The sequence below is a fragment of the Methylobacterium sp. DB0501 genome, assembly GCF_011043735.1.
Taxonomy (GTDB): Bacteria; Pseudomonadota; Alphaproteobacteria; order Rhizobiales; family Beijerinckiaceae; genus Methylobacterium; species Methylobacterium alsaeris.
This window is the reverse complement of the sequence record NZ_JAAKGV010000002.1, coordinates 339,504-390,921: the sequence shown is the minus strand read 5'-3', so window position 1 is coordinate 390,921 and position 51,418 is coordinate 339,504. Positions and strand designations below refer to the sequence as shown.

General features: G+C 71.5%; 47 protein-coding genes and 1 other RNA gene (1 of these 48 running past the window's edge). 25 read left to right on the top strand and 23 right to left on the bottom strand.

All coding sequences use genetic code 11. The features are described from left to right. Together G4G93_RS05640 and guaA are read right to left on the bottom strand one after the other, a co-directional pair. A partial coding sequence (locus G4G93_RS05640; RefSeq protein WP_165082014.1) for a putative bifunctional diguanylate cyclase/phosphodiesterase occupies window positions 1-2,337 on the bottom strand: 2,337 nt, incomplete at its 3' end. A gap of 145 nt (window positions 2,338-2,482) precedes the next feature. After that, window positions 2,483-4,039, bottom strand: coding sequence for a glutamine-hydrolyzing GMP synthase (gene guaA, locus G4G93_RS05635; protein ID WP_165082012.1), 1,557 nt, complete (start codon window positions 4,037-4,039; stop codon window positions 2,483-2,485). A 141-nt stretch (window positions 4,040-4,180) separates the two neighbouring features. Here guaA and G4G93_RS05630 point away from each other — a divergent pair, with 141 nt between their 5' ends. After that, complete coding sequence (locus G4G93_RS05630; protein ID WP_165082010.1) at window positions 4,181-4,417, top strand: hypothetical protein; 237 nt, start codon at window positions 4,181-4,183, stop codon at window positions 4,415-4,417. 39 nt (window positions 4,418-4,456) lie between these two features. Here G4G93_RS05630 and G4G93_RS05625 read toward each other — a convergent pair whose 3' ends face one another. The 3 genes from G4G93_RS05625 to G4G93_RS05615 form a co-directional block, all read right to left on the bottom strand. Further along, window positions 4,457-5,383: an alpha/beta fold hydrolase gene (locus G4G93_RS05625; RefSeq protein WP_165082094.1), complete on the bottom strand. Its 927-nt coding sequence runs from the start codon at window positions 5,381-5,383 to the stop codon at window positions 4,457-4,459. A 114-nt stretch (window positions 5,384-5,497) separates the two neighbouring features. Beyond that, window positions 5,498-6,520: an alpha/beta hydrolase gene (locus tag G4G93_RS05620; RefSeq protein ID WP_165082008.1), complete on the bottom strand. Its 1,023-nt coding sequence runs from the start codon at window positions 6,518-6,520 to the stop codon at window positions 5,498-5,500. Window positions 6,521-6,841: 321 nt separating this feature from the next. Then, window positions 6,842-8,119: an RsmB/NOP family class I SAM-dependent RNA methyltransferase gene (locus tag G4G93_RS05615; protein ID WP_165082006.1), complete on the bottom strand. Its 1,278-nt coding sequence runs from the start codon at window positions 8,117-8,119 to the stop codon at window positions 6,842-6,844. A 126-nt stretch (window positions 8,120-8,245) separates the two neighbouring features. Here G4G93_RS05615 and G4G93_RS05610 point away from each other — a divergent pair, with 126 nt between their 5' ends. Further along, on the top strand, window positions 8,246-8,434 hold the full coding sequence (locus G4G93_RS05610; protein ID WP_048454387.1) for a hypothetical protein: 189 nt from the start codon (window positions 8,246-8,248) through the stop codon (window positions 8,432-8,434). 70 nt (window positions 8,435-8,504) lie between these two features. Here G4G93_RS05610 and G4G93_RS05605 read toward each other — a convergent pair whose 3' ends face one another. Continuing rightward, window positions 8,505-8,924, bottom strand: coding sequence for an MAPEG family protein (locus G4G93_RS05605; RefSeq protein ID WP_165082004.1), 420 nt, complete (start codon window positions 8,922-8,924; stop codon window positions 8,505-8,507). 393 nt (window positions 8,925-9,317) lie between these two features. Here G4G93_RS05605 and ssrS point away from each other — a divergent pair. The 5 genes from ssrS (at window position 9,318) to G4G93_RS05580 (ending at window position 13,126) form a co-directional block, all read left to right on the top strand. Continuing rightward, a non-coding RNA gene (gene ssrS / locus G4G93_RS05600) (6S RNA) lies at window positions 9,318-9,475 on the top strand. Between the two features lie 10 nt (window positions 9,476-9,485). After that, complete coding sequence (locus tag G4G93_RS05595) at window positions 9,486-10,076, top strand: 5-formyltetrahydrofolate cyclo-ligase (RefSeq protein ID WP_165082002.1); 591 nt, start codon at window positions 9,486-9,488, stop codon at window positions 10,074-10,076. Between the two features lie 8 nt (window positions 10,077-10,084). Next, window positions 10,085-10,906 (top strand): TIGR00282 family metallophosphoesterase, encoded by an 822-nt coding sequence (locus G4G93_RS05590; protein WP_165082000.1) that lies wholly within the window; start codon window positions 10,085-10,087, stop codon window positions 10,904-10,906. 134 nt (window positions 10,907-11,040) lie between these two features. Next, window positions 11,041-12,093, top strand: a complete 1,053-nt coding sequence (locus tag G4G93_RS05585; RefSeq protein WP_165081998.1) for a MotA/TolQ/ExbB proton channel family protein — start codon at window positions 11,041-11,043, stop codon at window positions 12,091-12,093. A 19-nt stretch (window positions 12,094-12,112) separates the two neighbouring features. Continuing rightward, complete coding sequence (locus G4G93_RS05580) at window positions 12,113-13,126, top strand: peptidoglycan -binding protein (protein WP_165081996.1); 1,014 nt, start codon at window positions 12,113-12,115, stop codon at window positions 13,124-13,126. A 127-nt stretch (window positions 13,127-13,253) separates the two neighbouring features. Here G4G93_RS05580 and G4G93_RS05575 read toward each other — a convergent pair whose 3' ends face one another. Then, on the bottom strand, window positions 13,254-15,059 hold the full coding sequence (locus G4G93_RS05575) for an ABC transporter transmembrane domain-containing protein (RefSeq protein WP_165081994.1): 1,806 nt from the start codon (window positions 15,057-15,059) through the stop codon (window positions 13,254-13,256). 180 nt (window positions 15,060-15,239) lie between these two features. Between G4G93_RS05575 and rpmE the strand changes: the two genes are divergently transcribed. After that, a complete protein-coding gene (gene rpmE, locus G4G93_RS35765; protein ID WP_312891730.1) occupies window positions 15,240-15,509 on the top strand; it encodes a 50S ribosomal protein L31 in 270 nt (89 codons plus the stop codon). 135 nt (window positions 15,510-15,644) lie between these two features. Here the strand turns inward: rpmE and G4G93_RS05565 are convergent, their stop codons facing one another. Together G4G93_RS05565 and G4G93_RS05560 are read right to left on the bottom strand one after the other, a co-directional pair. Beyond that, window positions 15,645-16,169 (bottom strand): DUF1465 family protein, encoded by a 525-nt coding sequence (locus G4G93_RS05565; RefSeq protein WP_165081990.1) that lies wholly within the window; start codon window positions 16,167-16,169, stop codon window positions 15,645-15,647. 732 nt (window positions 16,170-16,901) lie between these two features. Beyond that, complete coding sequence (locus G4G93_RS05560; RefSeq protein WP_165081988.1) at window positions 16,902-17,093, bottom strand: DUF1192 domain-containing protein; 192 nt, start codon at window positions 17,091-17,093, stop codon at window positions 16,902-16,904. 214 nt (window positions 17,094-17,307) lie between these two features. Between G4G93_RS05560 and rpmH the strand changes: the two genes are divergently transcribed. The 10 genes from rpmH to G4G93_RS05510 all read left to right on the top strand — a co-directional run bounded on the left by rpmH (window position 17,308) and on the right by G4G93_RS05510 (window position 29,299). Further along, window positions 17,308-17,442, top strand: coding sequence for a 50S ribosomal protein L34 (gene rpmH, locus G4G93_RS05555; RefSeq protein WP_010300405.1), 135 nt, complete (start codon window positions 17,308-17,310; stop codon window positions 17,440-17,442). A 12-nt stretch (window positions 17,443-17,454) separates the two neighbouring features. Further along, entirely contained in the window at window positions 17,455-17,961 is a 507-nt protein-coding gene (gene rnpA, locus G4G93_RS05550; protein WP_165081986.1) for a ribonuclease P protein component, read from the top strand. 111 nt (window positions 17,962-18,072) lie between these two features. Beyond that, a complete protein-coding gene (gene yidC, locus G4G93_RS05545; RefSeq protein WP_165081984.1) occupies window positions 18,073-19,911 on the top strand; it encodes a membrane protein insertase YidC in 1,839 nt (612 codons plus the stop codon). 2 nt (window positions 19,912-19,913) lie between these two features. Further along, window positions 19,914-20,597, top strand: a complete 684-nt coding sequence (yihA, locus tag G4G93_RS05540; RefSeq protein WP_165081982.1) for a ribosome biogenesis GTP-binding protein YihA/YsxC — start codon at window positions 19,914-19,916, stop codon at window positions 20,595-20,597. Then, window positions 20,594-20,983, top strand: a complete 390-nt coding sequence (locus G4G93_RS05535; protein WP_395412819.1) for a DUF423 domain-containing protein — start codon at window positions 20,594-20,596, stop codon at window positions 20,981-20,983. Before yihA ends, G4G93_RS05535 begins: the two co-directional genes overlap by 4 nt. A 115-nt stretch (window positions 20,984-21,098) precedes the next feature. Beyond that, window positions 21,099-23,930: a bifunctional transaldolase/phosoglucose isomerase gene (locus G4G93_RS05530; RefSeq protein ID WP_165081980.1), complete on the top strand. Its 2,832-nt coding sequence runs from the start codon at window positions 21,099-21,101 to the stop codon at window positions 23,928-23,930. A gap of 119 nt (window positions 23,931-24,049) precedes the next feature. Further along, window positions 24,050-25,024, top strand: a complete 975-nt coding sequence (gene gnd, locus G4G93_RS05525; protein WP_165081978.1) for a phosphogluconate dehydrogenase (NAD(+)-dependent, decarboxylating) — start codon at window positions 24,050-24,052, stop codon at window positions 25,022-25,024. Next, window positions 25,021-26,553 (top strand): glucose-6-phosphate dehydrogenase, encoded by a 1,533-nt coding sequence (zwf, locus tag G4G93_RS05520; RefSeq protein WP_165081976.1) that lies wholly within the window; start codon window positions 25,021-25,023, stop codon window positions 26,551-26,553. The genes gnd and zwf overlap by 4 nt, the downstream gene beginning before the upstream one ends. Continuing rightward, window positions 26,550-27,257 carry a 6-phosphogluconolactonase gene (pgl, locus tag G4G93_RS05515; protein ID WP_165081974.1) on the top strand — a complete coding sequence of 236 codons (708 nt, stop codon included), beginning with the start codon at window positions 26,550-26,552 and terminating at the stop codon, window positions 27,255-27,257. The genes zwf and pgl overlap by 4 nt, the downstream gene beginning before the upstream one ends. 356 nt (window positions 27,258-27,613) lie before the next feature. Further along, window positions 27,614-29,299, top strand: coding sequence for a methyl-accepting chemotaxis protein (locus G4G93_RS05510; protein ID WP_165081972.1), 1,686 nt, complete (start codon window positions 27,614-27,616; stop codon window positions 29,297-29,299). A 105-nt stretch (window positions 29,300-29,404) separates the two neighbouring features. Here G4G93_RS05510 and G4G93_RS05505 read toward each other — a convergent pair whose 3' ends face one another. Together G4G93_RS05505 and G4G93_RS05500 are read right to left on the bottom strand one after the other, a co-directional pair. Then, window positions 29,405-30,490 carry a 2'-deoxycytidine 5'-triphosphate deaminase gene (locus tag G4G93_RS05505; protein WP_165081970.1) on the bottom strand — a complete coding sequence of 362 codons (1,086 nt, stop codon included), beginning with the start codon at window positions 30,488-30,490 and terminating at the stop codon, window positions 29,405-29,407. Window positions 30,491-30,566: 76 nt separating this feature from the next. Then, a complete protein-coding gene (locus tag G4G93_RS05500) occupies window positions 30,567-31,049 on the bottom strand; it encodes a hypothetical protein (protein WP_165081968.1) in 483 nt (160 codons plus the stop codon). Between the two features lie 129 nt (window positions 31,050-31,178). On the opposite strand from G4G93_RS05500, the gene apaG reads away from it, so the two are divergent. Together apaG and argE are read left to right on the top strand one after the other, a co-directional pair. Continuing rightward, on the top strand, window positions 31,179-31,571 hold the full coding sequence (gene apaG, locus G4G93_RS05495) for a Co2+/Mg2+ efflux protein ApaG (protein ID WP_165081966.1): 393 nt from the start codon (window positions 31,179-31,181) through the stop codon (window positions 31,569-31,571). A 211-nt stretch (window positions 31,572-31,782) separates the two neighbouring features. Then, window positions 31,783-32,967, top strand: coding sequence for an acetylornithine deacetylase (argE, locus tag G4G93_RS05490; protein ID WP_165081964.1), 1,185 nt, complete (start codon window positions 31,783-31,785; stop codon window positions 32,965-32,967). Window positions 32,968-33,173: 206 nt separating this feature from the next. Here argE and G4G93_RS05485 read toward each other — a convergent pair whose 3' ends face one another. The 5 genes from G4G93_RS05485 to G4G93_RS05465 form a co-directional block, all read right to left on the bottom strand. Continuing rightward, the gene (locus G4G93_RS05485) at window positions 33,174-33,785 is read right to left on the bottom strand and encodes a LysE family translocator (RefSeq protein ID WP_246736553.1); all 612 of its coding nucleotides are present in this window, start codon (window positions 33,783-33,785) and stop codon (window positions 33,174-33,176) included. A gap of 70 nt (window positions 33,786-33,855) precedes the next feature. Continuing rightward, on the bottom strand, window positions 33,856-34,380 hold the full coding sequence (locus G4G93_RS05480) for a PRC-barrel domain-containing protein (protein ID WP_165081960.1): 525 nt from the start codon (window positions 34,378-34,380) through the stop codon (window positions 33,856-33,858). Between the two features lie 117 nt (window positions 34,381-34,497). Then, entirely contained in the window at window positions 34,498-35,514 is a 1,017-nt protein-coding gene (locus tag G4G93_RS05475; RefSeq protein WP_165081958.1) for an Hsp33 family molecular chaperone, read from the bottom strand. Window positions 35,515-35,885: 371 nt separating this feature from the next. Then, window positions 35,886-36,833: an ornithine carbamoyltransferase gene (gene argF / locus G4G93_RS05470; RefSeq protein WP_165081956.1), complete on the bottom strand. Its 948-nt coding sequence runs from the start codon at window positions 36,831-36,833 to the stop codon at window positions 35,886-35,888. Next, complete coding sequence (locus tag G4G93_RS05465) at window positions 36,833-38,026, bottom strand: aspartate aminotransferase family protein (protein ID WP_165081954.1); 1,194 nt, start codon at window positions 38,024-38,026, stop codon at window positions 36,833-36,835. The genes argF and G4G93_RS05465 overlap by 1 nt, the downstream gene beginning before the upstream one ends. A gap of 322 nt (window positions 38,027-38,348) precedes the next feature. Between G4G93_RS05465 and G4G93_RS05460 the strand changes: the two genes are divergently transcribed. Continuing rightward, the gene (locus tag G4G93_RS05460) at window positions 38,349-38,822 is read left to right on the top strand and encodes a RidA family protein (RefSeq protein ID WP_165081952.1); all 474 of its coding nucleotides are present in this window, start codon (window positions 38,349-38,351) and stop codon (window positions 38,820-38,822) included. Between the two features lie 3 nt (window positions 38,823-38,825). Next, on the top strand, window positions 38,826-39,581 hold the full coding sequence (locus G4G93_RS05455) for a glycerophosphodiester phosphodiesterase family protein (protein WP_165081950.1): 756 nt from the start codon (window positions 38,826-38,828) through the stop codon (window positions 39,579-39,581). Window positions 39,582-39,598: 17 nt separating this feature from the next. On the opposite strand, the gene G4G93_RS05450 is transcribed toward G4G93_RS05455, so the two are convergent. The 3 genes from G4G93_RS05450 to G4G93_RS05440 all read right to left on the bottom strand — a co-directional run bounded on the left by G4G93_RS05450 (window position 39,599) and on the right by G4G93_RS05440 (window position 41,251). Next, window positions 39,599-39,826 carry a hypothetical protein gene (locus G4G93_RS05450; RefSeq protein WP_246736552.1) on the bottom strand — a complete coding sequence of 76 codons (228 nt, stop codon included), beginning with the start codon at window positions 39,824-39,826 and terminating at the stop codon, window positions 39,599-39,601. 160 nt (window positions 39,827-39,986) lie between these two features. Continuing rightward, the gene (locus tag G4G93_RS05445; RefSeq protein ID WP_165081946.1) at window positions 39,987-40,208 is read right to left on the bottom strand and encodes a hypothetical protein; all 222 of its coding nucleotides are present in this window, start codon (window positions 40,206-40,208) and stop codon (window positions 39,987-39,989) included. A 155-nt stretch (window positions 40,209-40,363) separates the two neighbouring features. After that, window positions 40,364-41,251: an MBL fold metallo-hydrolase gene (locus G4G93_RS05440; RefSeq protein ID WP_165081944.1), complete on the bottom strand. Its 888-nt coding sequence runs from the start codon at window positions 41,249-41,251 to the stop codon at window positions 40,364-40,366. Between the two features lie 282 nt (window positions 41,252-41,533). Between G4G93_RS05440 and G4G93_RS05435 the strand changes: the two genes are divergently transcribed. Beyond that, window positions 41,534-44,680, top strand: coding sequence for an autotransporter serine protease (locus G4G93_RS05435; protein ID WP_165081942.1), 3,147 nt, complete (start codon window positions 41,534-41,536; stop codon window positions 44,678-44,680). Window positions 44,681-44,948: 268 nt separating this feature from the next. On the opposite strand, the gene G4G93_RS05430 is transcribed toward G4G93_RS05435, so the two are convergent. Together G4G93_RS05430 and G4G93_RS05425 are read right to left on the bottom strand one after the other, a co-directional pair. Then, on the bottom strand, window positions 44,949-46,286 hold the full coding sequence (locus G4G93_RS05430) for an MFS transporter (RefSeq protein ID WP_165081940.1): 1,338 nt from the start codon (window positions 46,284-46,286) through the stop codon (window positions 44,949-44,951). Window positions 46,287-46,363: 77 nt separating this feature from the next. Continuing rightward, on the bottom strand, window positions 46,364-47,227 hold the full coding sequence (locus tag G4G93_RS05425) for a shikimate dehydrogenase (RefSeq protein WP_165081938.1): 864 nt from the start codon (window positions 47,225-47,227) through the stop codon (window positions 46,364-46,366). 186 nt (window positions 47,228-47,413) lie between these two features. Between G4G93_RS05425 and G4G93_RS05420 the strand changes: the two genes are divergently transcribed. Then, entirely contained in the window at window positions 47,414-49,333 is a 1,920-nt protein-coding gene (locus G4G93_RS05420) for a bifunctional sugar phosphate isomerase/epimerase/4-hydroxyphenylpyruvate dioxygenase family protein (protein ID WP_165081936.1), read from the top strand. Window positions 49,334-49,560: 227 nt separating this feature from the next. On the opposite strand, the gene G4G93_RS05415 is transcribed toward G4G93_RS05420, so the two are convergent. Beyond that, window positions 49,561-50,457, bottom strand: a complete 897-nt coding sequence (locus G4G93_RS05415) for a peptidylprolyl isomerase (protein WP_165081934.1) — start codon at window positions 50,455-50,457, stop codon at window positions 49,561-49,563. Between the two features lie 149 nt (window positions 50,458-50,606). Continuing rightward, a complete protein-coding gene (locus G4G93_RS05410; RefSeq protein ID WP_165081932.1) occupies window positions 50,607-50,945 on the bottom strand; it encodes a hypothetical protein in 339 nt (112 codons plus the stop codon). 264 nt (window positions 50,946-51,209) lie between these two features. Here G4G93_RS05410 and G4G93_RS05405 point away from each other — a divergent pair, with 264 nt between their 5' ends. Then, window positions 51,210-51,418, top strand: partial view of a bifunctional acetate--CoA ligase family protein/GNAT family N-acetyltransferase gene (locus G4G93_RS05405; protein ID WP_165081930.1) — the 5' end (the start) only. Its footprint extends 2,536 nt past the window's final position; the window shows 209 of its 2,745 coding nt (coding positions 1-209); its start codon is at window positions 51,210-51,212; its stop codon lies beyond the right edge, outside the window.

Genomic DNA, 51,418 nt, shown 5'->3' with positions numbered 1-51,418 from the left:
TCGAACGGCAAGATCTGGCGCGGCCTGCCGCAGGACGTGAAGACCGTGATCGCCAAGCACTTCAATACGCAAGCCGTGGCGCAGCGCGCGGACATGGCCCAGCGCAGCGGCACGACCGAGCAGGACCTGCGCGCCCGCGGCCTCACCATCCAGGACGTCGATACCAAGGCGTTCCAGGCCAAGCTGCAATCGGCCGGGTTCTACAAGGAGTGGAAGGGCAAGTTCGGCGACGACGCCTGGGCGCTGCTCGAGAAGCACACCGGGCCGATCGCCTGACGCCCCTCCCGACGGCCTGACCGTCAGGCCCCGACGGCGGGCCTGACCGGTCACGGGGCGGCCGAACAGGAAGCCCTGCGCCTCGGTGAACCCCTCCTCGCGCACCACCGCGAGCTGGGCCGGGGTCTCGACGCCCTCCGCCACCGTCTCGATGCCGAGCCGGCGCCCGAGCTCGGACACGATGCCGACGATCGCCCGGCAATCCGGCCGCTCGACCGCGTCGCGCACGAACGAGCCGTCGATCTTGATGCGGTCGAACGGGAAGGCGCGGACCCGGGCGAGCGACGAGAAGCCGACGCCGAAATCGTCGAGCGAGATCCGTACGCCCATGGCGTGGAGGAGCTGGAGGTCGTCGACGATGCCGGTGCCGGCATTGCTCAGCACCGTCTCGGTGATCTCGAGCTCGAGGCGGCGGGGGTGGAGGCCGGTCCGGTCGAGGATCGCCGCCACCGCCTTCGGCAGGGTGCCGTCGCCGAGCTGGCGCACAGAGACGTTGACGCAGACCCGGGCCGGATCGGGCCAGGCGGCGGCGTCGGTGCAGGCCCGCTCCAGCACCCACAGGCCCAGCGCCCGGATCAGGTCCGATTTCTCGGCGAGCGGGATGAAGCGCTTGGGCGAGACCGGGCCGCGCTCGGGATGGGTCCAGCGCAGCAGCGCCTCCCGGGCGTTGACGGCGCCGTGCGCCAGGCCGACGATCGGCTGGTAGGCGATACGGAGCTGGCCGGCCTCGGCGGCGTGGCGCAGGTCCTGCTCGATCCGCTGTTCCTCATGGCGCTCGGATTCGAGGGCCGGGGTGAACAGGCGCCAGGCGGCCTTGCCGGCGGCCTTGGCGGCGTAGAGCGCGCAATCGGCCTGGCGCAGCATGGCATCGGGCGTGGTGCCGTCCTCCGCGAAGGCGATGCCGATGCTGGCCGTGACGTGGCACGGGCGCTGCCCCGCGACCGCGTAGGGCCGGGCGAGGTCGATCAGCAGCCCCTCGGCCAGGGGCACCGCCAGCTCACCGGCGCCGCCGGGCAGGAGCAGGGCGAACTCGTCGCCGCCGAACCGGGCGGGCAGGCCCGGCTCCGGGGCCGCCCGCCGCAGGCGCTCGGCCACCTGCCGCAACAGGGCGTCGCCCGTCTGGTGGCCGAACTCGTCGTTGGCCGCCTTGAAGCCGTCGAGGTCGAGGAACAGAAGGGCGGTGCCGGGCGGCAGCGCGCCGTCGGCGGCGCTCTCGCGCAGGCGGCGCCACAGCATCGCCCGGTTGGGAAGTCCCGTCAGCGCGTCGTGATGGGCGAGCCGGCTGATCTCCAGCTCGGCCTGGCGCTGGCGCGTCACGTCCTCGAACGTGACGACGAACGCCCCCCCGGGCACCGACCGGCGCACCAGCGCGATGGCGCGGTCATCCGGCGTGCTGGCCATGATCGTCTCGTCGCGGCTCAGATGCGCCTCGTGCCCGGCGAGGAGCGCGGCGCCCTCCCAGGAGCCCGCCTCCGGGCCGCCGAAGACAAGCGCCCAGATCGCCTCGATCGCGGTGCCGACGAGGTCGCCCCGGTCGCGCACGGCGAACATCTCGAAGAACCGCTGGTTGATGAGCCGCACCTTGCGGTCGGCGTCGAACAGGCACAGGCCCTGCGACATCGTCGAGAGGGCGAGGTCGAGGATCAGCGCCACCGCCTCGAACTGGCCGCCCTCCTCCCGCCGCGAGGTCACGTCGCGGATGACCTGCGCGAAGCCTGCCAGCGTTCCTCCGTCATGGATCGCCGCGATGGCGGTCCGGGCACGAAACCGGCTGCCGTCGCGCCGCGGCCACCAGCCCTCGGTCTCGAAGCGCCCCGCCTCCCGGGCGGCCGCCAAAGCCGTGACGCTCTCGTCGGGCGTGTCGGAGGCGACGGTGCGCCCGAGGACCTCCGCCGCCGGGAAGCCCGTCAGCTTTTCCGCCCCGGGGTTCCAGGCGGCCACCCGCCCGTCCGCATCGAGCAGGCACAGGGCATGGTCGGTCGTATCCCAGACGAGCTGCGAATAGGCACGGTGGAGGGCCGATTCGACGACCGGCTCGTCCCGGTGGATCGTCACCGCCATTCCCGCGTCACTCCGCATCCGCACCGCGATCTCCGGACGGCAGGCTAGGCGATTTGGCCCCGAAGGGTGAGTGGCTTTCTTGCACCGGACCGCTCCGCCGTGATCGGGCACGGCCGGCCGGAGCGCGCGAACCCGCGACCCGTCCTCACTCCCACTCGATCGTGCCGGGGGGCTTCGACGTGATGTCGTAGGTGACCCGGTTGATGCCCTTGACCTCGTTGATGATCCGGGTCGCGACCCGGCCCAGGAACGCCATGTCGAAGGGGTAGAAGTCCGCGGTCATCCCGTCGACCGAGGTGACGGCCCGCAGCGCGCAGACGTGGTCGTAGGTGCGGCCGTCGCCCATCACGCCGACGGTCTTGACCGGGAGGATCACCGCGAAGGCCTGCCAGATCGTGTCGTAGAGCCCGGCCTTGCGGATCTCCTCGAGGTAGATCGCGTCGGCCTTGCGCAGCGCGTCGAGCTTCTCGCCCGTGATCTCGCCGGGGCAGCGGATGGCCAGGCCCGGGCCCGGGAAGGGATGGCGGCCCACGAAGGCCTCGGGCAGGCCGAGCTCGCGGCCGAGCACCCGGACCTCGTCCTTGAACAGCTCGCGCAGCGGCTCGACGAGCTTCATGTTCATGCGGGCGGGCAGGCCGCCGACATTGTGGTGGCTCTTGATCGTCACCGAGGGACCGCCGGTGAACGACACGCTCTCGATCACGTCGGGATAGAGCGTCCCCTGCGCCAGGAAGTCGGCGCCGCCGATCTTCTTGGCCTCGGCGTCGAACACGTCGATGAACAGGCGCCCGATCGTCTTGCGCTTGACCTCCGGGTCGGTGACCCCGGCAAGCTCGCCGAGGAACAGGTCGGAGGCCTGCACGTGGATGAGGGGAATGTTGTAGTGGTCGCGGAACAGCCGCACCACCTCCTCGGCCTCGCCCTGGCGCAGGAGGCCGTGATCGACGAAGACGCAGGTGAGCTGCTCGCCGATCGCCTCGTGGATCAGCACCGCCGCCACCGCCGAATCGACGCCCCCCGAGAGGCCGCAGAGCACCCTCGCGCCGCCGACCTGGGCGCGGATCCGCTCGATCGCCTCCTCGCGGAACGCGGCCATGGACCAGTCGCCGGTGCAGCCGGCGATGTCGCGCACGAAGTTGCGGATGAGGAGCGCGCCGTGGGGGGTGTGGGCCACCTCGGGGTGGAACTGCACCGCGTAGAACTTGCGCGTTTCGTCGGCCACCGCCGCGAAGGGGGCATTGGGCGAGATCGCCACGGTGGTGAAGCCGTCGGGCAGCTTCGTCACCCGGTCGCCGTGGCTCATCCACACCGGGTATTTCTCGCCGACGTGCCAGACGCCGCGGAAGAGGGCGCTGTCGGCGACGATCTCGATCTCGGCCCGGCCGAACTCGGCGTGGTGTCCGCCCTCGACCTCACCGCCGAGCTGGGCCGCCATGGTCTGCTCGCCGTAGCAGATACCGAGCACCGGCACGCCGGCATCGAACACCGCCTGCGGCGCCCGCGGCGAGGATTCGACCGTGACCGATTCCGGCCCGCCCGACAGGATCACCGCGCGCGGCTTCATCGCCGCGAAGGCCGCCTCGGCCGCCTGGAACGGCACGATCTCGGAATAGACGCCCTCCTCACGCACCCGTCGGGCGATGAGCTGGGTCACCTGGCTGCCGAAATCGATGATGAGGATCTTGTCGTGCTCGGTCGTCATGGGACGATGAGTTAGACGAGGCTCACGGATCGCGCAACGCGCGACCGCCGCGGGTCCACGGTGCGTTCACGGCATTAACCGGGCGTTCATGCGCTAACGGCGACTGAGGCGCCCCCTACCCACCAGACAAGGAGCCTCGCCATGCGAGCCATCGTCCTCGGGATCGCCGCGACCCTCGCCACCGGCCTCAGCCTCGCGCCGGCCTCGGCCCTGCCGGTCGCCCCCGGCCACAGCGTCGCGCCCGTCGCATCGATCGAGCAGGCGCAGTACGTCACCCGTCGGGTGGTCCGCCGCGGTCCCCGCTGCACGGTCCGGGTGACCCGCACCCGCGGCCCGTTCGGCCGGGTGGTGGTGCGCAAGGTGCGCCGCTGCTTCTGACCTCGGTCGAGAGGGCGGCCCCGTCCGGGGCCGCCTTTTTCATTGGTTCGGCCAGGCCGCCAGCAGCCCCCGGAGCGCCGCCACGAAGGCGAGCGGCTGGTCGACCATCACGTGGTGGTAGGCCTCCGGCAGGTCGATCCGGGGCGAGCCCGGCGGCAGCAGGCCCTGGACGTAGGCCGCGTCGGCCGGGCGCATCAGGTCCGAGCGGGCGCCGGTCACGAGTGCCAGCGGGCAACGGGCGCCCTGCACCATCGCGGCCCGGTCCGGCACGGCGAGGCGGGCCCACATCGAGGGGTCGAAGCGCCAGCTCCAGCCCCCCGCGACCTCCCGCAGCGATTCGCGGGCGATGAGGTCGGCGATGTAGAGCGCCTCGCAGGGCTGCATCGGCGCGAAGCGGAAGCGGCCCAGCGCCTCGTCCAGGGTCGGGTAGATCCGGTGATGCGCGAATCGCCCGTCCTCGCGCCGGCGGCCGGTGCGGCGCTCGGGGGAGAAGATCGGCGGGTCGACGATCACGGCACCGCGCCAGCGCCCGGCCTCCCGCCCCGCCTCGGTCAGCATCGGGAAGCAGCCGAAGGAATGCCCGACCATCACGGGCGCCCCCGCCTCGAACAGGCCGGTCTCCGCCGCCGCCGCCTCGATCTCGTCGGCGAAGGTGTCGAGGTCGTAGGATTCGCGCCAGTCCGAGCCGCCCATGCCGGACCAGGACAGGGCGGCGACGCGATGATGCTCGGCGAGGAAGGGCGCGGTGAAGCGCCACCAGCCCGCATGCGCCCCGTTGCCGTGCAGCAGCAGCAGACCCGGCCGGCCGCGCCTCCCCCAGGTGAAGGTCTCGATGCCGGCGCCCTTCACGGTGAGGCGGCCGACCTGCGGCGCGACCGCGACCGCGTCCCGGAACCAGTCGGGCGCCGGGGGCTGGTCCCCCTCCAGGTGGCGGAGGGGCGCGGAGAGGTTCGGGTCGGGGGGCATCTCGGTCACGGGGGCGATGATGGGCTGCGGCCGCGAGCCCTGTCAATCGGGATTGGAAGGAGCGGTATGGGGCAAAGCCCGTGTGTCGTCAGCGGACTTCGAATTTCCGGTGTCTCACACCCGGATGAATCCCCGCCGCCGCGCCCAGGTGGCGAACAGGCCCGGCCACGCGGCGGCGGGCGAGCCGGGCACGCCGAGATTGAAGCCGTGGCCGCCGCGCTCGAACAGGTGCATCTCCACCGGCACCTCGACGGCGCGAAGCGCCGCGAACATCAGCAGGGAATTGTCGACGACGGCGATCGGGTCGTCGGCGGCCTGGGCCAGGAAGGTCGGCGGGGTCTCGGGGCGGACCTGGGTCTCGACCGAGTAGGCCTCGGTGGCGACGCGGGTCGGACTGTCGCCGACGAGGACGCGACGGCTCGAGGTGCGGTCGAAGGGGGGTTTCAGGGTGATGACGGGATAGAGCAGGGCCGCGACGTCGGGCCGGGCCGAGAGCGCGTCGTCCTCGTCCACGGCGGGGTAGAGCGGCGAGGCGAAGCGGGTGCTCGCCGAGCCCATCAGGTGGCCGCCGGCGGAGAAGCCCATCACGCCGACCCGGTTCGGCTCGTAGCCGTAGCGCCGGGCCCGTGCCCGCACCAGGCGCACCGCCCGCAGGGCGTCCTGGATCGGCGCGTCGGCCCCCGCAGCCCAGCCCTCGCCGGGCAGCCGGTAGACCAGCGCGAAGGCGGTGACGCCCAAGCCGTTGAGCCAGCGCCCGACCGGCACCGCCTCGTGCCCGATATCGATGCGGCGATAGCCGCCCCCGGCGGCGATCACCATCGCGCTCCCGGTCGAGCGGGCCGGGCGCATCACCAGCAGGCACGGTTCGGCCACGCCGGTGACCACGCCCTCGCGGCTCTCGTCGAAGGGCGGCCCGTCGGGGTTCGGGCCCCCTCCCCCCGGCGGCCTGCCGGGCCAGAGCGGCAGCACCTCGAGGGTGGCGCCGGGGGCGGTCTCCGGCGGCGCGTCGTGTCCTGCTGGCTTATCCTGCGCCAAAGGTCGTTCCTGCCCTGCGGGGACCGCCTGCTGCGCGACGGCGGCAGGCGCGAGGGCGAGGCCGGCCGCTCCCGTGAGCAACGTCCTGCGATGCAGCGCCATGCCGACCGTCCGATACTCTCCGGGTCCCCGACGATGCCCCGGGATCCGGCGATCGGCGGCCCGCCCTCAACCTTGGCCCGCCATGAATAAGCCAAGCCGCCGCAGATGCACGGCAGAAAAATACCGGGCGGGCACGGCGATGCGCCGCGCCCGCGTCAGGGATGATCCGCCTCGATGGCCTTCCGGCAGCCGGAGACCGGTTCGTCGCAGACGACGCGGCACAATCAAGGACCCGGAGCACTGCCCGATCGCAACGCCACGCACGGGACATGCGCGGCCTGCTGTGTCGTGTCCCGTGTGGCAACGCGATCGGGCCGCGCTCTAGCGCTCCAGGAGCGCGACGTAGAAGCCGTCGGTGCCGGTCCGCTCCGGGCTCATCTGGATGCCGTGCGCCGTCCGCCGCACCTTGGCGGCGACCGCCTCCGGCAGGTCGAGGGCCCGGGGCGCGACGTCGCCGCGGCGCGAGGCCAGGCCCGCCACCGCGGCGTCGTTCTCCTCCGGCAGGAGCGAGCAGGTGATGTAGACGATCCGCCCGCCCGGCCGCACCAGCCGCGCCGCGCGGTCGAGAACCGCCTCCTGCTCGGCCACCCGCGCGGCGAGGCTGCCGGGACGCAGGCGCCACTTGGCGTCCGGGTTGCGCCGCCAGGTGCCCGAGCCGGTGCAGGGGGCATCGACCAGGACGAGGTCGGCGGTGCCGTCGAGGTCGGAGAGCACGTCGGGCCGTCCCTTTCCGCCCCGGGGCGTGCGCACCTCGGCGACGGCCCCGGCCCGGCGCAGGCGCTCATGGATCGGCGCGAGGCGCCGGGGATCGCCGTCGGTGGCGATCAGCCGGCCCGCATTGCCCATTTGGGCGGCGAGCGCCAGGGTCTTGCCGCCGCCGCCGGCGCAGAGATCGATCACCGTCATGCCGGGACCGGCCCCGGAGAGGCGGGCGGCGAGTTGCGAGCCCTCGTCCTGGATCTCGAACCAACCGTCCAGGAATTCCGGCTCGACATGGAGTGCCGGGCCGCGCCCGTCCTCGCCGAGCGGCACCCGCAGGCCGTCGGGCGCCAGCGGCGTCGGCTCGGGGGAGAGGTGGGCCAGCGCTTCCCGGGTGCCGTCGCGCGTCGCCTTGAGGGTGTTGACCCGGATGTCGAGGGGCGCGCGGCGGGCGAGCGCCCGCAATTCCACCAGGAGGTCGTCGCCGAGGGCCTCCGTCAGCGAGGGCACCACCCATTCGGGCACGTCGCCGGCGACGTGGACCGGCGCGTCGGCGAGCGTGCCGGTCTCGAGCCGGACGCGCTCGGCCTCCGTGAGGGGTGCGGGCGCGAAGCGCTCGCCGGTGAACAGCTCGGAGACGGTCCGGGCGGCGAGGCCGCGCTGGAGCCGCAGCGAGCCGATCAGCACGGCGCGGGGCGTGTCCTCGCCCATGATCCAGGCGGCGGAGGCACGACGGCGAAGGGCGTCGTAGACCAGGGTGGCGATGGTGGCGCGGTCGCCGGAGCCGGCGAAGCGGTGAGCGAGGCCCCAATCCTTCAGGGCGTCGGCGACCGGGCGGCGGCGCTCGGCAATGTCGGCCAGGACCTCGATGGCGGCGGAGAGGCGGGCGCCGGGGGTCATCGCGACACCGCCGGTCGCGAAACCGCCATCGTCGCGCCCCGGGACCGGCCCATCACGGCCAAGCTTTCGGCCCGCGCGGCCCCGACACCTTGGCCGTTCACCCCGCCGAGCCGGAGTTCCGCCCGCATGATCCGTCGTCCCATTCCGTCCGCCCTCGCCGTGAGTCTCGCCGGCCTGATCGCGCTCGCGGCCGGGGCCTGCGCCACCGCCCCGGCGGCGCCGGCCGTCGACCTCACCCCGCCGCCGCCCCGGCCCTACGACGCCAAGACGCAGCTCGAATACGGCAACCCGCCGCCGCGGGCCCCGCGCTACTGAACCGCCCCCTTACCCTCCTCGCACCGACATTGCGAGCGCGCGGCTCGCACCGCACCAGCGAGCCGCTGGCTCACGCGAGGAGGATCTTCACGGCGAAGATCAGCCACATCGCCATCAGGGTGATCGCCCCGGCGAGGAAGGCCTGGAAGCGGCGGATCACCACGTTGCCGGTGGTGTAGATCCCCGCATGCACGATCCGCGTCAGCACGAAGACCCAGGCGAGGCCGACGAACAGGGCGTCGGCCTTGGCGGTCGCGAGCGCCAGGCCGGTCAACACGTAGAACAGCACCGGCAATTCGAACTGGTGGGCGAAGGCATTCGAGACCTGCTGCACCGGCGCCGGCCAGGTCCGCTCGCCGAGCGAGATGTCCTTCAGCGTCACCTGCCCGTCCCGCGCCGCGGCGAAGCGCTTCCGCCCGGTCCAGAGCAGCAGGCAGAAGGTCAGCAGAACCTGGACGAAGACGGGGGCGAGGATAGCTTTAGGGCTCATGGGGGTCCTGAAGAGGTTAGGGAACCTAAAGAAGCTCGGGGGTCCTGAAGAGGCTCTTGAGGGAAAGGTCGATCTCGATGGCGGACCTGACGCCCTCCATGGTCATTCCGGGGCCGCGCGGCGGAACCCGGAATCCGGAACCGCCGGTGCTTCCGAAGACGACGGATCGCGTTCCGCCGCATTCTTCGAAACCTGCGGTTCCGGATCCCGGGCTCTCGCCTGCGGCGAGCCCCGGGACGACCCTGAGAGGCGGAGCCGGATCTGCCGATCATAGCCGTCTCACCACAGAGCCGCGCATCCGGCTGGGCCGGGCGGGTCCGCCGGCCGTCGCGCCTCGCAAATCCCCCCTTACGCCCCCTTTCGCAACCGCCCCGGCGGCGCTACATGAGGTCGGCGGGGCTGCGGTTCTCGTCAGGAGACAATATCCCCGGGGCCTTATCGACTCCCTCGGGAGCTGTCACTGCCCTGGTCCGTGGACCGGGGCATAACGGCGCCCACCTACTTCGTAGGTTTCCCGGGATCGATTCTCCAACGGCTCTCGTGGCTCCGCGCTGGACTTTCATGACGACCGACATATCCCCCGCCTCCCCGGACAAGGCCACCCTCCGGAAGGCCGCGCTGGCGCGGCGGGACGGGCTGGCGGTCGAGGCCCGCGCGGCGGCCTCCCGCCGCATCGCCGAGATCGTGCTCGACCTTCCCGAGATCGCGGCCGCCGAGGTGGTCTCGGCCTATTGGCCGATCCGCAGCGAGGTCGACGTGCGGCCGTTGCTCACCGCCCTGCGCGCCCGCGGCCAGGCGGTGGCGCTGCCGCAGGTGACGCCCGACGGGCTGGTGTTCCGGCTCGCGGCCGAGGGCGATTCCCTCGCGGCCGGCGGCTTCGGCCTGAGCGAGCCGGGCCCCGGCGCGCCCGTGGTGGATCCCCGTGCGCTCCTCGTCCCGCTCGCCGCCTTCGACCGGCGCGGCCACCGCATCGGCTACGGCAAGGGCTATTACGACCGGGCGCTCGCCCGCCTCGACGCCCCGGCCCGCGCCCTCGCCATCGGCATCGCGTTCTCGGCCCAGGAGATCCCCCGCGTTCCGGACGGCCCGCACGACCGGCCTCTCGACGGCATCGTCACCGAAGCGGGCCTGATCCACCTCACCGGAGACTGACCCCCGCCATGCGCCTCCTCTTCCTCGGCGACGTCGTCGGCCGGCCGGGCCGCCTGGCGGTGAGCGAGCGCCTGCCGTCCTTGCGCGAACGCTGGCGCCTCGACTGCGTGGTCATCAACGGCGAGAACGCCGCCGGCGGCTTCGGCATCACCGAGAGCATCTGCGATGAACTGATCAATGCCGGCGCCGACGCGGTGACGCTCGGCAACCACTCCTTCGACCAGCGCGAGGCGCTGGTGTTCATCGCCCGCCAGCCGCGGCTGGTGCGCCCGGCCAACTACCCGCCCGGCACGCCCGGCCGCGGCGCCACGGTGATCGAGACCACGACCGGCGCCCGGGTCCTGGTCGTCAACGTGATGGGACGGATCTTCCTCGATCCCCTCGACGATCCCTTCGCGGCGGCCGAGCGCGAATTGTCCGCCTGCCCCCTGCGCGACGCCGCCGACGCGGTGATCGTCGACGTCCATGCCGAGGCGACGAGCGAGAAGGAGGCCTTCGGCTGGTTCCTCGACGGCCGGGCCAGCCTCGTCGTCGGCACCCACACCCACGTGCCGACCGCCGACCACCGCATCCTGCCGGGCGGCACCGCCTACATGTCGGATGTCGGCATGTGCGGCGACTACGATTCGGTGCTCGGCATGCAGAAGGACGAGCCGGTGCGCCGCTTCCTTCAGAAGACCCCGGGCAGCCGGCTCGAGGCGGCGACCGGCGAGGGCACGCTGTGCGGCCTCGCGGTCGAGACCGACGACGCGACCGGCCTCGCCCGGCGGGTGAGCCCGGTGCGCCTCGGGCCCCATCTCGAGGAAACCTGGCCGCGGCACTGGGATTGAGACCGCACCCGGTCCGAAACCCCAGGATACTCCGTCCGGGCCGGCTTGATCGGCCAAGCCGCACCCGGCACAGTGCCGGTCGATCCCCGTCGCGGCAGGCGGGGGCGACCCCGCGACAGTGAGTACGGCCCGCGATGGCGGCGAGCGCAGCGTCCCCTCCCCTGACATCGCCGCGGATCTACCTCATCCGCATGGCGGTGTTCCTGACGCTGGCCGGCTTCCTGGCCTTCGTGCTCTACCGTCAGATCGTGCCGGCCTTCATGGCCAATCCGGGCCTCAACGGGCTGATCCTCGGCGCGACCCTGATCGCCGTCATCATGGCCTTCGGGCAGGTGCAGCGCCTCTTCCGCGAGGTGCGCTTCGCCAACCGCACCGCGACCGGCGCCGCCGATCCCGGCACGCCCCGCGTGCTCAGCGCGCTCGCCCCTGCCTTGCGGGAGGCGAGGGCCGGCCGGCCGCACCCGCAAGCGCAGTTCCAGCCGCTCCTCGACACGGTCGCCTCGCGCCTCGACGAAGGCCGCGAGATCCTGCGCTACATCGGCGGCCTCCTGATCCTGCTCGGCCTGCTCGGCACCTTCTGGGGCCTGATCGATACCCTGTCGGCGGTGGGCGGGGTGATCCGCTCGATGCGGGCCGGCGGCGGCGACGCGGCAGTGATGTTCGACGAGTTGAAGAGCGGCCTCGCGGTGCCGCTGTCGGGGATCGGCCTCGCCTTCTCGGCCTCGCTGTTCGGCCTCGCCGGCTCCCTGGTGATCGGCTTCCTCGACCTCCAGGCGGGGCAGGCCCATACCCGGTTCTACAACGAGCTGGAGGACTGGCTCGTCACCGCGGCCGGTCCCGCGCCGGCTCCGGTGCCGGTCCCCGTCACGGTGCCGGCCGCCGCCGCGCTCGCCGCCACGATTCCGGCTTCCGCGCCCCGCCCGCCCGAGCCGTCGCCGCGGGGCGACGCGGTGCTCAGGGACATCGCCGACGCGATGACCCGGCTCGGCTCCCTCGTGGGCGACAGCACCGCCCACGGCCGGGCCAGCACCCAGGCGATGGCGAACCTCGCCGAGGGGATCCAGGGCCTCGTCCAGCACATGCGGGCCGAGCAGCAGATGATCCGCGACTGGGTCGAGGCGCAGGCGAACCGCGAGCGCGAGCTGAAGCAGGTGCTCGACCGCCTCGCCCGGGAGAAGGTGGAGTGACCCTGGAGATCCCCGAGTAATGGCCGGCCGCCTCGCCCGGCGCGACCGCGCCCTCAATGTCTGGCCGGGCTACGTCGACGCCCTGACGACGCTGCTGCTCTCGGTCGTCTTCCTGCTCACCATCTTCGTCACCGGCCAGTTCTTCCTGTCGCAGGAGCTGTCCGGCCGCGACACGGTGCTGGAACGGCTCAACCGCCAGATCTCCGAACTCACCGACCTCCTGGCGCTGGAGCGCTCCGGCAAGCGGGCGCTGGAGGAGAGCGCCGCCTCGTTGCGGGCGAACCTCACCAATTCGGAGGCCGAGCGGACGCGGCTGCAGGGGCTGCTCGCGGCCGACCAGGGCGCGCAGGGCAAGGCGGCGGAGCTCGGCCGCCAGCTCGACGCCGAGAAGGGCGCCGCCTCCCGGGCGCTCAGCCAGGTCGACCTCCTGACCCAGCAGATCTCGGCGATGCGCCAGCAGCTCGCGGCCCTGGAGGACGCGCTGGCCGCCTCCGAGACCCGGGACCGCGAGAGCCAGGCCCGCATCGCCGATCTCGGCAGCCGCCTCAACGTCGCCCTGGCCCAGCGGGTGCAGGAGCTGGCGCGCTACCGCTCCGACTTCTTCGGCCGCCTGCGCCAGATCCTCGGCAACCGCCCCGACATCCGCATCGTCGGCGACCGCTTCGTGCTGCAATCCGAGGTGCTGTTCTCGGCCGGCCAGGCGGTGCTGAAGCCCGAGGCCGGCCCGGAGATCGACCGGATCGCCGGCGCGATCCTGGAACTCAACCGCCAGATCCCGGCCGACATCCCGTGGGTGCTGCGCGTCGACGGCCATACCGATTCGCGGCCGATCAACTCGCCGCAATTCCCGTCCAACTGGGCGCTGTCGGCGGCCCGCGCCATCGCGGTGGTGCAGTACCTCGTGGGCAAGGGCATCCCACCGCAGCGGCTCCTCGCCGGGGCCTTCGGCGAGTTCCAGCCGCTCGACGCCGGGACCAGCGAGGAAGCCTATGCGCGCAACCGGCGCATCGAGATGAAGCTGACGGAACGGTGAGGACACCCCGCGGCCCGGTCAAGGCGTTCAACACACGATCCTGACATCCGTCGGGTCATTCCGGGCTCCGCTGCGCGGCCCCGGAATGACCCAGCGGATGTCGCTTCGTGCAGGGGGTCGGGGCGATTCATACCTCCGCCGCCTGCCGCTCCCCCGCCAGGTCCACCCCGGCGCCGAACTGCAACGCCGCGAGCTGCGCATAGAGCCCACCGCGGGCAAGCAGCGCGTCGTGCGTGCCCTGCTCGGCGATGCGGCCGTCCTCCAGCACCAGGATGCGGTCGGCGGCCCGGATGGTGGCGAGGCGGTGGGCGATGACGAGCGTGGTGCGGCCCTTCATCAGCACGTCGAGGGCGGCCTGCACCGCCCGCTCGCTCTCGGCGTCGAGGGCGGAGGTCGCCTCGTCGAGGAGCAGGATCGGGGCATCCTTCAGGATCGCGCGCGCGATGGCGATGCGCTGGCGCTGGCCGCCCGACAGGGTGACGCCGCGCTCGCCGACCAGCGTGGCGTAGCCCTGCGGCAGGGCGCGGATGAAGCCGGCGGCATGGGCCTGGGCCGCGGCGCGCTCCACCTCGGCCTCGCTGGCCTGCGGCCGGCCGTACCGGATATTGTCGAGGATGCTGCCGCTGAACACGGTCGGGTCCTGCGGCACCAGGGCCATGCGGGCGCGAAGCACCGCAGGGTCGACGGCGTCGACCGGCACCCCGTCGATCCGGACCGCGCCGGATTCCGGGTCGTAGAAGCGCAGCAGCAGCTGCAGCACCGTGCTCTTGCCGGCACCCGAGGGGCCGACCAGCGCCACGCGCTCGCCCGGCGCCACCGCGAAGCTGAGCTCGTGGAGCGCCGCGTGCTCGGGCCGCGTCGGGTAATGGAAGCGCACCCGCTCGAAAGCGATCTCGCCGCGGGGCGGCACCGGCAGCGGCCGCGGCCGGTCCGGCGCGCCGATCGCCGGCACGGTGTCGAGGATCTCGCCCAGCCGCTCGGCGGCGCCGGCGGCCAGCGTCAGCTCGCCGTAGACCTCGGAGAGCTGGCCGAGCGCACTTGCCCCGAACACCGCGTAGAGCACGAATTGCGACAATTGCCCGGCCGTGATCGTGCCGGCGGCGACCCCTTGCGCGCCGTACCACAGCACGCCGACGACGCTCGCCGAGATCAGGAAGATCGCCACGCCCGTGAGCAGCGCCCGCGCCCGCGCCGAGCCGCGGGAGGCCAGGAACGCCTCCTCGGAGGCGGCGGCGAAGCGGGCGGCGGTGGCCGGGGCCATGCCGAAGGCCTGCATGGTGCGCACCGCCCCCACCGCCTCGGTGGCGAAGGCCGAGGCGTCGGCGAGCCGGTCCTGCGCCGCCCGCGAGCGGCGGCGCACGCCGCGGCCTGAGAGGATCAGCGGGAAGACGATGAGCGGGATCGCGGCGAGCACCAGCACCGAGAGCCGGGGGCTCGTCCACACCATCATGCCGACCGCACCGGTGAACAGGAACAGGTTGCGCAGGAGGATCGAGAGCGAGACCCCGAAGACCGATTTCACCTGCGCGGCGTCGGCGGTCAGGCGCGAGACCAGCTCGCCGCTGCGCGCCCGGTCGAAGAAGGCGGGATCGAGGGTGGTGAGGCGGGCGAACACCGCGGCGCGCAGATCCGCCACCACCCGCTCGCCGAGGGTCACGACGCAGTAGTAGCGGCCGGCGCTCGCGACCGCGAGCACCGCCACGACCCCGATCAGCCCGCCGAAATAGGCGTCGATCATCCCGACCTCACCGTGGGAAAAGCCGAGATCCACCACCCGCCGCACCGCGACCGGCACCACCAGGGTCGCCCCCGAGGCGGCGATCAGCGCCACGATCGCCGCGGCGATGCGGCCCTTGTAGCGCGCGGCGAAGGGAACGAGGGGCTTCAGCGCCCCGAGGGACGCGCGGGGGCGGGCTGTATCGGAACGTGCCATCTGAACTGTCGTGGTGTCCGGGGTGCCGGCGCTTGTTTGGCGCACGGAGGTGAGGTATAGGCCGCCGCTCATCCGATTACGCGCGATCAATGGCCGCGGCCCGAAGCGGAGCGTTCGGCGCGGGTCGCACTCTAGGAATTCGTCATGGCAAAGCAAGCAGCCCCCGTCGCCAAGCAGGCGATCCCCGCCGGCAAGTCGGTCGCGACCCCCAAGGTCGCCCGCACGGCGACCGAGCACCCGGATTACCACTTCATCAAGGTGGTGCTGACCGACGGCAGCTCCTTCATGACCCGCTCCACCTACGGCAAGGAGGGGGACACCCTGAACCTCGACATCGATCCGAGCACGCACCCGGCCTGGACCGGCGGCGAGCAGAAGCTCATGGATCGCGGCGGCCGCCTCTCGCGCTTCAACTCGCGCTTCGCCGGCATCTCGTTCGGCAAGAAGTAAGCCTCCGGGACGACGCTTCACCGCCTCTGCTTCGCGCGAAAAAAGCCCCGGCCTCGCGGCCGGGGCTTTTTTCATGCCCGAAACCCGGGCCCGTTGCCGGGGGGAAGAAGCGCCGGGCGCCCTCCCCGGCCCGTCTCAGCCGAAGGCCACCCGCAGCATGTCGTGCTGGGCGAAGACCGGGCTCACCCGGGGCTCGGGCGTCGGACGGTCGTCGGAGATCAGCTTGTCGAGGTGGAGGATGCGGGCATGAAGCCGCTTCGACTGGCCGATCAGGGCCTGGAGCGAAAGCGGCAGCTCGGCGACCAGAACCGGCGCGGTCTCGTTCGGCTCGACAGCCGTGAGGCGCACCCGGGTCTTTTCCTCTGCGGCCTCGCTCAGGCTCAGCTCGCCCTCGGACACCGCGCGCTGCACCAGGAGCCACGAGGCGATCTGCATCAGCCGGGTGGTGAGCCGCATGCTCTCGCTGGCATAGGTCAGGGCGGCGTGGCGGGCGAGCAGGCGCGATTCGTCGCGGCCGGGACCGTCGAGATAGGCGGCGGTCTCCTCCACCAGGGTCATGCCCTCGCGAAACAGCATCTTGAACCCCTCGGAGGCCACGAAGGTCTCGCCGAAGCGCACGGTGGGCTGCTCGTCCCGAAACATCACGTCCATCACGCCCATGATCCCTCCTGTGCCACCGCGACGCCGGCCCCGCCTCGATACGGGACATTCACGGTGCGCTCGGGCTGTCTGGCGCAACGATAGCGCCAGAGCGCGGGACGCGCGCCGTCAACCAATCGTTAACCTTAACGTCAACGCGGACGGGGGACGGTCGATCCGGACGGAAACGGAAAATTCCGCTGGGACGAGGGGCGGGCGGACCGGAGAGGAGCCGGAAAAAAGAAAGCCGCCCCACGGGGGCGGCTGAATGAGTCGTACAGGGAGGCATCAAACAGAGTGGACAGAGACCACTCGACATCCAGAAAGCTGGACGGGTTTGGTTATCGCCCGGAAGGCTTAAAAAATGGTTAACGCGGGCGCGACGGGGGGAGAAAAGCGCCCGGGGCGCAAGCGGATGGCGGAAGCGGCGTACGCCGAAGGGCGGTGACGGCCCCGGCCGATCGGCACGGGATGATACGCTGGTTTTCCCTCTCCAAGCGGCCCGGGAGAGCGTCGTGCTCCCCGGACGGTGACACGAGAAGCGCGGAGCGGCCGGAGCGGGGGTGAGCGGGCTGCCGGACGAGCGAGGCTCTGTCCGCTCCCCTCACCATCGCCCTGCGGGCATCCCGAGCGTCTCCGGAACTCAGGCCTCTCCCCACCCGCGGGAAGAGGAGATTTCCCGCATCGTCCGGCTTTGACGGGGCATGGCCCCAGAACGGCACACGCCCCGTCCCGTTTCGGAACCCGCGCGTCTCAGAACTTGAACGCCGCCCGCGCCGCCTCCTGCGAGGCCTGCTTGCGGCGCCGGTCCTCCTCGAGACGGGCGATCTCGCGGCGCAGGACCTCGATCCGCTCGCCAAGGTCGGAGACCGACAGGGCGGAGAGGTCCTGGCCGATCTGGTGCTGACCTTGCGGCCGCGGTCGGTTGTCGGCGTCGTCGAACATCGGCGTCTCCTCCGCGGGCGCCCGTCGCGGACGCCCGGAATGGTCCTTCCCGCGATCCTTAACGCGATTGACTCACGGGGGCCATTCCGCCATACACCGGCGCGACGTGACCGCGCCCCATTCGGGCGCGGTTCGCTTTCGTCGAGACATTCTGGACCACGAGGGCCTCGGCAGCGCGACGCGCGGGCCGGCCCCGGCCTTCGGAGAACGAGCCGTGAAGAGAACCTATCAACCGTCGAAGCTCGTGCGCAAGCGCCGCCACGGCTTCCGTGCCCGCATGGCCACCGTCGGCGGCCGCAAGGTCATCGCTGCCCGCCGCGCCCGCGGCCGCAAGCGCCTCTCGGCGTAAGGCCGGCGCGCGGTGCCGGAGAGCGCCGCGAGGCCCGGCGGCCCGCCGCGGATCGGCCGGATCACCCGGCGCCCGGACTATCTGGCGGCGGCCAAGGGCCGCCGTTTCCATACCGAGCGCCTGACGGCACAGGGCCGCCTGCGGGACGATGGTCCGCCGGGCGGCCTGCGCGTGGGCTTCACCGTGACGAAGCGCGAAGGCCACGCCACCGAGCGTAACCGCATTCGCCGCCGCCTCAAGGTCGCGGCGGCCCAGGCCGGCGAGAGCCACCGGGACAAGGCGGTCGACGTGGTGCTGATCGGCCGGCGCGACGCCCTGGCGGCGTCCTTCGCCCAGCTGGTCGAGGACGTCCGGCAGGCTCTCGGCGTCGTGACGAAGCCGCACAGCCCGAAGCCGTCCTCCGCCGGGGGCGACAGGCCCATCGGAAGACCCGGGCGCGGCAAAGGCACCGGCAAGGGCAAGGACAGGCCGGGGACAGCCTCGGGACCGGGGCCGGCAGCCCCGAAACGGAATTCGTGAGGCGATCCCGGGCAGCCGGAATCGCCTCGTCGTGTTGGTCGTGAGGGCCGGGATGCGGGCTGCCAGGCCCGCCCTCGGTCCCGCTCTTTAGGCGGCAGGCGTCGCGGGTCCATGGGTAACGACAAGACGAACATGATCATCGCCGTCGTGCTGTCGCTGGCGGTGCTGCTCGGCTGGAACTACTTCGTCAGCGCGCCGCAGGTGGAGCGCCAGCGTCAGGAGCAGGCCGCCAAGCAGGCGCAAGCGGCAAAGGACGGCCCGGCGGCGAGCCCGCGCGAAGGCGGCCCCGCCGCGCCGGTGGCCGGCACCCTGCCGGGCGCGCCCGGCGGCAGCCCGGCGCTGGCGGCGACCCGCGAGGAGGCGCTCGCCCGCTCGCCGCGCGTGCGCATCGACACCCCGGCGCTGGCCGGCTCGGTGGCGCTGAAGGGCGGCCGCATCGACGACGTGTCGCTGAAGAACTACCATGAGACCGTCGACAAGAACTCGCCGCGCATCGTGCTGCTCTCGCCGACCGGCTCGGCCAACCCGTACTATGCCGAGTTCGGCTGGGTCGGCCAGAATGCCGGCCCGCTGCCGACCGGCGACACGCTGTGGACCGCCGAGGGCGACCTGCTGACGCCCCAGAAGCCCCTCGTGCTGACCTGGGACAACGGCGCCGGCCTCACCTTCCGCCGCACCATCTCGGTCGACGACAAGTTCATGTTCACGGTCGCCGACGCGGTCGAGAACAAGGGCGGCAACCCCGTCACCCTCTACTCGTACGGGCTCGTCTCGCGCTGGGGCAAGCCGCACACGCAGGGCTACTACGTCCTGCACGAGGGCATGATCGGCGTGCTCGGCGACCAGGGCCTGCAGGAAGTCACCTACGACAAGCTCGCCAAGGACAACCCGATGGGCGCCCCCGGCACCCGCGGCCAGTCCTGGGCCAACGTGACCGGCGGCTTCCTCGGCATCACCGACAAGTACTGGGCCGCCACCACCATCCCGGACCAGAAGACCCCCTATACCGGCTCGTTCACCGAGCGCGACGAGGGCGCCACCAAGGTCTACCAGGCGAGCAGCCTCGGCGAGGCCAAGTCGCTCGCGCCCGGCGCCACCGTCGAGGCGCGGCAGCACCTCTTCGCCGGTGCCAAGGAGGTCGGCACCATCGACGGCTACGAGAAGTCGCTCGGCATCAAGCGGTTCGACCTGCTGATCGATTGGGGCTGGTTCTACTTCATCACCAAGCCGATGTTCTTCGCGCTTGACTTCTTCTACAAGCTGTTCGGCAATTTCGGTGTCTCGATCCTGGTCGTGACATTCATGCTGAAGCTGCTCTTCCTGCCGATCGCCAACCGCTCCTACGTCTCGATGGCCAAGATGAAGGCCGTCCAGCCGGAGATGACCGCCATCCGCGAGCGCTACGCCGACGACAAGGTGAAGCAGCAGCAGGCAATGATGGAGCTGTACAAGAAGGAGAAGATCAATCCGGTCGCCGGCTGCTGGCCGGTGCTGGTGCAGATTCCGGTCTTCTTCGCACTCTACAAGGTGCTGTTCGTCACCATCGAGATGCGGCACGCGCCGTTCTTCGGCTGGATCCGCGACCTCGCGGCGCCGGACCCGACCTCGATCTTCAACCTGTTCGGTCTCCTGCCCTACACCCCGCCGGACTTCCTCCACCTCGGCATCTGGCCCATCATCATGGGCATCACGATGTTCGTGCAGATGAAGATGAACCCGACGCCGCCGGACCCGGTCCAGGCCCAGGTCTTCACCTTCATGCCGATCATCTTCACCTTCATGCTCGGCTCGTTCCCGGCCGGCCTTGTGATCTACTGGGCTTGGAACAACACCCTGTCGGTGATCCAGCAATACGTGATCATGCGGCGCAACGGGGTGAAGGTGGAGCTGTGGGACAACCTGCGCTCGACGTTCTCACGCGCGCCGAAGACGGCGAAGGCCAAGAGCTGAGAATGCAGGACCAGCCTCAGTCCGAGACCCTTGCCGAGGCCGAGAAGGCGGCCGCCCTGCGCGAAGCGGGGCGGCTGCTCTTCGCCGGCACCGCCGACTTCTTCTATGCCGCCGACAAGCTCGAGATCCTGCCGCCGATGCGGGGGCACGAGATCGCCTTCGCGGGTCGCTCCAACGTCGGCAAGTCGAGCCTGATCAACGCCCTGACCGGCCGCAACGCGCTGGCGCGCACCTCGCACACCCCGGGGCGCACCCAGCAGCTCAACTTCTTCGACGTGGGCGGCGGCAAGCTCGTCCTCGTCGACATGCCGGGCTACGGCTACGCCGCGGTCGAGAAGGCGAAGGTCGCCGCCTGGACCGAGCTGATCCATTCCTACCTGCGCGGCCGGGCCAACCTCGCCAGGGTCTACGTGCTGATCGACTCGCGCCACGGCATCAAGCCGAACGACGCCGAGGTGCTGGACGGGCTCGACAAGGCTGCGGTCTCCTACCAGATCGTGCTGACGAAGTCCGACGCGCTCAAGAAGCACGAGATCCAGGCCCGGCTCGACGCGACGGCGGCGGCCATCGCCCGCCGGCCGGCGGCCTATCCCGAGATCATCCTGACCTCGAGCCGCACCGACGACGGCGTCACGGATCTACGCGCCAGCATCGCCCGGCTCCTCGCCGAGCGCGGCGAGGCATGACCTCCGCCGACCGGATGCACCTCGCCGACCGGATCCTGCTGGCCCTCGCCGGCCTCGCCGGTGCGCTCGGCGTCGGGCTGTCGGCGGCGGCCGCCCATATCGCCGGGGCGACGAGCCTCGCGACGGCGGCGCAGTTCCTGCTGTTCCACGCCCCGGCCCTCCTGGGCCTCGCGCTGATGGCCGGCAGCGGGCGGTCGCATCCCGGTCCGGCGCGGGCGGCGGGCTTCGCCCTGGCCCTCGGCCTCGCGCTGTTCTCCGGCGACCTCTCGGTGCGGGCGCTCCTACAGGCGCCGCTCTTCCCGATGGCGGCGCCGAGCGGCGGCATGATCCTGATCCTCGGCTGGGTGCTCGTCGCCGCCGCGGCTTTCTGGCCGGCACGGCGCTGACCGGACGCCCGGTCCGCGCGCTTTTCGCGTGAACGGCCAAGCTTCTCTCGCCCCTCCCCCCTGGACAGAACCCACCTGCGGTCCACATCTGCGGCAAACACGCGGAGACCCAGGCATGAACCCGCTCAAGAGGCTGCACGCCGAACAGGACCAGGCCGTCTGGCTCGATTTCGTGGCCCGGGGCTTCGTCCAGGACGGGGGGCTGAAGCGGCTGGTCGACGAGGACGGCCTGCGCGGGGTGACCTCGAACCCGGCGATCTTCGAGAAGGCGATCGGCCACTCGGACGAGTACGACGACGCCCTCAAGGCGGCGGGCGACGAGCGGGTGATCGACCTCTACGAGGGGCTGGCCATCGCCGACATCCAGGCCGCCGCCGACGTGCTGCGCCCGGTCTACGAAGCCAGCGGCGGCCAAGACGGCTTCGTGAGCCTCGAAGTGTCGCCCTACCTGGCGCTGAACACCACCGAGACGCTGGCGGAGGCCCGGCGCCTGCACAAGGCGGTGGCCCGCGACAACCTGATGGTGAAGGTGCCGGCGACCCCGGAGGGCATTCTGGCGATCCGCGACCTCACCGCCGACGGCATCAACATCAACGTCACGCTGCTCTTCGCGCAAGAGACCTACGAGGCGGTGGCGAAGGCCTATATCGAGGGCCTCGAAAAGTTCGTTGCGGGCGGCGGCGATGTCGGCCGGATCGCCAGCGTGGCGAGCTTCTTCATCAGCCGCATCGACGCGGCGGTGGACAAGCTCCTTGACGAGAGGATTGCCGCCGCCAACGACCCGGACGAGAAGGCGGCGCTCGAAGGCCTCAAGGGCAAGGTGGCGATCGCCAACGCCAAGCTCGCCTATCAGCGCTACAAGCGGCTGTTCGCCGGCGAACGCTGGCAGAAGCTCGCCGACAAGGGCGCCCATCCGCAGCGCCTGCTCTGGGCCTCGACCGGAACCAAGAACAAGGCCTATTCCGACGTGCTCTACGTCGAGGAGCTGATCGGCCCCAACACCGTCAACACCATCCCGCCGGCGACGATGGACGCCTTCCGCGATCACGGAAAGGTGCGGGCGAGCCTGGAAGAGGGCATCGACGAGGCCGAGCGGGTGATGGCGCATCTCGCCAAGGCGGGCATCGACATCGACGCGGTGGCCCGCCGGCTCGTCGAGGAGGGCGTGCAGCTCTTCATCGACGCCGCCGACAAGCTGCTCGGCGCGGTCGCCGGCAAGCGCCAGACCTTCATCGGGACCGGACTCGACCGGCAGGCCCTGGCGCTCGGCAGCCTCGACGAGGCGGTGAAGGCAGCGATCGAGACCTGGCGCAAGGACGGGCTGGTGCGCCGCCTGTGGCAGCGCGACGCCGGCGTATGGAGCGGCGCCGACGAGGCGCAATGGCTCGGCTGGCTCACCATCGTCGAGGACGAGGCCGAGCATGCGGCCGACTACGCCGCCTTCTCGGCGGAGGTGAAGCAGGAGGGCTTCACCGACGCGGTGGTGCTCGGCATGGGCGGCTCCAGCCTCGGGCCTGAGGTGCTGGCGGAGACCTACGGCCCGCAGCCCGGCTTCCCGCGCCTGCGCATCCTCGATTCGACCGATCCGGACGAGGTCCGGGCGGTCGAGGCGGCGGTGAACCTCGAGCGCACCCTGTTCATCGTCGCCTCGAAGTCGGGCTCGACCCTCGAGCCCAACGTGTTTCGCGATTACTTCCTCGGCCGGATGCGCGACGTGGTCGGGCACGAGAAAGCCGGCCGGCACTTCGTCGCCGTGACCGATCCGGGCTCGGCGATGGAGAAGGCGGCGAAGGAGGACGGCTTCCGGCGCATCTTCTACGGCGTGAAGCAGATCGGCGGGCGCTATTCCGTGCTCTCGGCCTTCGGCCTCGTGCCGGCGGCCGCCATGGGCCTCGACGTCGCGGCGTTCCTGGCGAGCGCCCGCACCATGGTGCGCTCCTGCGGCTCCGACGTGCCGCCCGACCTGAACCCGGGCGTGCAGCTCGGCCTGGTGCTGGGCAAGGCCGCGACCGAGCAGGGCCGCGACAAGGTCACGCTGATCGCGTCCCCGGGCATCGGCACCTTCGGCGCCTGGGCCGAGCAGCTGATCGCCGAATCGACCGGCAAGGAGGGCAAGGGCCTCATCCCGATCGACGACGAGCCCCTCGCCGCGCCCGCCGCCTACGGCAAGGACCGGGTCTTCGTCTACCTGCGCCTGGAGGACGGCGCCGAGGCCGGCCAGGACGCGGCCGTCAAGGCGCTGGAGGAGGCCGGCCACCCGGTGGTGCGGATCGGCCTCGCCTCGAAGGCGAGCCTGCCGCAGGAATTCTTCCGCTTCGAGATCGCCACGGCGGTGGCGGGCGCGGTGCTCGGCATCAACCCGTTCGACCAGCCCGACGTCGAGGCGAGCAAGATCAAGACCCGCGAGCTGTTCTCCGCCGCCGAGACGAGCGGCGCCCTGCCGGCCGAGACTCCGGTGGCGGAGGATGACGGCTTCGCCCTCTACACCGACGCAGCGAATGCCGAGGCCCTGCGCAAGGCCGGGGCGGGCGCCGATCCGGTGAGCTGGATCAAGGCCCAGGTCGGGCGTATCGGTGCCGGCGATTACGTCGCGCTGCTCGCCTACGTCACCCGCAACCCGGAGCACTTCAAGCCGCTCCAGGAGGCCCGGGTGGCCCTGCGCGAGGCCAAGCACGTCGCGACCTGCGCCGAGTTCGGTCCGCGCTTCCTGCACTCGACCGGCCAGGCCTACAAGGGCGGGCCCGACAGCGGCGTCTTCCTCCAGATCACCTCGGAGGCCCCCGACCTCGCCATCCCGGGCCGCAGCCTGGGCTTCGCCACCGTGATCGCCGCGCAGGCGCGGGGCGATTTCGGCGTGCTCTCCGAGCGCGGACGCCGGGCCCTGCGCGTCCACATCAAGGGCGATGTGGCCAAGGGGCTCGACCGGCTGAAGTCGGCGCTTAGTTAGGGCTGGCGCCCCGCGTCCCCCCTCCCCCGTATGGGCGAGGGGGGACTGCGCCAGACGATATGATGGGCCTGAACGCCCACGGGCCGCCGGCCCCGGCCTCGCCGGCGAGGAGTGACGTGATGCAACTCGGCATGGTCGGTCTCGGTCGGATGGGCGGCAACATCGTCCGCCGGCTCCTGCGCAACGGACACACCGCGGTGGTGTTCGACCGGGATCCGAAGGCCGTGGCGGCCCTGGTGCAGGAGGGCGCGGTCGGCGCCGACAGCCTCGAGGATTTCGTCGCGAAGCTCGACGTGCCCCGCACCGCCTGGGTGATGCTGCCGGCAGGCGACCCGACCGAACAGACGGTCATGACGATCGCCGAGCTGATGCAGCCCGACGACGTCGTGATCGACGGCGGCAACTCGTTCTACAAGGACGACATCCGCCGCGCCGCCATCCTCCACGAGAAGGGCCTGCACTACGTCGACGTCGGCACATCCGGCGGCGTCTGGGGCCTGGAGCGCGGCTATTGCATGATGATCGGCGGCCACAAGGCGGCCGTCGACCGCCTCGACCCGATCTTCTCGACGCTCGCTCCCGGTCTCGGCGAGGTGCCGCGCACCCCGGGCCGCGACGGGCGCGATCCCCGCGCCGAGCACGGCTACATCCATGCCGGCCCGAGCGGCGCCGGCCACTTCGTCAAGATGGTCCATAACGGCATCGAGTACGGCCTGATGCAGGCCTATGCCGAGGGCTTCGACATCCTCAAGCACGCCAACTCGGCCGAGCTGCCGGAGGCGCAGCGCTTCGACCTCGATATGGGCGACATCGCCGAAGTATGGCGGCGGGGCAGCGTGGTCTCGTCCTGGCTCCTCGACCTCACCGCGACCGCGCTCGCCGGCGACGAGAACCTCGACGCCTTCTCGGGCCACGTCGCCGATTCGGGCGAGGGCCGCTGGACGCTGAACGCCGCGATCGAGGAGGCGGTGCCGGCCCACGTGCTGTCGGCCGCCCTCTACGCCCGTTTCCGCTCGCGCCAGGAGGCGACCTACGCCGACAAGCTGCTCTCGGCGATGCGCAAGGGCTTCGGCGGCCACCAGGAGCCGAAATGACCTCCGCCATGGCCGAGGGGGCCGCGCCCCCGCCCGCCTGCACCCTGGTGATCTTCGGGGCGACCGGCGACCTGACCCACCGGCTCCTGATGCCGGCGCTCTACAATCTCGGCCGCTGGGGCCTCTTGCCGAAGGACTTTTCCGTGATCGGCGTCAGCCGCTCGGAGATGTCGTCGGAGGAGTTCCGCTCCGAGCTGAGCGAGACCGTGCGAGGCTTCATCACCGCCAAGGGCGGCGAGGCCGGCGGCGGCTCGTTCGACGAGGGCGTGTGGAACGACCTCGTCGGGCGGGTCCATTACCGCTCGGGCGATCTGTCGGATTCCGCCTCCTTCGCGGAGCTGAAGGGCGCCGTCGCCGAGGTTTCCGGCCGGCAGGACGGCGGCAACGTCCTGTTCTACCTCGCGGTGGCCGCCAGCCTGTTCGGGCCGACCATCGCCAAGCTCGGCGAGGCCGGCCTGACCGAGGAGAGCGAGGGGCGCTGGCGCCGGGTCATCATCGAGAAGCCGTTCGGCCACGACCTGCCGTCCGCAGAACGGCTCGACGCCGACATCCTGAAGGTCCTGTCCGAGGACCAGATCTTCCGCATCGACCACTTCCTCGGCAAGGAGACGGTGCAGAACATCATGGCGTTCCGGTTCGGCAACGGCCTGTTCGAGCCGTTGTGGAACCGCGACCACATCGACCACGTGCAGATCACCGTCGCCGAGACCGTCGGCGTCGAGGGCCGGGGGAAGTTCTACGAGGCCACCGGCGCGTTGCGCGACATGGTGCCGAACCACCTGTTCCAGCTCTACACGCTGGTGGCGATGGAACCGCCGATCTCGTTCGAGGCCGAGGCCGTGCGCGACAAGAAGGAGGAGGTGCTGCTCGCCACCCCCTCCGCCCGGATCGAGGACGCGGTGCGGGGCCGCTATACGGCGGGCGAGGTCCAGGGCAAGACGGTGAAGGACTACCGCGAGGAGCCGGACGTCGCCAAGGACAGCGACACCGAGACTTTCGTGGCCCTCAAGCTCGGCATCGACAACTGGCGCTGGGCCGGGGTGCCGTTCTACCTCCGCACCGGCAAGGCGATGACCCGGCGCGACACCGAGATCGCGATCCGCTTCAAGCAGGCGCCGCTCTCGCTGTTCAAGGGTACCAACGTCCGCGAGGACGTGCCGAACTGGCTGGTGCTGCAGTTGCAGCCCGACGAGGGCATCTCGCTGCAATTCGGCGCCAAGATCCCGGGCCCGGCGGTGCGGCTGGGCAGCGTCGACATGCGGTTCTGCTACAAGGACTACTTCAAGACCGAGCCGAGCACCGGCTACGAGACCCTGATCTACGACGCGATGATCGGCGACCCGACGCTGTTCCAGCGCGCCGACATGATCGAGGCCGGCTGGCGCATCGTCCAGCCGATCCTCGACGCCGCGGCGCAGGGTGAACTGGCGACCATCCCCTACACGGCCGGCAGCGCCGGCCCCAGGCAAGCGGACGACCTGCTGACGCGCGACGGGCGCGCCTGGCGCTCGCTGGAGCACCAGTCGTGAGCGCGCATCAGGTGCTGCCCGACGCGGACGCCGTCGCCCGGGCGGCGGCCGAGCGGCTGGTCGCGGTCGCGGCCGCCAAGGAAGGACAGGTCGGGATCTGCCTGTCGGGCGGCTCGACCCCGAAGCTCCTCTACCGGCTGCTCGCCGGGCCGGACTTTCGCGAAGCCCTGCCCTGGGAGCGCCTGCACTGGTTCTTCGGCGACGAGCGCGTCGGCGACGGGCCGGAGGCCGGCAGCAACCGGCGCCTGGCGCAGGACGCCTTCGGGAGCCTCGTCCCCGAAGGCCGGCTGCACCCGATCCCGACCGACCGCGCGCCGCAGGACTGCGCCGAGGCTTACGCGGCGGAGCTGCGGGCCTGGTACGGCGCCGATCGGCTCGACCCCGCCCGGCCGCTCTTCGACCTCGTGCTCCTCGGTCTCGGCGAGGACGGCCACACCGCCTCGCTGTTCCCGGGCAAGCCCGAGGCGCGGGAGGCGGCGGCCTGGGTGGTGGCGGTGCCGGAGGCGGGTCTCGCCCCCTTCGTGCCGCGGGTGAGCCTGACCCTGCCGGCATTGCGTGCCACGCCGCTGATCCTGTTCCTGGTGACCGGCGCGGGCAAGCGCGCCCCGCTCGCCCGCCTCGCCGCCGGCGAGGACCTGCCGTCCGGCCACGCGCAGGCCTGGGGTGAGACCGTGTGGCTGCTCGACGAGGCGGCGTCAGGCTGAAACGCCGGCCGGCGGCGAGACCTTCGCTGCCGCCGCCATGGAGATGCCGCCCGGTATCCCGTGCCGCTGCCGGCTGTCCTAATCTGTCGGACATAGGCGGACGGCGATCACTCCGGAATTATGACGTTCGTAACGTATGAAGCTTTTTCTCTCTTCGAGCGGATGCACCCGCACGGCAGTTCAATTTTCGATTGTCGCCCCGTATATTTGTAACCGTTAAGCGACGACCATCTCGCGGCGGCCAATTCTCGCTGCAGCATCTCGTTAACTTCGAGATCGGCATTTTCGTCCTGCGTCGGCCCGACGCAGCCGATCCGCAGCCGGTCCCTTCTGCGATCCTCGCCTGACGAGCAGCGATGCGTGCGCTCAACGATCTGAGAATCCTCCCCAAGCTCGGCCTTGCCTTCGGAACCCTCGTCGCCGTCACCCTGGCCCTGAGTACGGTGGGCTACGGCAGCCTCCGCACGATCCGGGACCGCATCGACGCGACCGACCACACCCACGACGTGCTCCTCAGCGTCAGCGGGATCCTCGCGGGCATGATCGACCAGGAGACCGGCCTGCGCGGCTACCTGGTCTCGGCCGATCCCGGCTTCCTCGCCCCGTACCGGGAGGGGCAGCAGGCCTACCGTACCGCCCTCGACGAGGCCCGGCGCCTCACGGCCGACAACCCGGCGCAGCAGGCGCGCCTCAACGCGCTCGATCGCAGCGCCGCAGCCTGGACCCGCGACGTGGCCGGGAAGGAGATCGCGCTGATGGCCGAAGCGGGCACCCGCGAGCAGGCCCGCGCCCTCGAGGCGAGCGGGGCCGGCAAGGCGATGATGGATGCGTTGCGGGCCAAGGCGGCGGAGATCAGGGCGGCAGAGACGGACCTGATGGCCGGTCGCATGAAGGATCAGGAGGCGAGCTTCGCCCTCGCCTTCGCGATGACCGCGATCGGGGCCGCCGCGAGCCTCGCGCTCGCCGGCCTGATGGCACTGATGGTCTCGCGCACCCTGGTCTCGCCGATCCGGGCGATCACCACGCTGATGGGGCGGTTGGCGGAGGGCGACAAGACGATCGTCGTCGCAGGCCTCGACCGGCGGGACGAGATCGGGGCGATGGCGAAGGCCGTCGAGGTGTTCAAGCGCAACGCCATCGAGGCGGAGCGGCTGGCCGCTGCCCAGGCCGCCGAGGACGAGGCCCGGATGCGCCGCGCCCGCCTCGTCGACGATCTGGCGCGGGACTTCGAGCAGACGGTGTCGGGCCTCACCGCGGGCCTCTCCGGCGCCGCGACCGAGATGGAGGCGACGGCGCGCACCATGTCGGGCGTGGCCGAGGAGACGACCCGCCAGACCGTGACGGTGGCCGGCGCCGCGTCGCAGACCTCCGCGAACGTCCAGACGGTCGCGGTGGCGAGCGAGGAGATGACCGCCTCGATCCAGGAGATCGTCCAGCAGGTCAACCAATCGTCCCGGATCGCCGCCCGCGCGGTGGAGGATGCCGCACGCACCAACGCGACGGTGCAGCGTCTCGCCGGGACGGCGGAGCGGATCAGCGACTTCGTCGCCACCGTGTCGAGCATTGCGAGCCAGACCAACCTGCTGGCGCTCAACGCCACCATCGAGGCGGCCCGGGCGGGTGCGTCGGGCCGCGGCTTCGCCGTCGTCGCCGCCGAGGTCAAGGAGCTCGCCGGCCAGACCGGCAAGGCGACCGACGAGATCGGCGCACGGATCGGCGAGATCCAGGAGGCGACCCGCGCGACGGTCGGCGACATCCGCCAGATCGGCAAGGTGATCGAGGACATGTCGACCTACGCCGCCAGCATCGCGGCGGCGATGGAGGAGCAGGGCAGCGCCGTGCAGGAGATCACCCGCAACGTGCAGCAGGCGGCCCGCGGCACCGAGCAGGTCACCGGCAACATCGCCGGCGTGCGCGACGGCGCCGGCCAGACCAGCCACGCGGCCTCCCGGGTCCTGGATGCGGCGCAGGAGCTGTCACGCCAATCGGAGATGCTGCGGCACGAGGTGACGAGCTTCCTCGGGCGGGTGAAGGCCGCTTGAACCTCGGCGGACTTCAGAAAGAAGGGCCCGATCGCGCTGAGATCAGGGCCCTTCTTTCTGCGCCACTCGATGTTTGGTCACGGGACGGTCGCGCAGATGCGAGGCTCACACGAAATGCTTCGAGAGCTTCAGCCCCTGCGCCTGGTAGTTCGAGCCGGCGGCGCTGCCGTAGAGGGCGGCCGGGCGCCGGGCCATGCGCTCGTAGACGAGGCGGCCGACGATCTGGCCGTCCTCCAGCATGAACGGCACGTCGCGGGAGCGCACCTCCAGCACCGCCCGGGCGCCGCTGCCCCCGGCCTCGGCATGGCCGAAGCCCGGATCGAAGAAGCCGGCGTAGTGGACCCGGAACTCGCCCACCAGGGGATCGAACGGCACCATCTCGGCGGCGAAGTCCGGCGGCACCTGCACCGCCTCCTTCGAGGCCAGGATGTAGAACTGGCCCGGGTCGAGGATCAGCGTGCCGGAGCCGTCGGCCTGCAGGGGCTCCCAGAAATCGGCCACCGGGTAGGAGCGCGGCCGGTCGACGTCGACGAGGCCGGTGTGGCGCTTGGCGCGATAGCCGATCAGCCCGTCGAAGCCCGACAGATCGACCGAGACCGCGACGCCGCCCTGGAACGAGGGATCGGGGCAATCGACCAGCGGCGAGGCCGCGTGCAGCCGGGCCAGCGCCGCGTCGTCGAGCCGCACCTGGCCGCGGCGGAAGCGCAGCTGGGACAGGCGCGAGCCGGTGCGCACCAGGACCGGGAAGGTGCGCGGCGAGATCTCGGCGAAGAGCGGTCCGGCATAGCCGGCCTCGACCATGTCGAATTCCCGCGCCTGATCGGTGATGACGCGGGTGAACACGTCGATCCGCCCGGTCGAGCTTTTCGGATTGGCGCTCGCCGCGAGGTCCGGCGGCAGGGCCAGGCCTTCCTGCAGCTCGGCGATGTAGACGCAACCGGTTTCCAGCACGGCGCCCTGGCGCAGGTCGATCTCGTGCAGCTTCAGCTTGGCGAGGCAGGCGGCGACGTCGCGGGTGCGGCCCGGCAGGAAGCTCGCCCGCACCCGCCAGGCGCGGGCGCCGAGGCGCAGGTCGAGGCTCGCCGGCTGGATCTGGTCGTCCGCGAACGGCGCCGCGGGCCGGATCACGCCGGCGGCGGCGAGCGCCGCGATGCTCTCCGCCGATTGAATCCCGTCTTCGAGCGTCACCATGACCTGTCCATCCTCGACGGTCCCCTGCCTCGATGGTCCCTTGTGGTAGGCCAGGGTTTCGATGAGGTGAAGAGTCTCACGCCTCGTCGCGGACGCCCCTCATCACGGCGACGGCCAGGCTCGCCCGGGCGATCGCCCCCATGGCGGTGAGTCCGGCGAGCGCGCTCGCGATCGGCGCAAGCCGGTCCGGCCACAGGATCATGGCGGCGAAGCTCGCGGCCGCGACGAGGTCGGCCCCTGCCCCGCCGGCGAGGATCAGCGAATGCAGGTCGGGCCGGGGCAGCGCGGTCCCGGCACGAGCGGCGGTGAACGCAGTCAGCCGCGCCGCCGCGATCTCCAGGAGCAACGCCGCGACGAGCGCCGCCGCCGGGCCGCCGGGCGCGCGCCAGGCCAGCGCGAGGGCGAGCGCGCCGCGGATCCAGGGCCCCTCCCCCGCCCGCCGCCCGGCGGCGAGCACCGACGCCCCCCAGGCGGCGAGCAGGGCGAGGGCCGCGAGGTCGGCGCGCAGGGACACGGCCGCGGCRGCGGCGAGCCCTGTGGACAGGACGAGAAGCCTCATGACCGGGTGATGCACCTCGTGCAGGATTACCGACCGCGACGGCCGGCGATTGACGATCCGGAAGGCCGGACGTACCACGCCCCCCGTCGGCCGTCGCGCTTCGCGCGGGCCGCCAGCGGAGGTTCCCTGATGTACAAGGCCGAGACCCGCGGCATCAGCGTGTCCGTGCAGCCGCGCTTCGTCGAGGAAGAATCCTCGCCCGACAGCGGACGCTACTTCTTCGCCTATACGGTGGAGATCACCAACAACGGCAGCGAGCAGGTCCAGCTGCGCTCCCGCCACTGGCGCATCGTCGACGGGCGCGGCGAGCTGCAGGAGGTGCGTGGCGCCGGCGTGGTCGGCAAGCAGCCGGTGCTCGGGCCCGGAGAGTCGTTCAGCTACACCAGCGGCTGCCCCCTCCCGACGCCGGACGGCACCATGGAGGGCACCTACACCATGGCGACCGCCGACGGCCGCAGCTTCGAGGCGGCGATCCCGGCCTTCTCGCTCGATTCGCCGCATGTGCGCCGGGTGATGCACTAGAGAATCTCCCGGCGGAAGCGGATCCCGGTTCGTCGCGGAAAATGCGGCAGCACAACATCGGGAGCGGCGTCCGACGGCAACGCGATCGGGCGCCGCTCCAGGGGCACCCGTGCTCCGGCGTCTGGGGGCGCTTGCGCGGGGGCGGCTGTCGGGACCGGAGGGCTTGGGCTAAACCGGGCCTTTCGCCCCTCGCACGAGACTGCCCGCCCCGATGACCAAGACCGGCTCCCGCCTGACCCCGCTCGAACTCCTCGCCCGGCTGGTCTCCTTCGACACCGAGAGCCAGAAATCGAACCTGCCGCTGATCCACTGGGTGGCGGAGTATCTCGACGCCTGGGGCGTGCCTTACGTGATCGCCCCCAACGAGGCCGGCGACAAGGCGGCGCTCTTCGCCACGATCGGGCCGATGCGGGACGGCGGCGTGGTGCTGTCGGGCCATACCGACGTGGTGCCGGTGGCCGGCCAGACCTGGACCAGCGATCCCTACACCCTGCGCATCGCCGACGGCCGGGCTTATGGCCGCGGCGCCGTCGACATGAAGGGCTTCGACGCGCTCTGCCTCGCCCTGGTGCCGGAGATGCTGGCGGCCGACCTCAAGACGCCGATCCACATCCTGCTCTCGTACGACGAGGAACTGACCTGCCTCGGCGTCGCCGACGTGATCGCCCGCTTCGGCCAGGACCTGCCGCGGCCGGGCGCGGTGATCGTCGGCGAGCCGACCGACCTCGACGTGGCGGATGCCCATAAGAGCATCTACACCTACCGCACCACCGTCCACGGGCACGAGGCGCATTCCTCGAAGCCGGCGCTCGGCGCCAATGCCGTGATGGCGGCGGCCGAGCTGGTGGCGGGCCTCAACCGCATCGCCGACCAGATGGCGGCCCGCGGCGACGCGAGCGGCCGGTTCGATCCGGCCTACACCACGGTCCATGTCGGGGTGATCGGGGGCGGCACCGCCCGCAACATCCTGCCCAAGGCCTGCGAGTTCCAGTGGGAGTTCCGCGGCCTGCCGGATCTGCCCCGCGACGAGATCCCGGCCCTGTTCGATCGGGAAGTCGAGCGGGTGACCCGCGAGCGCCTCAACCGCTTCGGCGATTACGGCCGCGTCGAGACCGAGGAGGACGCCGCGGTGCCGGGCCTCGCGCCCGAGCCCGGCTCCCCGGCCGAGCGCCTGGCCCTGCGGCTCGCCGGCCGCAACCACACCATCACGGTGCCCTACGCCACCGAGGCCGGCCGCTTCCAGCTCGCCGGCCTGCCGACGGTCGTCTGCGGCCCGGGCTCGATCGACCAGGCCCACCAGCCGGACGAGTACATCACGCTCGCGGCGCTGGAGGCGGGGGAAGCGTTCCTGCGCCAGCTGGTGCGGGATTGCGCGGCGGGGTGGAGCCCGGTGTGAGGGCGAGCGCCCGGGGTTCGCGACCGTCTGCAGTTCAAGACCCGATCGCGCGGAGGTGGGGCGCTTCAGGGCAAAGCTCTGAACGTGGTGCTGGCAGCGCGGCGGTCTGAGACTCACACAGAAGCGTGTTACCCTCAGCCCTGGCCCCTCTCCCACACGGGAGAGGGGACGGGTCCTACTTCCGAAAACTCCGGATTCCAAAAAACTCACGGCCGCCGCGCCAGCGCCAGCCCCAGGCCGGCCCCGAGCAGCAACCCGCCCGTGACCCGGTTGCGCCAGCGCCCGCGCGCCAGCAGGGTCCGCGCCCGGCCCGCTGCCATCGCCCAGACGGTATCGAAGACGATCGCCAGCACCAGGAAGGTCCCGGCCAGGAGCGCGAGCTGCCCGAGGGGCGCGGCGTCGCGGCTGACGAATTGGGGCAGGAAGGCGCCGAAGAAGAGCAGTGTTTTCGGGTTGGTCAGCGCCACGAGGAAGCCGCGCAAGGCGATCGCCCGGGCGGCGCGCGGCTCCGGCGCGGTCTTCGCCAGATCGATCGCGGGCGCGCGCCAAGCCTTGATCCCGAGCCAGAGCAGGTAGGCGACGCCGAGCCAGCGCAGCACCTCGAACCACGTCGCCATGATGCTCAGCATCGCCGACAGGCCGGCGACGGTGAGGGCGAGCTGAACGGTGAGCGCCACGCTGGTCCCCGCCACCGTGACGAGCCCGTAGCGGCTGCCATGGGCCACGCTGTTGGCGACGATCAGGGCGACGTTGGGCCCTGGGATCAGGATCAGGACGATCGTGGCGGCGACGAAGCCGAGATAGAGGTCGACGGGCAAGGCGGGTGTCCGGCCGTTGGTCCGGACGGCAGCGTGCCACGCACGCCGCCGTCCCGCCAGAGCGGATCCCTTACTGCTGGGCCGGCTGGGTCGTGGTGGTGCCGGTGGCCGCCGGCACATCGGTCTTCGTTGCATCGCTCGTCTTGGCAGCGTCGGCCTTCGCGGGCTGCTGGCCGAGATAGACGTATTCCGGCGCGGCGCGGAGCTGGTCCTTGTCGGTGTTGATCACGGCCTTCAGGGTCTTGTCGTCGACCCGGGTGACCTGCAGCGCCTCGCGCGCCACCGAGACGTACTTGGTGCCGAGGCCCAGGAAGCCACCGACGCCGACGACGTAGGACTTCACGGCGAGATCCGGCCCGAGCACGATGTCGGCCACCGAGCCGATGGTCTCGTTGGCGCCGTTCACGATGCTCTGGCCGATCATCTTCGAGGCCATGAGGTCGCTCGGCTCCTGGGCGACGAAGGTCGGCCGCAGGTCGTTGTTGAGGGTGGCGGGGGTGCCCGGAACGGGTTTCGGGCCGCTCGCATCCTGCGCCAGGCCGGCGCTGGCGCCGGCGACGAGAAGGAACGCGGCGGCGAGGAGGGGGCGGGACATCGACGGCTCCGGCATCAAGCGCCCGACACGCTCGGGCGCTTGATGAGTCGGTTGCGGTGCGAAAAGTTCCGCCGTGCCCGTCCTTTTCGCGGCGTGAGCCCGGGGCCGACCCCGCGTTCAGCCTTCGGCGCCGCCGGCGATCTCGGCCTCGACCTCGGCCGGGTCGAGGTCGTAGTGCCGCGAGCAGAACTCGCAGGTGATGCCGATGCGGCCGTCCTCGCCGACGATGTCGCGGCGCTCCTCGGGCGAGAAGTTGCGGATCATCCCCATCACCCGCTCGCGCGAGCAGCGGCAGGCCTCGTGCACGCCTTGCGCCTCGAACACCCGCACGCCGCGCTCATGGAACAGGCGGTAGAGCAGGCGCTCGCTCGACACGGTCGGATCGACGAGCTCGTGATCCTCGATCGTCGCCACCAGGGACTTGGCCTCGACCCAGGCATCGTCCTCCCGCGCCGCGGCGTCGTCGAGGAGCGCGTGCCCCTCGGGCAGGTCGCCGGGCGGCAGGTCGGCGAGGCGGGCGCGGTCGGGCGAGTGCGGGAGGAACTGCACCAGCAGGCCGCCGGCCCGCCAGTTCCCGCCCTCACCCTCGACCTGCTCGGCGACGGCGAGGCGGACCCGGGTGGGGATCTGCTCCGACTGGCGGAAATACTGGTGCGCCGCCTCCTCGAAGCCCTGGCCCTCCAGCGCCACCACGCCCTGGTAGCGGCTCTGGGCCGAGCCCTGGTCGATGGTCATGGCGAGGTGGCCGTGGCCGAGAAGCTCGGCGGTGCCGGCGCGGGGGCCGGCCTCCGTGACGCGGCCGGCATCGAAGCGGGCGGTGGCCCGCACCCGGTCGGGCGCCTCGAAATCGACCACCACCATCTCGACAGGACCGTTCGACTTGGTCTGGAGCTGGAACCGCCCCTCGAACTTCAGCGAGGAGCCGAGCAGCACCGTCAGCGCCGCGGCCTCGCCGAGAAGGCGGGCCACCGTCTCGGGGTAGCCGTGCCGGCGCAGGATCGTGTCGACGGACGGGCCGAGGCGCACGACGCGGCCGCGCACGTCGAGGGGCTCGACCGCGAAGGGCAGGATCGCGTCGTCGCGGCCCTCGGAAGCTCGAGAAGCGGGACCTTGGGAAGAAGAGGTGTCGGACATGCTCTCACCGCCGCCGGCGTGGCTGACAGCCGGCTCTCGCGCACGATCTGAAGGTCTCCCGGCGAGGGGCCTTCCGCGCGAGCCGCACCGCAGAGCCCCGCGGGGAGCGGGCCGGCGGAGCGAGGGGCGGGAGACGCCGCGGCGAGAGACCGGCGTATCCCGCTATATGGAGGGTCGGACGATATTTTCGAAGGGGTCGTCGCTTGGGGGTCGTCGCTTGGGGGCGATCCCTCGGGAGTGATCCCCTTGTGAGTGATCTCTTGGGCGGGAGCGTCGAAGCCCATCCGCCGGGTCCCGGCGGACCTGACACCCTTCCGGTCGTCCCGGGCCTCGCTGCGCGACCACGGAACGACCGAGAGGATATCGGTCCCTCAGGGCACCGCCCCGAGGCACCACGCCAGAATGCCCTTCTGGGCGTGCAGCCGGTTCTCGGCCTCGTCGAACACCACCGATTGCGGCCCGTCGATCACCTCGGCGGTGACCTCCTCGCCGCGATGGGCCGGCAGGCAGTGCATGAACACCGCGTCCTTGGCGGCCGCCGCCATCAGCCGGCCGTTGACCTGGTAGGGCATCAGCAGGTTGTGGCGGTGCGCCTCGTCCTCGTCGCCCATCGAGACCCAGCAATCGGTGACGACCGCATCGGCCCCCGCCACTGCCTCGAACGGGTCGGCGGTGATGTTGAGCTGTGCGCCCTCGGCCTTGGCCCGGGCGATCAGGCTCTCCGGCACAGGCATCTCGGGCGGGCAGGCGACGTTGAGCGTGAAGTCGAAGCGCGCCGCGGCGTGGGCCCAGGAGGCCAGCACGTTGTTGGCGTCGCCCGACCAGGCGACGGTGCGGCCCGCAATCGGGCCGCGATGCTCCTCGAAGGTCAGCACGTCGGCCATGATCTGGCACGGGTGCGAGTCCTTCGTCAGGCCGTTGATGACCGGGATGGTGGCGTATTCGGCCAGTTCCAGCATCATGCCGTGGTCGAGGATGCGGATCATGATCGCATCGATGTAGCGCGACAGGACCCGGGCGGTGTCGGCGACGGTCTCGCCGCGGCCGAGCTGCATCTCCCGGCCGGTGAGCATCAGGGTCTCGCCGCCCAGCTCCCGCATCGCCACGTCGAAGGAGACGCGGGTGCGGGTCGAGGGCTTGTCGAACACCATGCCGAGGAACTTGCCGGCGAGCGGACGCTCGGCGGGCGGCTCGCCCCTGCGGCGGCGGCGCTTCAGCTCGGCGCAGGCATCGAGGACCGTGCGCAGCTCGGTCTTCGAGAAGTCGGTCAGGTCGAGGAAATGCCGGGGGGCCGGCGCGATCTTCACGGGCGCATTCATCACTCGGCGGCCCTCCGGCCCCTCGTCTCCATGGCGGCGCAGGCCGCCTCCAGCTTGTCGATCGCCGCGGCCACCTCGTCCTCGCCGATGGTCAGCGGGGGCAGGAGGCGCACGACGTTGTCGCCGGCCGGGATCACCAGGAGGTGCTCGTCCCGGGCGGCGGCGGCGAAATCGGTGTTGGTGACGACGAGGCGCAGGCCCATCATCAGGCCCTCGCCGCGCAATTGGTCGATCACGTCGGGATAGCGATCCTTGAGGGCGGCGAGGCGCTGCTTCAGGAGCAGGCCGGTCCGGCGCACGTGGTCGAGGAAGCCCGGCGCCAGGACGATGTCGAGCACGGCGTTGCCCACCGCCATGGCGAGCGGGTTGCCGCCGAAGGTGGTGCCGTGGGTGCCGACCGTCATGCCGCGGGCGGCCTCGCGCGTGGCGAGGCAGGCGCCCATCGGGAAGCCGCCGCCGATGCCCTTGGCCGAGGACAGGATGTCTGGCGTCACGCCCGACCATTCATGGGCGAACAGCTTGCCGGTGCGGCCGATGCCGGTCTGGACCTCGTCCATGATCAGGAGGAGGCCGTGCTCGTCGCAGAGGGCCCGCAGGGTGCGCAGCCACTCGTGCGAGACCACCCGCAGGCCGCCCTCGCCCTGGATCGGCTCGATCATCAGGGCGGCGGTCTCGGGGGTGATGGCGCTTTTCAGAGCCTCGAGGTCGCCGAACGGCACCTGGTCGAAGCCGTCGACCTTCGGGCCGAAGCCGTCGATGTATTTCTGCTGGCCGCCGGCCGCGATGGTGGCCAGCGTCCGGCCATGGAACGCGCCCTCGAAGGTGACGATCCGGAAGCGCTCCGGGTGGCCGCCGGCGGCGTGGTACTTGCGCGCCATCTTGATGCAGGCCTCGTTGGCCTCGGCACCGGAATTGGCGAAGAACACCACGTCGGCGAAGCTCGCGTCGGTCAGCCGCTGGGCCAGCCGCTCGGCCTCCGGCACCTCGAACAGGTTCGAGACGTGCCAGACCTTCTGGGCCTGCTCGGTCAGCGCGGCGACGAGATGCGGATGGCCGTGGCCGACCGAGTTGACCGCGATGCCGGCGCCGAAATCGAGGTATCGCGAGCCGTCTCGGGCGATGAGCCAAGCGCCCTCACCGCGCTCGAAGGACACCTTGGCCCGGGCGTAGGTCGGCAGCAGCGAGGAGGTCACGATCTCGTCTCCGTCGCGGTCGAGTGGGTCGATCGACCGGAAAGCAAAGCGCCGCCTCGAAGGGCGGCGCGCGCGGATACTATGGAATGAGGGCGCCCTGTCAACGCCGTCGAGCGAAGATGACGCCGAGATGACGGCGGGACGCCGCCGGACGACCCGCTCGATCCGCCTTCGCCCGGGGTTGCGGCCGGTCTTCCTTCCGGGCACAGACCCTTTCGCGGCCGGGCTCGGCCGCGCCGCGGCGGGCCGCCGCGGGACGACGGACCGGCCTTGCCTCCGGCGGGCGTCACGCCCCGGACGGGCCTGGTGGGAGACCAGACAGATGAGCGCGATCCTCGACCGCCTGAAGGAGCTCGGCCTCACCCTGCCGCCGGCCGCGGCACCGGTGGCGAACTACGTCGGCTTCCGGCGCAGCGGCAACCTGGTGATCATCTCGGGCCAGCTGCCCTTCGGCCCCGACGGCAAGATCGACCCGGCCCACAAGGGCAAGGTCGGCGGCGCCGTCTCGCCCGAGGCCGCCGCGGAGGCGGCGCGGCACTGCGCCCTCAACGTGCTGGCGCAGCTGCGCGCGGCCGCCGGCAACCTCGACGACGCGGTGGTGTCCTGCGTGCGGCTGGGCGGCTTCATCAACGCGGAGCCGGGCTTCTCGGCCATCGCCGGCGTGATGAACGGCGCCTCCGACCTGATGGTGCAGGTGCTGGGCGAGCGCGGCCGCCACGCCCGCTCGACGATCGGCGTCGCCGAACTCCCCCTCGACGCCGTCGTCGAGGTCGAGGGCATGTTCGAGGTCCGCTGAACCATGTCCGAGCGCCTCGCCCCCGACTGGCTGACCGCCCGCCCGATCGCCCACCGGGGCCTGCACGACAGGGCCGCCGGCATCCCCGAGAACACGGTCGCGGCGGCGGATGCCGCGATCGGTGGCGGCTACGCGATCGAGTGCGACGTCCAGCTCAGCCGGGACGGCGAGGCGATGGTCTTCCACGATGCCGGCCTCGGCCGGCTCACCGGGGCGGACGGCCTGGTGCGCGAGCGCGACGCCGCCGCCCTCAAGGGTCTCACGGTGCTCGGCAGCGGCGAGCCCATCCCGACCCTGCCGGAGTTCCTGGGCAGGATCGCCGGCCGCACGCCGCTGATCGTCGAGGTGAAGACCCGGCACGACGGCGATCTCGCGCTCGCCCGCCGCACCGCCGAGATCGTCGCGTCCTATGACGGCCCGGTGGCGGTGAAGTCGTTCGATCCGGTGATCGTCGGGGCGCTCGCCGACCTCATCCCGGGCATTCCCCGCGGCATCGTGGCGGAGAGCCGGCACGACGACCCGTCCTATGCCGGCCTCACCGAGGCGCAGCGGCACGGGCTCGGGCAGCTCCTCCATTTGTCCGGGAGCCGGCCGGACTTCCTGTCCTGGCGCGTCGACGACCTGCCGAACGCCGCCACCCATCTCTGCCGCCTGCTCGGCCGGATGCCGGTGATGACCTGGACCGTGCGCACCGAGGCGCAGGTGCGCCTCGCCCGGGCCCATGCCGACCAGATGGTGTTCGAGGGCTTCCGGCCCTGATCGACGGCGGGATCGTCTCAGGGTCTGGCCGGGGCCTGGAACCAGGCGAACCGGGGGATCAGGCCGGCGAGCCCGGCCGACGGGCATTCGGTACCGAGCGCATCCGCCACCGCATCGGCCTCGTCCATCGCGAGGCCGACCTGCAGCACGTCGTCGATCACCGCGATCGCGCCGGAGCGCACGTCGTAGACGGTCCAGCCGTCCCGGTCGCGGCGGATGTCGTAGCGGATGGCATGGATCGGCATGGGGAACATCCCGGTTGGTGCTGGAGGCGTAGTCCGGTGAGGGCGCGCTCGATGTGCCGGCCCGCACGCGGCGCGGCAGACGGACCAGAAGGTTGCAGGTGAAGCGCGACGCCCGACCCTCCCCCGCCGAGGGGGGAGGGTTCAGGCGCCTTCGAGACGACTATCCCCGCCCGATCGGCCCCGCCCGCACGTAGCCCCGCGAGATCAGCCGGTCGCGCTGGCGCGTGCGCCGTTCGGCCTCGCCGAGATCGGCAAGCGCGTCGGCGATGGCCCGGCGCAGGGCGAGCGCTGCGTCGCCTCCGGCGGCCGTGAGGTAGGCCGCCGCGATGGTCTCGACGCCGGGCATGCGCCCGTCCCATCGCTCCGCCGGCTCGTGACTCATCGCTTCCCGCCCGCCGCTGCACGTCGCCGGCCTGCGCCGACTCACGCTAGAACATACAGTGAACAAGCCACGGCGGGGGCGATGCCGTCAAGCTGTGTTCGCGCCTGCCGGCCGCCCTGTCCGGCATGATGTGGATAGCGGGGAGGGAGAGCCCGTCAGGGCTCCCGCGTGGCTGCGGGGTCGCCGGCGCGGATCGGGGCCTCGACGTAACGCCCCGTCCCGGGCACCGCCACGGCCGCGAAGTCGCGGGCGAGCCGGTGCAGGGCTTCCCGCAGCCCCGGGCCGCGCAGGGGCCGGCCGTGGCCGGTGAGCGCCAGTCCGGGCTCGAGCTGCGCCAGGACCTCGACCGAGCGCCCGGCCGCGTCCCAGTCCGTGGTGAGGTAGCGCGGGGGGCCGTGCATCTCGGGCGCTTGCGTCGCGACGGCGTAGACCGATTCCTGCGCGGTGGTGACGAAGGCGTCGCCGGCGATCAGGGTCCGGTCGGCGGCGCGCCAGAGCGAGACGTGGCCCGGCGCGTGGCCGGGGGTGTGGATCCAGCGCCAGCCCGGCAGCGGCGGCACGCGGCCGTCCTCGGGCAGGAGGTGCAGGCGGGCGCCGACATCGACCGGCCTCGTCGGGAAGAGCGGCGAGAGCCGGGCGAGGAGCCCGCCGCCGACGCTCGGATCCGGGGCCGGATAGGCGCCGCTGCCGTCGAGATAGGGCCGCTCGAGCGGATGCGCCCAGACCGGCGCGTCCCAGGCCTCGGCCAGGTCCTCCAGCGCGCCGACATGGTCGAAATGGCCGTGGGTGAGCACGATCGCGGCCGGGCGGGCGCCCTCGCCGAAGCGGGCGGAGGCGGCGGATTCGATCGCGGCCCGCGACCCCATGATCCCGGCATCGATCAGAACCCAGCCCCGGTCGCCGGCCCCGGGCGGTCCGAGATAGGCGATGTTGACGAGGACGTGGCGCTGATAGGCGAGGTCCGGCCGCAGGGCGTGCGTACCGTCCGGGCCTGCGGGCTCGTCGGCGACGCAGTCGGCGCCGATCGGGATCTGCTGGGTCATGCCGGCACCTCGCGATGGAACGCCCGGCTAATGCCCCACCAGAGTATCAGTTCCGAAGGATCGGCTCACACGCGCGCACGGACGCGTCGGTTGCGTGACGTTTCTGCCACGGCCGCCTGGAAACAAACAAACGAGAAACGATCGCGGCATCAACCGGGCTTTTTCGCGGCTACCATCGGGGCCGGCGCGCGGACGAGCCGCTCGGGAAGAAGAAGGCTGCAAAGTCCGCGGTCAGATTGAGGCAATTCGATGAAACTTCAAGCACAGTCGAGACGCGGGACGATGGCCGCCCGCGGCCTGGTCTCGCTCCTCTGCTCGACGATTTCCTATGCCGCGCTGGCGCAATCGTCCGGGTATCAGGATCCGGGTCGCGTCGGCGACGCCGGGAGCTGGCGCACGCCGGAATATCTCGGCGATTGGGGCCTGACCTCGATGCGGGCCGACCAGGCCTATGCGCGTGGTATCACCGGCCGCGGTATCGTGGTCGGCTCGGTCGATTCGGGCTTCCTCGCCACCCATCCGGAATTCGCCGGCCAGGTGACGCCGCTCACCGTCCAGGGCACCTACCTGGCGAACGGCTACCGCTACGAGACCGCCGCGGGCGTGCGCAGCGACCTGTTCGCGGCCGGCAGCCCGTTCTCGGTGCCGGGCACCTGGATCCGGGGCGTCAACGACGATCACGGCACCCATGTCGACGGCACGATCGTGGCGCGCCGCGACGGCACCGGCATGCACGGCGTCGCCTTCGGCGCCAGCCTGCTCGCCACCAACACCAACGCCACCGATTCCTCGATCTACGGCGCCAACCAGGACTACAACTACTTCAAGGCCGCCTACGGCAACCTGGCGGCGTCCGGCGCGCGGGTGATCAACTCGTCCTGGGGCAGCCCGCCGCCCTCCGAGAACTACAACACCCTCGCGGGGGTGGCGGCCGGCTATGCCAAGTTCCAGGGCCGGCTCGACTGGCTCGACGCGGTGGCCGAGACCGCCCGGCAGAACGGCACCGTCATGGTCTTCGCCGCCGGCAATGCCGGGGTGAACAACCCGACCGTGCGGGCCGCCCTGCCCTATTTCGAGCCCGACCTGGAATCGCGCTGGATCGCGGCCTCCGGCCTGACCATCGACGACGGCACGGCGTTCAACCGCTGCGGGCTCGCCAAGTACTGGTGCATCGCAGCACCCGGCCGCGGCATCCTGAGCACCGTCACCTCGACCGCGGGGGTTGCCGGCTACGGCACCAAGAGCGGTACCTCGATGTCGGCGCCCCACGTCACCGGCGCGCTGGCGCTGGTGATGGAGCGCTTCCCCTACATGAGCAACGAGCAGGCGCGCGACGTGCTGCTCACCACCGCGACCCATCTGGGCTTCGGCAATCCGGACGCGCCGAACGAGACCTTCGGCTGGGGCAAGATCGACCTCGGCCGTGCCATGAACGGCCCGGGCCAGTTCCTCGGCCGCTTCACCGCCACCCTCCCGGGCGGCACGGTCGACACCTGGTCGAACGACATCTCGGATGCGGCCCTGCGCCAGCGCCAGGTCGAGGACAGCGCCGAGCACGCGACCTGGCTGCGCGACAAGGCCGCCCGCGGCTGGAGCAACGGCCTGCCGGCGGGCGCCACCGCCGACCAGCAGACCGAGTACACCTGGCGCGAGGCGCGCGACCGGGCCTTCCTGAGCCGCACCTACCAGGGCGGCCTGACCAAGGCCGGCGACGGCACCCTGATCCTGACCGGCTTCAACACCTATAGCGGCGCGACGGAGGTGAATGGCGGCCTTCTGGCCGTCGATGGGTCGGTGAGATCGGTCACCAACGTCAATGCCGGCGGCACGCTCGGCGGCGACGGCTTGCTCGGCGCCGTCAACGTCCGCTCCGGCGGAACCCTCTCGCCCGGCACCGGCGGTCGCGGCAGGCTGCTGATGTTCGGCGACCTCAGCTTCGCCCAGGGCTCGCGCTTCGCGGTCGAGGTCGCACCCGGTCGTCGGAGCGACCGGGTCGACGTCGTCTCCGGCGGGGCGCGGATCGAGGGCGGCACGGTGACGGTCGCGTCCGAGGGGGCGGACAGCCTGAGCCCCGGCGCCCTGCGGAGCCTGCTCGGTCAGCGCAACGTCATCCTGCAGGCGTCGAACGGCGTCGTCGGGCGTTTCGATGCCGTGACGCCGGGCTACACCTTCATCGGGGCGAGCCTCGATTACAGCGCCGACAGCGTCGGCCTGACGCTCGGGCGCAACGCCACCACCTTCGCGTCGGTCGGCGCCACCCGCAACCAGGCGGTGACGGGCGGGGCGATCGAGGCCCTCGGCACCGGCAACGCGCTCTACGAGACCGTGCTGGTCAACACCGATCCGGCCGCGGCCCGCTCCGCCTTCGCCTCCCTGTCGGGCGAGGTCCATGCCAGCGCGGTGACGGCGCAGTTCGAGACCGCCTTCTTCGTCCGCGAGGCGATCCTCGACCGCCTGCGCCGCGGCGACCTGTCGGACGCTCCGGTGTTCCCGGGCGTCTCGGCTCCCAGCCTGCCGGCGGCCTACTCGGCCGACCTGCCGGGCCGGGCCGCACCGCCGGTCCAGGTTCCGGCGCAACTGGTCGAGCCACGGCCTTACGCGGTCTGGGGCCAGGGCTTCGGCGCCTTCGGCCGCACGCGGAGCGACGGCAACGCCGCCTCGCTGTCGCGTCAGATCAGCGGCTTCGTGCTCGGCGCCGACACCCGGATGGATCTCGGCAGGGTGCCCGGCGGCTGGCGCCTCGGCGTCGCCGGCGGCTACACCAACACCAGCCTCGACGCGACCGGCCGCGCCTCCTCGGGGGTGATCGAGAGCGGCTTCGGCGGCCTCTATGCCGGCACGACCCTCGGGCCGGTCTCCTTGCGCTTCGGCGGCGTCGCCGGGGGCAACAGCCTGTCGCTCCGGCGCAGCATCCTGGCGCCGGGCTTCGGCCAGGGCCTGAATGCCCGCTACGGCGGCCTCACCGCGCAGGTCTTCGGCGAGGTCGGCTACCGGGTGGCGTTCGGGGCGGCCGTCATCGAGCCCTTCGTCGGCGCGGCCGCCATCCGCATCGGCCAGGACGCCTTCACCGAGCGCGGCGGCCCGGCGGTGCTTTCCGGCCTCGGCCGCGACAACGACCTCGCCGCCACCACGGTGGGGCTGCGCGGCTCGACCCGGCTCTCGGCCGACCTGCCCATATCCCTCACCGGCCTCGTCGGCTGGCGCCGGGCCTATGGCGACGTGGTGCCGAAGGCCCTCCTCGCCTTCGGGGCCGGCCAGACCGGCTTCCTGGTCGCCGGCGTGCCGATCAACCGCGACGCGGTGGTGGCGCAAGCCGGGATCGACTGGGCGGTGTCATCCGCGGCGACGCTCGGCGTGTCCTATACCGGCCAGGCCGGCGAGCGGGCGCAGGACCATGCGGTGAAGGGGAACTTCACGTATCGGTTCTGATAAGAGTTGAAACGGAAACAGGACCGCCGCCTCGGTGACGAGGCGGCGGTCCTTTATTTTAAATCCTATTCGGAGCCGTCTCCACCCTCTCAGGGTCATCCCGGGGCTCGCTGAAGGCGAGAGCCCAGAATCCAGGATCGCAGGTGGAGCAGAACGGAGCTTTGACCGTTCCGCCTCGTCTTGAACCACTTGCGTGTCTGGAGTCCGGGCCCCGCTTTGGCGGCCCCGGAGTGACCCGGGAGGGGGCAGATACGGGGGATTCAGGGTGTCAGCGCTTGCCCAGCAGTTCCATCGGGGTGCGGTAGGTCTCCCGCGCCGTAAAGATCGACACCGCGGCGATCGCCGCCGTGGCGGTGACGAAGGCGGCGACCGGGACCCAGCCGGTCGGGCCGTCGCCGAGGAGCGCGGCGCTGATGACCGGGGCGAAGCCGCCCAGCGCGAAGCCGATCTGGGTGCCGATCGCCATGCCCGACAGCCGGACCTTGGTGTCGAACATCTCGCCGTAGAGTGACGGCCACACCCCGTTGGCGGCGCTGTAGACCACGCCCGAGAGCAGGACGCCGAAGCAGAAGATGAGCGGCAGGTTGCCCTGGCTGATCGCCCACATGTAGGGCCAGATCAGCGCCGCGGAGCCGAGGGCGCCGAAGATGAAGACCGGGCGGCGGCCGATCCGGTCGGCGAGCGCCGCGAAGGCCGGGATCGCGCCGAGCGCCACGATGTTGGCCAGGATCAGCACGGTCAGCATCATCGACCGGTCGATCTTCATCGTGTTGACGGCGTAGGACAGGGTGAAGACGCTGAAGATCGTGCTCACCACCGAGACCAGCGCGGCGAAGATCACCCGCAGCACGTCGGCCCATTGCGTGCGGAACAGCACTGCGACCGGCAGGCCCTCCTTCTCGAGGCTGTGCGCCTGCTGCTCCTTCTCGAAGACCGGGGTCTCCGGCAGGGTGCGGCGGACCCAGAAGCCGACCGCGACCACGAGGGCGCTGAGGAAGAACGGGATGCGCCAGCCCCAGGACAGCATCTGCGCCTCGGGCAGCTGCGTGATCGGCAGGAAGACCAGCGTCGCGAGGATCAGCCCCGCCTGCGTGCCGCTCAAGGTGAAGCTGGTGAAGAAGGCGCGCTTGTCGGCGGGCGCGTGTTCGAGGGTCATCGAATTGGCGCCGGCCTGCTCGCCGGCGGCCGAGATGCCCTGGAGCAGGCGGGCGATGACGAGCAGGATCGGCGACAGGATGCCGAGCTGGTCGTAGGTCGGCAGGCAGCCGATCATGAAGGTCGAGAGACCCATCAGCAGCAGCGTGAAGGTCAAAACCTTCTTGCGGCCGAAGCGGTCGCCGATATGGCCGAGCGCCACGGCGCCGAGCGGCCGGGTGATGTAGGCGACGCCGAAGGTCGCGAACGAGGCGATCGCCGCCGCCTGCGGGTTGTTGGGCGCGAAGAACAGTTTCGGGAAGATCAGCGCCGCGGCGGTGCCGTAGATGAAGAAGTCGTAATACTCGACCGCGCTGCCGATCCAGCTCGCGAGCGCGGCCTTCTTCGGAGCCTTCACGGCTTCGGGCGCGGCGACCGCGGCAGCGGCCGCCGGAAAGACGGAGGAGGTCATCGGGCGTTTCCTGAGGGAGAGAGGGAGGAGACGGGCCCGTTGGCTCGGGCCGCATTTGTTCGGATTTTCGGGCGAGGTCAGGCCGTCCGGCCGAGCTCGGCGAAGTGGCGGAGCATCCGCTCCGGATCCGGGGTCAGGCCGGTGATGAGGCGGAAGGCCTCGACCGCCTGGAACACCGCCATGCCGCCGCCGTCGAGGGTGCGGCAGCCGATCCGCCGCGCCTCGCGCAGGAGCGCGGTCTCGAGCGGGAAATAGACGATCTCGGCGACGAACAGCGTGGGATGGAGATACTCGGCCGGCAGCGGCAGGCCCGGATACTTGTCCATGCCGGTCGGCGTGCAATGGACGAGACCGTTGGCCGCCGCCACCTCGGCGGCGAGGTCGGTGCAGGCCCGCGCCCGGCCGGCGCCGAAGCGCTCGCACAGGGAGGACGCGACCGAAACGGCCCGGGCCGGGTCGATGTCGTTGAGGACGAGGTCCTTCACGCCGAGGGTCAGCAGCGCGTGGGCCACCGCCGCGCCGGCACCGCCGGCGCCGAGCTGCACGACGCGATCCAGCGTCACGTCCGGCAGGCCGCGCCGGAACGCCTCGGCGAAGCCCCACCAGTCGGTGTTGTGGCCGACCCGCTTGCCGTCGCGCAGGACCACGGTGTTGACGGCCCCCAAGGCCGCCGCGTCGGGCGACAGCGCATCGAGATGGGCGAGCACCGCCTGCTTGCACGGATGGGTGATGTTGAGGCCCGAAAAGCCCATCCGCTCGGCGGCGGTCAGAAGCTCGGGCAACGCGTCGGCGCCGAGGCTCAGGCGCTCCAGGTCGATCTTCTGGTAGAGGAGCCGCAGGCCCTGCGCGTCGCCCTCGTGCTCGTGCATCGCCGGGGTGCGGGAGGCCTGGATGCCGTTGCCGATCAGGCCGGCCAGGACGGAAGTGGGGGCAGCGCCCATGACGCGGGCTCCTCTCGACAGCGTTCCTCGGATGGCGCGATTCGACGCGCTTGAATCCAAATGTACTAACCAGTACGTTCATGTCAAGCGCGAAAGGCGGGAGGCTGCCCGGTCCCCGCTTCGGGCTCGACGGAGCCGGCCCCGTTTGCGATGGAGAGCCGGCGGACAAGCGGAGGGGAGAACGCGATGAGGAAGGCGATCGCCACGGTGTCGTTGAGCGGCACGCTGATCGAGAAGCTGGAGGCGATCGCGGCGGCGCGCTTCGACGGCGTCGAGATCTTCGAGAACGATCTCCTGTTCCACACCGGCGCCGCCCGCGACGTGCGCCGCTACGCCTCAGACCTCGGCCTCTCGATCGACCTGTTTCAGCCGTTCCGCGATTTCGAGGGCGTGTCGGACGAGCAACTGAAGCGCAACCTCGACCGGGCCGAGCGCAAGTTCGACCTGATGGAGGACTTGGGCGCGCCGCTGATCCTGGTCTGCTCCAACGTCGGCACCGAGGTCTCCGACGACGATGCCCGGATGGCCGACCAGCTCTACCAGCTCGCCGAGCGGGCGGCGAAGCGCGGACTGAAGATCGGCTTCGAGGCCCTGTCCTGGGGCACCCGGGTGCGCACCTTCGACCGGGCCTGGAGCATCGTCGAGCGGGCGAACCACCCGCATCTCGGCCTGATCCTCGACAGCTTCCACACCCTGGCGCTTCCCGACGACTGGTCGGGCATCGCCAACCTCCCGGGCCAGCGGGTGTTCTTCGTCCAGCTCGCCGACGCGCCGCGCATCGGCATGAACCCGCTGACGCTCAGCCGCCATTTCCGCTGCCTGCCGGGCCAGGGCGATCTCGACGTGCCGGGCTTCCTCCAGGCGGTTCTGGCCTGCGGCTATACCGGCACGATCTCGCTCGAGATCTTCAACGACGAGATGCGGGCCGCGCCCCCGCGCCAGACCGCCGCCGACGGCCACCGCTCGCTGCTGTTCCTGGAGGAGCGGGTGCGCCGCACCGAGGAGGCGGCGGCGCAAGGTCCCGCCCCCGCGCGCCGGCCCCGCCGCCGGGTCGAGCTGTTCGATCCGCCGCTGCCGCCCTCCATCACCGGCCACCGCTTCATCGAGGTGGCGGTGGACGAGCGCTGCGAGGGCGCGCTGGCGCACCTGCTCGGCCAGCTCGGATTCACCCGCCTGGGCCGGCACCGCAGCAAGGCGGTGACGCTCTACGGCCAGGGCGAGATCCGCATCGTGCTCAACCGCGAGCCGGATTCCTTCGCGTCGTCCTACTTCCTGATGCACGGCCCCTCGGTCTGCGCCCAGGCTATCGCCACCGACGATGCGCTGGCGGCCCTCGGCCGGGCCGAGAGCTATGGCGCGGCCCGCTTCGGCGGCCGGATCGGGCCGGACGAAAATACCTTCCCGTCGATCCGCGCGCCCGACGGCAGCCTGATCATCCTCACCGATCCCCAGACCGGGGGCGATTTCGAGCGCGACTTCGTGATGGACGAGGGCGCGGAGCCGGCCGGCCTGCTCACCCGGGTCGACCACGTCGCCCAGGCCCTGCCCGAGGGCCAGCTCGATTCCTGGGTGCTGTTCTACCGCGCGGTGCTGGGCCTCGAGCCCGAGGACGTGGTGGTACTGCCCGACCCCTATGGGCTGGTGCGCAGCAAGGCGATGTCGAACGCCGAGCGCACCATGCGGCTGCCGCTCAACATCTCGGAGAGCCGCAACACCGCCACCGCCCGCCTGGTGACGAGCTTCGCGGGGGCCGGCGTCCACCACATCGCGCTCGAGACGCACGACATCTTCGCGGCGGCCGAACGCCTGAAGGCCGCCGGCGCGACGCTGCTGCCGATCCCGGCCAATTACTACGACGACGTGGCGGCCCGCTTCGGCCTCGACGACGCGACCATCACGCGGATGCAGTCGTTGAGCATCCTCTACGACCGGGTCGGCGAGGGCGAGTTCCTGCAATTCTACACGACGCCGTTCGAGGAGCGGTTCTACTTCGAGATCGTGCAGCGGAAGGGCGGCTACGACCTGTACGGCGCGCCGAACGCGCCGGTGCGGATGGCGGCGCTGGCGGCGTTGCGGGGGCCGAACCTGTCGCAGGTGCTGCGGTAGGAAGGCCGGGGGCGGGCCGGTACCGCCCTCCCGTCCCGGATCTTGCACTGACGAGAACCGGCCCGACGGATGTCCCACCCTCCCGGTCATGCCTGGGCCGCGCAGCGGAGCCCGGAATGGCCAGGAGGGTGGGACATCCGTCGCGTGATCGCGGTCGGCACGACTTCTCGGCAAAAAGCCCCCGGAAGCGCGGCTTCCGGGGGCTTTCCTTCGACCGAGGTCGAGGCTTACTTCTTCTCGTCCGCCTTCGGGGCCACCGCGGGGGCCGCCGCGGTCTTCTCGATCTTGGCGCCTTCGCGCAGCTTGGTGATGAGGTCCTGCTGCGTCTTGCGGGTGAGGTAGGCCTCGACCTGCTCCTTCATCTCGTCGAAGCTCGGCACCGGCTTGGTGCGCTTCTCCTCGACCTTGATGACGTGCCAGCCGAACTGGGTCTTGATGGGATCGGAGATCTTGCCGGCCTCGAGCTTGAACGCCGCGTCGGCGAAGGGCGCGACCATCCGCTCCTTGGTGAACCAGCCGAGATCGCCGCCCTCGGCCTTCGAGCCGGGATCCTTCGAGGTTTCGGACGCCACCTTGGCGAAGTCCTCGCCGGCCTTCAGGCGCGCGGCGATCTTCTTGGCCTCGGCCTCGTTGTCGACGAGGATGTGCCGGGCATGCACCTCCTCCTCGGGCTTCATCGCCTTGACGGTCTCGTCGTAGAGCGCCCGCTCGGCCTGCGGCGTCACCGCCTTCTTGGCCTCGCGCTCCAGGTACTCGTCGAGGAGGAGCTTGTCGCGGAAATAGGTGAGCTTGCGGACGAAGTCCGGGTTGTCGGCGATCTTGGCCTTCTCGGCGGCCTGGGCGCCGATCTTCAGGTCGACCATGTAATCGACGAGGAGACCCTTCTTCTGCGCGTCGTCGACGCCGGGGAGCGACAGCGCCGGATCGTCGGCCGCCACCGCGAGGTCGCCGGCGGTGATCGGGGCGCCGTTCACCTTGGCGACGACCGTATCGGGCGACTGGGCGGGGGTCGGGGCGGCGGCAGGAGCGGCGGCGGGGGCCGGCGCCTGGGCGAGCGCCGCGCCGGGCAGGAGCAGCCCGAGGGCGAGCGCGCCGTTGCGCCAGAGGGGGGAGAAGGTCGGCATGGCGTGATCCTTGGAGCCCGTGCGCGAGGTCGGTCTGAAGACCGGCGGACAGGTGGCAAAGATCGGCCGACAAGACAAGCGCCGCCCGCGCCGCAGCGGCAGGCCCGGGGCGGCACCCCGCGAATCCGTGATCCGCGGGGCGCGACGGCTCAGAAGCCGGTCGAGGCGACCTCGACCCGGTTGCCGCGGCGGGCGAAGGCCACCGAGGCGGCGGCGCCGTCCTGGGTGCCGGGCACCGAGAAGCTGACGACCTGGTCGGAGGCGAGCGTGGTGATCACCCGCAGCGGGGCGGCGGCGGCCGCATCCGACGGCGCCAGGGTGGCGACGACGCGCAGGCCGTCCTTCTCGACGGTGTAGTAGGCCGAGCCGCGCACCGGGCCGAGATCGAGGCTGTGGGCCTGGCGGGGATTCAGCTCGGAGGCGCCGGCCGCGGTGGCGAGGAGGAGGCCGAAACAGGAGCCCAGGGTGCTGAGGGAGAGGAAACGCATCGGTGGTCCAGGGGTTCTGTCCGGCGCGGAGAGCGCGTCCGGAAAGCCGGGATTCGCCGGGAGCCGAAAACTAACCATTCATTCTGCTGCAACGCAATAGAAATATGTTGCACTGCACAACGGCCCGCCAGCACTTCCGATCATCCTGTCGCGCCCGGCGTGACCTGCACCTGCGGCTGCCCTACCTGCGGGACGGACGCCAGCAAGAGCCCGAAAGAGCCCCGCACCCGCACCCGACACCGGACGCCACCCGAGACGCCCACCATGAGCACCTACCGCTTCGACAGGCTCCTCAGCCCGCGCTCCGTGGCGCTGGTGGGCGCGAGCGCGCGGCCGAACGCGTTCGGCGCCGCGATCCTGCGCAACCTCCGCGAGGCGGGCTTCGGCGGCCCGATCTGGCCGGTGAACCCGCGCCACGACAGCGTCGACGGCGTCCAGGCCTTCGCCGACCTCGCCGACCTGCCCGAGCCCGC

Bases quoted from the DNA above. Each gene is read 5' to 3' on its own strand.
- guaA (WP_165082012.1), bottom strand. From the start codon at position 4,039: ATGACGACCGAGCACGACAAGATCCTCATCATCGATTTCGGCAGCCAG.
- G4G93_RS05630 (WP_165082010.1), top strand. From the start codon at position 4,181: ATGCGAGCCATCGTCCTCGGGATCGCCGCGACCCTCGCCACCGGCCTC.
- G4G93_RS05625 (WP_165082094.1), bottom strand. From the start codon at position 5,383: ATGCCCCCCGACCCGAACCTCTCCGCGCCCCTCCGCCACCTGGAGGGG.
- G4G93_RS05620 (WP_165082008.1), bottom strand. From the start codon at position 6,520: ATGGCGCTGCATCGCAGGACGTTGCTCACGGGAGCGGCCGGCCTCGCC.
- G4G93_RS05615 (WP_165082006.1), bottom strand. From the start codon at position 8,119: ATGACCCCCGGCGCCCGCCTCTCCGCCGCCATCGAGGTCCTGGCCGAC.
- G4G93_RS05610 (WP_048454387.1), top strand. From the start codon at position 8,246: ATGATCCGTCGTCCCATTCCGTCCGCCCTCGCCGTGAGTCTCGCCGGC.
- G4G93_RS05605 (WP_165082004.1), bottom strand. From the start codon at position 8,924: ATGAGCCCTAAAGCTATCCTCGCCCCCGTCTTCGTCCAGGTTCTGCTG.
- G4G93_RS05595 (WP_165082002.1), top strand. From the start codon at position 9,486: ATGACGACCGACATATCCCCCGCCTCCCCGGACAAGGCCACCCTCCGG.
- G4G93_RS05590 (WP_165082000.1), top strand. From the start codon at position 10,085: ATGCGCCTCCTCTTCCTCGGCGACGTCGTCGGCCGGCCGGGCCGCCTG.
- G4G93_RS05585 (WP_165081998.1), top strand. From the start codon at position 11,041: ATGGCGGCGAGCGCAGCGTCCCCTCCCCTGACATCGCCGCGGATCTAC.
- G4G93_RS05580 (WP_165081996.1), top strand. From the start codon at position 12,113: ATGGCCGGCCGCCTCGCCCGGCGCGACCGCGCCCTCAATGTCTGGCCG.
- G4G93_RS05575 (WP_165081994.1), bottom strand. From the start codon at position 15,059: ATGGCACGTTCCGATACAGCCCGCCCCCGCGCGTCCCTCGGGGCGCTG.
- G4G93_RS05565 (WP_165081990.1), bottom strand. From the start codon at position 16,169: ATGGGCGTGATGGACGTGATGTTTCGGGACGAGCAGCCCACCGTGCGC.
- G4G93_RS05560 (WP_165081988.1), bottom strand. From the start codon at position 17,093: ATGTTCGACGACGCCGACAACCGACCGCGGCCGCAAGGTCAGCACCAG.
- yidC (WP_165081984.1), top strand. From the start codon at position 18,073: ATGGGTAACGACAAGACGAACATGATCATCGCCGTCGTGCTGTCGCTG.
- yihA (WP_165081982.1), top strand. From the start codon at position 19,914: ATGCAGGACCAGCCTCAGTCCGAGACCCTTGCCGAGGCCGAGAAGGCG.
- G4G93_RS05535 (WP_395412819.1), top strand. From the start codon at position 20,594: ATGACCTCCGCCGACCGGATGCACCTCGCCGACCGGATCCTGCTGGCC.
- G4G93_RS05530 (WP_165081980.1), top strand. From the start codon at position 21,099: ATGAACCCGCTCAAGAGGCTGCACGCCGAACAGGACCAGGCCGTCTGG.
- gnd (WP_165081978.1), top strand. From the start codon at position 24,050: ATGCAACTCGGCATGGTCGGTCTCGGTCGGATGGGCGGCAACATCGTC.
- zwf (WP_165081976.1), top strand. From the start codon at position 25,021: ATGACCTCCGCCATGGCCGAGGGGGCCGCGCCCCCGCCCGCCTGCACC.
- G4G93_RS05510 (WP_165081972.1), top strand. From the start codon at position 27,614: ATGCGTGCGCTCAACGATCTGAGAATCCTCCCCAAGCTCGGCCTTGCC.
- G4G93_RS05505 (WP_165081970.1), bottom strand. From the start codon at position 30,490: ATGGTGACGCTCGAAGACGGGATTCAATCGGCGGAGAGCATCGCGGCG.
- apaG (WP_165081966.1), top strand. From the start codon at position 31,179: ATGTACAAGGCCGAGACCCGCGGCATCAGCGTGTCCGTGCAGCCGCGC.
- argE (WP_165081964.1), top strand. From the start codon at position 31,783: ATGACCAAGACCGGCTCCCGCCTGACCCCGCTCGAACTCCTCGCCCGG.
- G4G93_RS05480 (WP_165081960.1), bottom strand. From the start codon at position 34,380: ATGTCCCGCCCCCTCCTCGCCGCCGCGTTCCTTCTCGTCGCCGGCGCC.
- G4G93_RS05475 (WP_165081958.1), bottom strand. From the start codon at position 35,514: ATGTCCGACACCTCTTCTTCCCAAGGTCCCGCTTCTCGAGCTTCCGAG.
- argF (WP_165081956.1), bottom strand. From the start codon at position 36,833: ATGAATGCGCCCGTGAAGATCGCGCCGGCCCCCCGGCATTTCCTCGAC.
- G4G93_RS05460 (WP_165081952.1), top strand. From the start codon at position 38,349: ATGAGCGCGATCCTCGACCGCCTGAAGGAGCTCGGCCTCACCCTGCCG.
- G4G93_RS05455 (WP_165081950.1), top strand. From the start codon at position 38,826: ATGTCCGAGCGCCTCGCCCCCGACTGGCTGACCGCCCGCCCGATCGCC.
- G4G93_RS05450 (WP_246736552.1), bottom strand. From the start codon at position 39,826: ATGCCGATCCATGCCATCCGCTACGACATCCGCCGCGACCGGGACGGC.
- G4G93_RS05445 (WP_165081946.1), bottom strand. From the start codon at position 40,208: ATGAGTCACGAGCCGGCGGAGCGATGGGACGGGCGCATGCCCGGCGTC.
- G4G93_RS05440 (WP_165081944.1), bottom strand. From the start codon at position 41,251: ATGACCCAGCAGATCCCGATCGGCGCCGACTGCGTCGCCGACGAGCCC.
- G4G93_RS05435 (WP_165081942.1), top strand. From the start codon at position 41,534: ATGGCCGCCCGCGGCCTGGTCTCGCTCCTCTGCTCGACGATTTCCTAT.
- G4G93_RS05430 (WP_165081940.1), bottom strand. From the start codon at position 46,286: ATGACCTCCTCCGTCTTTCCGGCGGCCGCTGCCGCGGTCGCCGCGCCC.
- G4G93_RS05425 (WP_165081938.1), bottom strand. From the start codon at position 47,227: ATGGGCGCTGCCCCCACTTCCGTCCTGGCCGGCCTGATCGGCAACGGC.
- G4G93_RS05420 (WP_165081936.1), top strand. From the start codon at position 47,414: ATGAGGAAGGCGATCGCCACGGTGTCGTTGAGCGGCACGCTGATCGAG.
- G4G93_RS05415 (WP_165081934.1), bottom strand. From the start codon at position 50,457: ATGCCGACCTTCTCCCCCCTCTGGCGCAACGGCGCGCTCGCCCTCGGG.
- G4G93_RS05410 (WP_165081932.1), bottom strand. From the start codon at position 50,945: ATGCGTTTCCTCTCCCTCAGCACCCTGGGCTCCTGTTTCGGCCTCCTC.